Origin of the sequence: Nostoc sp. FACHB-152, from assembly GCF_014697475.1 — a bacterium.
GTDB lineage: Bacteria > Cyanobacteriota > Cyanobacteriia > Cyanobacteriales > Nostocaceae > Nostoc_B.
In genome coordinates this window covers 1-41,447 of sequence record NZ_JACJRV010000063.1, presented here as the reverse complement: position 1 = coordinate 41,447, position 41,447 = coordinate 1, and the positions used below count along the sequence as shown (strand labels likewise).

Genomic DNA, 41,447 nt, shown 5'->3' with positions numbered 1-41,447 from the left:
GGCATGGGCGACTAGTGGTTTTTGAGTTGTCGTTGTGAGAGACAACAACTCTACTACGAAACGCCCTACCTCTTCATGCTCTTATTTTGGCAACGGTATTGAAAAGTAAAAGGCAAAAGCCAAAGATAATTTTTTGACTTTTGCCTTCTGATAATTTTTTATTTATTTCTATTCGCCTGCGGCACGTTTAACTTGGCGGGATTCTAACCATAAGGGAATTGCAATTACAGCTACTAAAATCAGTAAGGCTGCGATCGCAAATTGACTTACCCAAGCAACTAATTGTTCTAAAGAGATGACTCTGCCAGCAAAAAAAGCTAGTGTTACCATCACAGCAGCCCAGGTAGTTGCTCCTGCAAGGTTATACAAAAAGAATTTTAAAAACGGCATTTCTGCTATCCCAGCTAATGGAGCAGCAAAAATTCGCAAGAGTGCGAAAAAGCGTCCAAAAAATACAGCTTTAGTAGCATTTTGGCTAAATTGCTCTTTAATATTCAGTAATTTTTCGTCAGAAATCCTAAATATTTTGCCTATTTGCACCAGGAATGGCCAGCCACCTAATTTACCAATCCAATAGCCGCAAGCACCACCAATTACGGCACCTGCAACGGCATCAGTTAAAACTAACCAATAACTCAGTTCATTACTACCCGCTAAAAACCCACCGACAAGGGTTACGGTTTCACCAGGAAGGGGAATGCCCAAGTTTTCTAGCAAAATTCCCAAAAAAATTGCCCAGTAACCATACTGGTGAGCAAATTCCTGGATGTTTTCTAGTGAAATAAATTCAAGAGACATCCCGCACCGCCGCCTTTACAATTTTTTACCTTTACTCTATCTTGGCGCGTTTGTGGCTGGAGTGTCAATCAAAGTAGTGTTTTGCAAGCCCTAAATCAATCCAGATGCTCGCCAACTATTGAGCTAATCTACTACTTATTGAGTATTGACTATTACTAATTTAGACGTTATCTATCACAGGTGCATAGTATCCAAAACAAATCAATAACTTTTTATAAAAGATTTATAAAAATATCCTTGAAATATGAAAATCTCGTAAAAGATACTATTGATACTGAATTTACTAAGCGTTTGTGCCTATATTTAGGGAAGTTAACATAAATTATACGGCATAAATACGTAAGCGCAGACAATCAATTGCACAACTGTACTTTCACAATCTAAGTGAATAGAGCAGTTTCTTGCTATTGATATCAAGCTAGTATTGATGTCAAGTTTCCGTTTTTCTCAGTAGCTCAACTACCCAGATAAATACATGACTATCTCACAAGCATCGCAAGTGGTTTTATTCAAACCCCAAGGTAGCATCGACTTGCAAGGTGGTATGGCTTTAAGCGAACATATGGCAGAGGTAGCACCCCACCCTGATCAACTCTGGGTCATTGACCTAGCAGAAGTAGATTTTATGGATAGTTCAGGTTTGGTTCCTTTAGTTAAGGCATTAACGACTGCTCGGCAGACTGGTTGCCGCTTAGTTATTTGTAATGTCAAAGCTCCTGTAAGGTTGATTCTAGAACTGACACAGTTAGATTCAGTTTTTGAAATTTTTAACACTTACGAAGAAATCCTTGATCACGCCAACAAGCAACCTTTGGCTTTAGCGAGCTAATCTATGATTATACTAGATGATAATCTATTGGTGTAACTAACAAGCAATTATCTTTTTTAGAATTTAACAATTGCTCCCATGATGGCGATCGCTAACCACCCTAGTCGCAACAATAGTAGCCATCGTAGAGCTTTTACACCAATATGCTGTCATCAAAAGAATGTAATAGACTAGGGGTTAATATTTCTGTATTCACCAAAATAACCCCTCTTCGGTATTAAACAAATTGCCAACAGGCTTTAGCCTGTGGCATTTTTACGCAACTCATTCATAATAATTTACAAAAATCTTAAACCTTAAGAGCCTGTGATTGCAGGCTTTATTTTTTTAAGCATTCTGCACGGCCGAAACGTTACCTTGTCCAGTCACAGGGCGAGGAAAGTTAGGTAAATCAATACCACTGTGGCTGGCAGTGCGGGTCTTAAGTGCTAAACGGTAACTGACGCTTTGTAGTTCTGCTTGCAGTTTGCGATTTTCCCGTTGTAAGCTTGCTACTTTTTCTCTCACTGGAGCCATCCGTTCCTCAAACTTACGACGATAAATTTGAGGTAATTCTTGTACTACCTGTTCTAACATCCTACTACGGTCTGTTAACTCTTGCACAGACTGGCGCAGTTGATAAATTTCTGCATCACGAGTAGCAATTTGCTCTTGATAAAAAGTGACCTGTTGCTCAACAGCTTGTAATTGTTCTCGCAACGCCTGCAACTGAGTTAAGTCGCGCTCAGTTTCCGAACGCTGGGGCATAAAATTAGCGTTGCCCTTGACCAGCCGAAATAGTTCTTGAGATAGCTGTTGCACTAACTGATCTCGCAGTTGCAAATCTTGACGCAGTTGCGAGACTTCTGTAGAGAGAGCTTGGATGTTAGATATGTCAGTTTGGCTCACAGTGGCTTACAGCTCCCATTGACGAATTTTTTCTAATCGTAGGTATGACGGAGATTGTAATTGCTTTTGGCAAGTACTTGTTAATTTAGCATTCCCAACCGAAGCAGAAAAAAGTCAAAGGTAAAAATTTTTTTTGCTGTCTTGAGTACTGAGTTTTGATGTACAAATACTCATTAAACTTCTTGCAGAAGTCGGTAAAAGGGTAAGGGGGAAAGGGGAAAGAAAAAACTCTTTCCCTTTTACCCCTTGGGGGTTCGCCAGTCGCTCATGGGGGAAACCCCCAAGACCTCGCTGGCTCACCTTTTCCCTTTCCCACCTCTTGCAAAAAAAGTTTTGCGAGAGGTCTATTACTCAGTACTCATTAATCAACAATGTCCCTAGGCAGTTACGGCAACTTTTTCTGCTGCTGCTTCTGAAACTTCTTGCTTAATGGTTAAGTAGCGAATTACTTCTTCGCTTAACCGCATAGCACGTTCTAAGGGAGCAATAATATTCCCCGGCCCAGTGTAGTTCATTTGGATGTAAATGCCATCCCGTTGCTTTTTGATTTCATAAGCAAGACGACGCTTACCCCGATTTTGAATTTCTATATTCTCGGCACCTTGATCTTGAATCAAAGTTTGGTATTTAGCGATCGCTTGCTCTACCTGTTCGTCACTGAGGTCAGGACGCAAGATATACATTGTTTCGTAAACTGTGGACATGAGTTTAAAGTCTCCTTTTGGACAATTTGGCTGCTAGCGTAAAATGATACAAACACTACTAGAGAATATTCGTACATTTTCACAACTGAAGCAACAAGGAACTATAATCTTACCAGTTTTTTATGTGAATCATCAGCAAAATCTGCCGAACTTCGCATTTTTCATCAAAAGTTACTTATAGAGTAACTACTGTGCAACTGGAAATTCAGCCTTTGGTAAATAACCGCAAATTAATTGAGATATTGACTAAATCAACAGGTATGCTTCCCAATGGGAGCTTATAAACTCCTCTAATTACTGAAGATGGTACCCGCTTACAGTTTTTAATTGCAGACAATAAGGATATTATCAAGGTTATGGCGCAACGCTATGTGCGAGTTCAAAATCCAGAAGGCAAAATTTACTATGGATTGCTACAGCTATCTCTGAATGTGCAGGTGTTGGATGCGCCACCTTGGTTGCAGGGACAGCCTACAGATTTAGTTTTAGCACCGGATAGTTACCAAATTCTTTCCCCTTGCGCCCCTTCAAAAATTGTGGCGGTGGGTAAGAATTATGCAGACCACGCAGCAGAAATGGGAACCCCTGTACCAAGTGAGCCATTAATTTTTCTTAAGCCGCCAACATCGATTATTCCGACTGAGACCGAAATTAAGTATCCGCTCCAGTCTCACCGAGTAGATTATGAGGGTGAGTTAGCTTTAGTCATTGGCGATCGCGCTTGTGACTGCACCCCAGAGGAAGCACAAACCAAGATTTGGGGTTATACGATCGCTAATGATGTCACAGCACGAGACTTACAACAAAAAGACAGTCAATGGACTAGAGCCAAAGGTTTCGATACATTCTGCCCCTTAGGCCCTTGGATTGTTCGGGAATTGAATCCTGGTGCAAGATTACAGACTTTCATCAACGATGAGCCAAATCCAGTGCAATCTGCTGGGATCGATCAAATGGTGTTTCCTCCGGATGTTTTGGTATCTTACATCAGTAAAGTTATGACTCTATTACCAGGGGATGTAATCCTAACGGGTACACCATTGGGAGTTGGCCCCTTGCATATAGGCGATCGCATCCGTATTGAAATCGAAGGCATTGGTCGGCTAGAAAACACCATAGTAGCCCGTTAAGCAATCCTCCATTTTTCTTGAGATCTAGCAAAGTAGTGAGTGTCAAAAACTAGCCCCTAGCCTCTAGCCCCTAGTATCTTTTTCATACATCCAGTTACCGAACTTGCATATGAACAGCATCAGAAATCGCGGGAATTTCTGCATAACGTCCTAAAAGACACTGAATGATTGAATATGCTGCTGCTCCCACGATGCCGAGAAAAATAGTGCTATATAAAGTTTGAATGGCAAAATCTCCACTAGGAATTAGCCCCACAATATCAGTCAGGATGCCACACAAAATGATAATGATGTCTAAAAGAATTGCTTGCATGGTGTTGAAGCGAATGAAATGAGAAATCTTTTCGTTTCTCACGACTAACAGCCATAAAGCAAAGAAAATAATTAGTCCGGCAAACCGCACACGTCTGTACAATGACCACAAGATCAGCACAGGTGCAAAAACGACTGTAAGAGCGGGAAACTGCTGTAATAATACAAAGCCAAAACTCAGTACTTCAACTAGCGGTAGCAAATAAGGTAAACAAGCAAAAATGCGATCAGGCACATTTGTCGAACCACGCCAAGCCATTTTGCGTTCTCCTGTGGCAGAATTTTAAGAGTTACTTGAGCCTAGGATAACGCAGTTGTCTGTTTGCTCAGAAATTAGATTCATTGAATCTCAGCAATCCGAAAGCCCATAATACATTCGTACTGCTCTGGCTGTTGTTCGGTAAGTTTACGAATAGCTTGACCGCAATGCAGTTGACCACCACGCCAACGGGGTTGACCACTCCTGTCAGCAAGTAAACAAGACTGGCAAACCTTCTCAGGGGCAAGGATTTGATCATCCATTAAAATGACTAACATCCAAAAACCTCCTGTAAATACGCAAAATGAGCCACATTTTTGACAAAATGAAGGCGAGAACCACAAATTCTCTAGTGAAACTTAAATTTATTGTATGTTGAGTCTCTCGGAGATGGCTTGATTAAGTCACAACTCATACATAAATTTTTACACCTAGTTTGAGCAGTATTGGTGGTCTATTCGTAACTGTTAAGTTCATGTTCCAGAAAGAGCTTTATAATAATTAACACAATAATGGGACTTCATTAGGCTGGCATCTAAGTAATAAATTTAGCTACTACTAATAGTGAAAAGTCAGCAGTCAAAAAATCTGGCAATGTAGACTGACTGCAAATTATTACTTGGCAACTAAGTTCCAGTAAAAACCCCCATTGTGCAAATTTCCACTAAGGATAGTTAAAGTGACTAGGACTAATTCAGATTTTCTGGCTTCTTCTGACCCTGCGATCGCAGGATTACTTGACGAAGAACTTCAGCGTCAACGCGACCACCTGGAATTAATTGCTAGTGAGAACTTTACCTCTGCGGCTGTACTAGCTGCTCAAGGTTCAGTCTTAACTAATAAATATGCCGAGGGATTACCCGGTAAACGTTACTACGGCGGCTGTGAATTTATTGATAAAGTCGAGCAGATAGCAATTGACCGAGCAAAACAACTGTTTGGTGCGGCTCATGCTAACGTTCAACCCCATTCTGGCGCGCAAGCGAACTTTGCAGTTTTCCTGACCTTACTAGAACCCGGCGACAAATTCATGGGGATGGATTTGTCTCATGGTGGACATCTGACTCACGGTTCACCTGTCAACGTTTCTGGGAAGTGGTTCCAAGCTAGCCACTACGGTGTAAGTAAAGAAACTGAGGAACTAGACTACGACCAAATTCGAGAGCTGGCGTTAAGGGAGCGTCCTAAGCTTTTGATTTGTGGTTATTCTGCTTATCCTCGGATTATTGATTTTGAAAAATTCCGCTCTATTGCTGATGAAGTTGGTGCTTATTTACTTGCAGATATTGCCCACATCGCAGGTTTAGTAGCTACTGGCTTACATCCCAACCCAATTCCTTATTGTGATGTTGTGACAACAACCACTCACAAAACCCTCCGCGGCCCCAGAGGCGGATTAATTTTGACCAAAGATGCAGAACTGGGTAAAAAGCTTGATAAATCCGTTTTTCCAGGAACTCAAGGCGGGCCTTTAGAACACGTGATTGCAGCTAAAGCAGTAGCTTTTGGCGAAGCTTTAAAACCAGAGTTTCAAACTTATTCCGCACAGGTAATTGAAAATGCTCGTGCTTTAGCAACGCAACTGCAAAACCGAGGCTTAAAGTTAGTGTCCAATGGTACAGATAACCATTTGATGCTTGTAGATTTGCGTTCAATTGGTTTGACTGGTAAACAAGCAGACCAACTAGTAAGCGGTGTAAATATTACTGCTAACAAAAATACAGTACCCTTTGATCCACAATCGCCATTTGTGACTAGCGGTTTGAGATTAGGTTCTCCTGCTATGACAACCAGAGGATTAGGGGTTGCCGAGTTTACCGAAATTGGTAATATTATTGCCGATCGCCTACTCAATCCTGAATCAGAAACAGTCGCAGCTGATTGTAAACGCCGAGTAGCTGCACTGTGCGATCGCTTCCCCTTATATTCCCACTTGCAAATTCCTGTACCAGCACTAGCATAAGAAGTTGAGCAAGTATGAAGGCTGATACGTCTTTTCATCCTTCATACTTCACACTTCATCCTTTACCAGTCCTTAACCAAAATCCCCTGCTGATTAGAGGCGTAAATGTAGTAGATATTAAGTAGAAACCTCCATCGGCAGTGTTTTGTCTGAAAAACTACTTAATTAAAAATACAAATGCCTGCTCAGATTTATCATCTGATTGCCTTCCTTGTCGCCGCCGTAGTCGTTCTTTGGACTACGCCTGATGTTAAGAACATTGGTATAAAAAGTGGAAATGTAGATAAACCTGGTGGTCGAAAAGTTCATGAACGCCCAATGGTACGTTTGGGCGGAGTTTCTATCTTCGCAGGTACTATTATTTCTTTACTAATTGTCTGGTGGCTAGGTGGCTTTGGCAATTTACCACCTGACAAAGAATGGCAAATTTGGGGTGTTACCTTAGGGGGTCTAGGCTTTTTCCTGATTGGTTTAGCGGATGATTTATTGAGTCTGTCTCCCTTGGGAAGGCTGCTATTGCAAATAATCGTCGCTGCTGGTGCATGGAAAGCAGGTGTAAGTATAGACTTTATTAGCATTCCAACAATTGGCATAGTTGACCTAAACTGGCTAAGTTTGCCGATTACAGTGATTTGGCTGGTAGGAATGGTGAATGCTATTAACTGGATTGACGGTTTAGACGGTTTAGCTGCTGGTGTGTCGGGAATTGCTGCTGTCGTCATGCTGCTGGTGTCTCTGTTTATGCATCAACCAGCCGCAGCCTTAATTGCCGCAGCCTTAGCTGGTGCTGCTTTAGGATTTCTTCGCTATAACTTCAACCCCGCACAAATCTTTATGGGAGATGGCGGGTCTTATTTTATGGGATTCACGTTAGCTGCTGTGGGCGTAATTGGGCTAGTGAAAATTCCCGCTTTCACGGCTGTAATTCTGCCTTATCTAATTTTGGCAGTACCGATTTTGGATATGTCAGCAGTTATTTTGACACGCATTCGTCGTGGTCAATTGCCTTGGGTAGCAGATAGATGCCACTTACACCATCGATTGTTACAAGCTGGTTTATCTCATCGCTGGACAGTTTTGTTTATTTATACTCTCACACTGTGGGTGGGCAGTTTGGCATTAGCGATCGCTGGTATTCCCAGCGGCATTGCTTACGCTTTTGGTGCCACCTCGCTGTTAACCTACACCAGTTGGCGAGTTTGGAAACGCTCTCAGCAAAGGTAAAAAGTATCAAGGTAAAAGAAATACAGTAGTATATATATCTTTTACTTTTTGCTTTAATTACATGAGTGCAGAAATTATTTGTGTTGGGACTGAACTGTTGCTAGGAGATATCCTAAACAGTAATTCGCAATTTCTTGCCCAACAATTAGCGAAACTAGGAATTCCTCACTATTATCAAACAGTAGTTGGGGATAATCCCGAAAGATTAAAGCAAGTTATAGAAATTGCTATTTCCAGAGCGAATATTTTAATTTTTACTGGTGGTCTTGGCCCAACACCAGATGATCTTACTTGTGAAACCATTGCTGATTTTTTTGGCGCACCTTTGGTAGAATACCCGGAAATAATCGAAGATATTGCTCAAAAATTTGCTCAACGCGGTCGTGTGATGACTCCTACCAACCGCAAGCAAGCTTTAATTCCTCAAGGCGCAGAAGTTTTACCCAACCCCACAGGAACAGCACCAGGGATCATTTGGCAACCTCGTCCTGAGATTACGATTTTTACATTCCCCGGTGTTCCTAGTGAAATGCATCGAATGTGGCAAGAAACAGCAGTACCGTTTCTGCAAAGCCAAGGCTGGGGTAAAGAAATTATTTACAGCCGGAGTTTAAGGTTTTGGGGTATTGGGGAGTCGGCTTTAGCAGAAAAAGTTGCCTCTTATTTCAACTTACCCAACCCGACAGTTGCTCCTTATGCAGGAAAGGGAGAGGTGAGACTGCGAATTTCTGCAAAAGCTACTTCAGAAGCAGCCGCAGAAGAATTAATCGCACCTATTGAGAAACAGCTTAAAGAAATTGCTGGGTTGGATTGTTATGGTGCAGATAATGATACTTTAGCTTCAGTGGTTGGTCAGTTGTTGCGTTCTGCCGGTGAAACTGTGTCAGTAGCAGAGTCATGCACTGGTGGTGGCTTGGGGCAAATGTTAACGGAAATTTCTGGTAGTTCTGATTATTTTTGGGGAGGTGTAATTTCTTACGATAACTCGGCAAAAGTGCGAATGTTGGGGGTGAAACCAGAAGATTTAGATAAATTTGGGGCTGTTAGCGGCATAGTAGCTGAACAAATGGCACTTGGAGTAAAAAGCCGCCTCGAAACTACTTGGGGATTAAGCATCACAGGAATAGCTGGCCCTGGTGGAGGAACCGAAACAAAGCCTGTAGGTTTGGTTTATATCGGTTTAGTCGGGCCAAACGATGAATTGAAAAGCTTTGAATATCGCTTTGGGACAATGCGCGATCGCTGGTTTATCCGTCATTTAAGCGCGTGTACCGCACTAGATTTATTGCGTCGGCAGCTATTGACGAGGTAGGGAGTAGGAAGTAGTAGTGGGTTATTGAAAAAATAGCGATCGCTGTCGAGGTTTTACAATGTTTGAGTATAGAAATGTCCAAAAAGCGTAAATTACTAGAAAAAATACTTGCTGGTTCTAAAAATATTCAATTCGATGAACTGGTAACTCTGGTTGAAGCATTCGGATTTTCTTGATCACGAATTAATGGAAGCCACCATATCAAGTACGTCAATTTGTAATTTTAATTGAAAAATATGCACTGACTTTAGAGGATGAAGAATGAAACACTATCACATTAATATCTTCTACAGTCAAGAAGATGAAGGCTACATTGCTGATATTCTTGACCTGAAATACTGTTCAGCATTTGGTTTAACTGAAGAAGAAGCACTACATGAAGTATTGAAAGCAAAAGAAGCATGGCTAGAAGCTGCCAAACTTGAGGGTAAAGCAATTCCTGAACCAAAGTATCGACCTGCAATTTACCAGATAGCTTCGTAAAGATAAGCTTTAATCTTAAATTGTCTAGCCATTATCTGATATACCCTTCCGTTTTTAGTAGTGATGCTAAATTATTGAGCAAAAAAGCGATCGCTTGTGTAATGCGATCGCTTTTTTAGTACTCAGTCTAGAGTCACTTGTTTAACTGTGATACTCATCATTTGTTGATCTTCACTGTTAGGCGCAATTTGCGGCTTACTCCAAGCTGCTACTTCAGCAAAGCCGAGGCGATACAGCCAATGAATAATGCTGTTGATACCGCGTCGGGAGCCAATCAGCAGAATTTTTACAGATTCGCGTTTTGGTTGAGATGAAGCAGGATCAATAGAGTCCGGTGTATCAGAGACGAATTCTTCAGCCATTAGTATTTACTCAGCTTATTGAATATTTTATGTCTACATAAATGAAGACATAAATAAAATAATACCTTATGTCTGCCTATATGAAGACATTTACTCTGTCCTGAATCTCTGACAAAATCTGGGCATGGGAAAGGCAGGCGAAGCACTAAAGCAGGTTTTGGCAACCTATAGCATTAGCCAAAACAAATTAGCGGTAACAATGGGTATCCGTAGGTGGGATGTTGGTCGTTGGGTACATGGTCGAACTGATCCCACTGGTGACACAATCGCAGAGATTACTAAAGCACTTCAAGGAATTAACTCAGAAGCCGCCCTTGAATTTGTCAGACTCTACTTAGGAGATATTGTCCAGGGTGAAGAAGATTCTTAGGGCGTGTCATCAATTGAGCCAAATAACAGAAGCAGCCAGATAAATTGCATCTAAAAAGTTTGTAGCACGTTTGTCATAGCGCGTTGCGATCACTCGACTGAAGCGGGTGTGAATCACCCGAAAATCCCTGAATTTCGATGGCAAGTCACGCCCAGGGATGCCTGCTCGATAACGATATAACACTGCTTCCGCAAACAATCGATATAGTCTCGCTACCCGACCACGATGACTGCAATATTTAGTTATTTTCAGCAGCGTACTGGGAACTATAACTAATAACCTTAGATGTGATAGAAGCAATGAGCATCAATATAAATAAATTAATTATTAATTCAGTAATAGCAACAAGTATTTTTATTAGCCTTCCAGTAAATGCTGAAGTTCCCAACATGACTGACTGTGGTACTGGAGGTGAAGATGATTCAAAACTAGTAAGAACTATAAGCTTACAAAACTTTGGGATTTCTATACAATTTCCAGCTAATTATAGAGCTATAGCGTTGACTGATGGTTCTGTAAAAATTATTGACAATGGAATATATAAATCTATTGTTTGTTCTAACACAATCCCAGGTTATATAGTTCACAACTATGGAGAATATGACTTTTGGTTAATAAGAAAATATAGTGATGAATTCTTATACAGTAATGTATACGATAAAGTAGCAGGAGTAGAAAATGTTTTTGTAGTTATGAAGAAAAACCCAATAGATAGTAATTATACTTCTTTTGAATATGAACTAAAGTTAAGAATAAAAACTAAAACAGGTTTTACTGAAGTAGAAAAAATTATGTATGATTTGCCTGTTAATGATGAAAACTTCAGTGAAAGAATAAAAGAATTAATTGATTTAGGTAAAAGTATTAAAGCTCTTTAATGTCTTTAGTGATTTTTTTGCATTTGAGCAAATTATGATTATTATAAAATCTTGACTTTAGATGACTACTATGTTAGATAAATCTCAACCAAATAGCTATTTATTTGATGATATTATTGCATCTTATCCATCTGAATCTCTTGTTGTAATGGAGACATTGACTAAAAAACTTTTAAGATTAAAAAGTACTTCAATATTAATTTATTCTGATAATCCACTTGAGGAGCAAAATTTTATGTCTTTATTTAACAATATGAGGGTAATGACAGAGAGTAAACCATTTAACTGCGTAGCGTCTCCAATTAGGAGAAGCGACTGCCGCCGCAAAGGTCACAAAGAAAGAGATTGGTAATTATTTAGTGCAAGTGTATAAAGAATTGGTATTAGTCTTATAACTACTTTCTATATTGAATTGTGACTCCAACAAATTCTAGTTGGTACAATGTAATAGAAAATACATTTTGTAGGGAAACATTAGCGATTCCAAGTCAACTTATCAGTACAATCAATCTCTAGAGGGTTGCTGTATGCTTCACATTTTGTTACAAAAGTACAAAGAACTTCTAGAGACGCACTAACAAATGTTCGGCGGACTAACTGGTTTACAAGATCCTAAAGGCACTGACTGGGGTGAGCGGATGCTCAACACAGTCGCCAGCCAAACGATTCGCCATATGTTTACCCAAAGCGAGTCAGTAGAAGTCTTGGTGCGCTGCTATCCCTCCAGCAAGTTGTTGCAAGGCAGCATTGATAGCTTCAAAATGAGCGGTCGTGGCTTGGTCATCCGCAAAGACTTTGCAGTAGAGGAGATGTCTTTTGAAACGGATGCGGTGGCGATAGATTTTGGCGCGGTGTTAAGTGGCAAGTTGAATCTCAAGCAACCTACTCAGGCGATCGCTCAAGTAGTACTATCTGAAGCAGGCATTAATCAAGCGTTTAAGGCGGAATTAGTGAAAAAGCGTCTAGTAAATCTAGATGTACCTAGCTTGACAGCATTATCTGGTGGTCAGCCAGTTTCCTTTCCCGAAATTCAGGTACAACTATTGCCAGAAAACCGCCTGCGAATTTCTGCAACAGCCGATTTAAATAATGGCGAACTCATACCCGTAAATATGACAGTCTCCATAGCTGTGGAAAGGCGGCGACGAATTTCGTTTAAAGATCCACAAATTGACCTTGAACAAGTCCCAGAAGCGCAACGGGAGATTTCTCGAACCCTGAGCAACGCACTGGCAGAAATTTTAGATAATATGGTTGATTTAGACCGTTTTGACCTTGATGGCGTAAAAATGCGGCTCAACCGTTTAGAAACTGAAGGGCAAAAATTAATTTTCAGTGGTTATGCGGAGATTGAACGTATTCCTCGTAGTTCCTAATTTTTCTCCCTAAGTTAACTTGACACTTTTTCCAAACTATTTTTTCTTTCTGTACCAGCATTTTGATAAGTTAGTACATAGTTTGCAATAGTTATTTTTACTCTAAGAGGGGATTACGTTGAGTCACCATCAAGATGCCATTGCGCCGCACGGTGGACAGTTGATTAATCGCATAGCCACGCCGGAACAAAGAGAAGAATTTCTTTCTAAGGCGGATTTATGGCCACGCGTGCAACTGGATGAGCGTGCAGTTTCTGATGTAGAAATGATAGCGATCGGTGCTTTTAGTCCACTCACTGGTTTTATGAACCAGGAAGACTACGATCGCGTAGTCACCCAAATGCGCCTCGCTAACGGTCTGGTATGGTCAATCCCAATTACACTTTCGGTAACAGAGGAAGTAGCTGCACCACTCAAAGAAGGCGATTACATCCGTCTGGATAACCCCCAAGGTGAGTACATTGGAGTTTTGCAACTCACACAAAAATACACTTACGACAAAGTTCGTGAAGCGATTAATGTTTATCGTACCGATGACGCAAAACATCCAGGGGTAAAGGTACTTTATAATCAAGGATCGGTTCATCTTGCTGGTGATATCTGGCTACTACAACGTGAAGAACACCCCCTCTTCCCCAAATATCAAATTGACCCAGCTGCATCACGCCAATTATTCAAAGAACAAGGCTGGAAAACGATAGTTGGTTTTCAAACTCGGAACCCCATCCACCGCGCCCATGAATACATCCAAAAGTGCGCTTTAGAAACTGTGGATGGACTATTTTTGCATCCGTTAGTTGGAGCGACCAAAGAAGATGATATCGCGGCTGATGTGCGGATGCGTTGCTATGAAATTTTGCTAGAACATTACTACCCCTTAGATCGGGTGATTTTAGCTATCAATCCAGCCGCAATGCGCTATGCAGGCCCACGGGAAGCAATTTTCCATGCTTTAGTTCGTAAAAACTACGGCTGTACTCACTTCATTGTCGGACGCGATCATGCAGGCGTTGGCGACTACTACGGTACTTATGATGCTCAATACATTTTCGATGAATTTGAGCCTAGCGAAATCGGTATTGTACCAATGAAGTTTGAACACGCGTTCTACTGCACACGTACCAAGCAAATGGCGACGACAAAAACCAGTCCCAGCCGCCCAGAAGAACGGATTCACCTATCAGGTACAAAAGTTAGAGAAATGCTGCGTCGTGGTGAATTACCACCACCAGAATTCTCTCGCCCTGAAGTTGCAGCAGAATTGGCACGGGCGATGCGAGTTCCAGTCCCAGCAATGGCTTAGTCAGGAGATAAGGGGACACGGGGATAAGCAGAATTATTCCCCAAGTCTCTAATTCTCCACTTCTGTAGATTGTGGCTGACTAACTATTAAGCTAGTTTCTCAAGAGGTAAATAGTAAAAATTAACTTTACAGTCAAGACTTCAGCCCTTTAAGCTGTTAGCTGACAGGCTGAGGACTGATGTCTAACTTATGAAGCGTCGGACTTTTTTACAACAGATTGGCTCAATACTCGCGGTGTTGGGTATAGCTGAGGCTGAGTGGTTAACTTTGAGCGATAGCTACTCCCAAGCTTTAGCACAATCTAACCCCCGAAAATTGGCTTTATTAGTAGGTATTAATAAATACCGGAAAAGTCCTTCTCTGAGTGGGTGTCTTACCGATGTCGAACTACAAAAAGAATTATTGATTCATCGGTTTGGCTTTGCAAGTTCCAATATTTTGACTTTAACTGATGAACAAGCTAGCCGCGAATTTATTGAGGCAGCTTTTTTAGATCATCTTGGTAAGCAGGTTAAGCCTGATGATGTAGTTGTTTTTCACTTTAGCGGTTACGGCACTCGCATCAAATTGGATGATTCAGATGCTACGCTACACAATGCTTTAGTGCCTACTAACGAAAATTTAGAAATTCAAGATGAAAAGATAGCCACTTATCTATTAGAAGAAACTCTACTTTTATTGTTGCGATCGCTCACGACAGAACGTGTCACAGCAGTATTGGATACTAGTTATGATGCTCCCAATGTAATTCAACCAACAGGATTGCGAATTCGCGCCCGTCAGGAGTTAGCAACACAGTTAGCAACAGCAGAAATAGAATTTCTTAAACTATTAAAAACTCAAAATTCTCTGAGTAATGCTGTAATTTTATCTGCTACTTCCGACCCGAAGCAGGTAGCAAAGGAAGGGTTATTTTCTGGATTCAGTGCAGGCTTATTTACCTATGCTTTAACACAGTACCTCTGGGAAACTACCCCACCCACAACCATTCAATTCAGCCTCTCCCATGTGGATAGTGCAATGTATAAATGGGGTAGTAAACAGCAACTTAATTTAGTTACTAATAAAAAAGTGCTAACTAGTGAAAATTTGCTGTTAGACCAAAATACTAGTGCTGAGGGAGCAATTATCGCCACAGAAGAAGATGGTAAAACTGTGCAGTTGTGGTTGGGAGGACTACCAGCACAAGTATTAGAAAACTATGGTGTAAATTCTCGATTTACTTCTGCTAACGGACAACAGCTAATATTGCGATCGCGTACAGGTTTAACAGCAAAAGCACAAATCTCTAGTGTAGAAACCGCCAGTCCAGTCGAAGTTGGGCAACTTATCCAAGAATCTATCCGAGTATTACCCCGAAACCTTAGTTTAGCTGTGGCTTTAGATTCTGGACTAGAAAGAATTGAGAAAGTAGATGCAACTAGCGCCTTTGCGGGAATTGCCCCTGTAGCTAGTATCATCACAGGAGAACAATCGGCTGATTACGTTTTTAGTAAACTCTTAGAAACTCCCAGCCGCTACGGTTTATTCTCGCCTGGTGGATTACTCATTCCCAATAGTGCAGGCGAAGTTGGGGAAGCAGTGAAAGTAGCAGTGACACGCTTAGGCGCAAAATTACCCCATCTATTAGCAGCAAAGTTATGGCGACTCACAGAAAATGAAGGTTCTTCTCGCCTACCAATCAAGGTAAGTTTAGAGATAATTAGTGGAATATCACCGAAGGTCATCTTACAACGGGAAACCTTACGAACTAGTGACACAAAAATTACCCAAAAAATACTTAATCTCCCTACTGTACCTATTGGTAGCCGAATACAATATCGCATTCAAAATAAAGGCGATCGCTCAGTATATTTAATGCTACTAGGATTAAAAAACCATAGAACTGCAATTGCGTTTTATCCTTGGCAAACTGTTGAAGAACCAAACACCTCAGAAACTAAACCTCTACTCCAACAAGTAGTAATTCCGGCTGGTGAAACTATCACTTTGCCACAAAATGCTGCTACATCTGGATGGACAATTGCGGGGCCAGCTTACGAATGTGAACACCAATTAATACTTAGCACCGCACCTTTTAGTACCACCCTCAAAGCTTTAGAAACTGCTAAATATCCCACAGCCGATCAACAACCCATTGGTGCGCTAGTAAATCCTTGGGAAATAGCCCAAGCTTTATTACAAGATTTACATAACGCCAGCATAACCACAGTGGAAGTTAACGGTACAGCTAATGATTCCTATGTATTAAATGTGAATCATTGGGCTAGTTTCAACTTTAGTTTCTACGTTAGCTAATCAGTGTCCACAAAACACGCTCTCTTAGCTGTGTGACACAATTAAAAAACGGATTATCAAACTACTAAGACAGAAGTAATGGGCGATCGCTACATTCAAACTGTGGGTGCTGCAAACCTTCACACCTACGTTCAAGGTCAAGGATTTCCAATTTTAGCGATACATGGTCATCCTGGTTCTGGTCGTAGCCTTTCAGTATTTACCAATCACTTATCAAAACGCTTTCAAACTTTTGCCCCTGATTTGCGTGGTTACGGCAAAAGCCGCTATCAAGATAATTTTGTCATGCTCGACCATTTAACAGACTTAGAAGCCCTTTTAAACCGCTTTGCCATCGATAAATGTCTAATATTGGGTTGGTCGCTGGGCGGTATTTTGGCAATGGAATTAGCACTAAGAATGCCAAATCGGGTGAGTGGTTTAATTTTAGTAGCCACAGCAGCTAGACCCTATGGCAGTCATCCCCCAATAACATGGCAAGATAACTTGTATACAGGCATTGCGGCTATCTTGAATTTGATTAAACCTAGTTGGCAATGGAATATCGATACATTTGGCAAGCGATCGCTATTTCGTTATCTAATTCAGCAACATAACGCGACTGCCTATAAATATATTGCCAAAGAAGCAGTACCCGCTTATTGGCAAACGTCCTCTGCTGCTACTCGTGCTTTGTCAACTGCCTTACGGTCTAAATACAATCGTTTAACAGAACTAGAGCAGATTAATTGCCCTAGTCTAGTCCTAGCAGGCTCTCAAGACCGCCACATCACACCTGAATCTAGCTTGGAAACTGCCAGACATCTAAAAAATAGTCAGTGGCAATGTTATCCAAATACTGCACATCTTTTCCCGTGGGAAATTCCTCATCAGGTTCTGAGGGACATTGACCACTGGTTAGAAGCACATCCTCAAATAACTGGTAGCCAATAGCCCATAGTTTATAGTGTTTGACTATTAACTATTGACCATTGACTGTTAACTTTTTGCCTAAATTAAATCTGACCGCTAAAGGCAGGCTTTACTTTGCGGTCAATACGTTCCCCCAGGTCTTCGGCAATTGTCAAATTATTTGGCTTACAGCGTTTCACATTCACCTGAATTCCTTGCGCCCCTTCTACTTCTAAATCTTCTACATAGCCTTTCAGGGCTATTTTGGCATCAGCAGAAGAGAGAAATGGCCCAAAGTAGTAAGTGCAACGGGGGCTTTGCGTTACAATTTCTACCCACCAAGCTAATCCGAGAATATTAAATACGTTGATTAAAGCTTCTTTCATGTTGTACCCGATGGTTTTCATGGTAGTTGCCGATTGATCAATCTGGTAGTAGTTGTTAGATACTACGCTGCGATTTTGTCCTGTTTACATTTCTTTATACTCTTTTGTCCTTGTTTTTCAAAGAGGTTTTTGTAACTTATTTAGATACAAAGTGTTCAAAGAACGTTGGCGATAAACCTCATAAAGTGCCATCCCGGCTGCAACTGAGGCATTTAAGCTAGGAGTTTTTCCTTGTAAAGGAATTGACACCAAAACATCACAAGCACGTTGGGTTAATAAGCTTAAACCTTCTCCTTCGGAACCGATGACTAACACAACAGGGCCGCTAAAGCGCACTGTATGTAGAGGTTCGCTAGCAGTGGCGGCGGTACCATAAATCCAAAAACCAGCTTCTTTGAGTTCTTCCAAAGCACGGCTCAGATTAATCACTCTGGCGACAGCAAAGTTCTCTAAAGCTCCTGCTGCTACTTTTACCACAGTAGAAGTGATCCCAACAGCCCGCCTTTGAGGAATAACTAATCCTTGTGCGCCAATTGCTTCAGCAGTACGGATAATAGCTCCCAAGTTGTGGGGGTCTGTGATGCCTTCAGCTACTACAATCACAGGATCGTTGACAACGGATTTTGCTTTGGTAATTAAGTCTGGTAGTTCTAGGTAAGAGTAAGGCGCAATTTGGGCAGCGATCCCTTGATGATTAGCACCTTCGGTAATTTGGTCTAGACGCTTGGGTTCTACTTCGTCAATAACTGTGCCATGTTCCTTGGCTTGGAGCAGCAAATTGTGAAACCTGGGATCGTAACGTAACCGAGTTGTGACCCAAATCCGGTTCAGTTCACGTTGATTTTCTAAAGCACTCAAGACTGGATGGCGACCGTAAATCAAATCGTTATCTTCAGGATTTTTAGCAACAGGGGATGGAAGAGAGATCTGAGGCCTTTGGCGCGAATTGCCAGGCATAAGATAATTATCGCGTTGTCCGGCTTTGGCTTTGCGAATAGGATTGCCGGCATTATTCTCTTTCTCTCCGGCTTGGGCTTTTTGAATAGGACTACCAATCACATTATTCTCGCGCTCTCCATTTTTGGTTTTCCGAATAGGACTACCAATAAATCGCTTGCTTTTGATTTTCAAAGTTCGCCCACGATTGGGTTCGCCAGATGTCTGGAGTTTTTTTGGTTTACTAGTCATAATGAGGTTCAAAATTATTAGACAGACTTATAAGTAGGCATCCTGAATTCTCAAAGGTGTTAAACCGAACACACCAATTTTTTACTCATCAGGTTAGATTTCTCACTCTTTGTCGAGTTGAAGTTTCTGTAACAATTCGGTTAAGCGTGGGATGTCGGTAAGGTACAAGTAACCAATCAAAGTTTCTAGGCTAGTTGCTTGTTGATAAATTTCGGGAGCAAGGCGCTTGTGCCGTCCTGTAGAGGCATTACGCCCCCGACGGACAATTTCTAGTTCGGCTTCCCTCAGATGAGGAATTAGCGATCGCAAATGTAGGGCTTGTGTTTCCGCTCTCACCTGGGCCACTACCAAACGGTGGTAAGTTTCTAGCCGCTGTAATGGCAATAGATAGAATATCCTAGCATAAAGCTCATAAATTGCATCTCCTACATATGCTAAAGCAGCAGGAGAAATTTGTTGCACTTGTATTGGCGAAATTTCTTGGTGTAGTTGCACTACATTTGTTAAACAGGCTTGAGTCCAAGATGAGTCAACTGTAGGAGGTTCATCTTGACTCTCTATTGGCTCTTCCTCCTGCGGCTTCACAAATTCATCATTCCTTAACAGAATACTTTAGGCGATCTCTTCTTTTTTTAAAATACTTTATTTTTATTACTTAGCACAATATATACTATCAACATTACTGAATTAATTCTATCTTTTTATTTGGGAATTTACATTCAAATATGCTTGAGTAAATTCAAAATGTAGTTAAAAATTTGAATATTTAAGTTTTTTATGTCAAAATGGCTGGTTTTTCTACCTCTCTCGTAAGGAGAGAGGTTAGCATCCAGCTTTTATAAAAATTAAGCTATCCAGATAAACTATCGGATAGCAGAATTTCACCCTCAGGTCAAACTATCAAGACTCCTTGATGTTTTCTAGAGCTGCGTCCACTGAGGTTTGCAGAGAGAGAAACTTCTCTAAGCGGACAAGTTTGACCGTTTGAGTGACACGGGCATTAGTGACAATTTGCAAGGTGCCTTCAGCATTTTGAGCCTGCTTGGCTAGCTGTACCAAGGCTCCCAAGCCAGAACTATCAACAAAGTCAATTTGTGAGAGATCCAGAATAATATGCTTTGGCCCCTCGTCAATTTTGCCGCCCAGTACCTTGCGAAATGTCGGTTCAGAAAAAGCATCTAACAAACCTGTGAGGCGGAATAGCTGATAGTTATCCCGGGCTTCACGAGTACCTCTCAGGCTTACGGTTAGATTAAGTGGCTCAGCAATAATTCCCTCCTCAATCATTAAAGTGAACGCTCAAGTATAGATGGTTTTTATGCACGTTGTCTACAACCTGCTGGAGAAGAGACAAATATGAATTATGAAGTGTGTTCGCCCTTGGCGTTCCCGAAGGGTAGTATGAAGTTTCATCTTTCAAGCTTCGTGTTAATACCCCCTACTCTCTACTCCCTAGTTATCCATCTAGCACTTTTTATATTTTACTTAACCTCAGCATTACTAACTGTGCTTAGTGATCGCATTGCTTGTACAAATTGCTCAAATAAGTAATCAGCATCATGGGGGCCAGGGCTGGCTTCGGGGTGATACTGTACCGAGAAGATGGGCAAAGACTTATGACGGACACCAGCTACAGTGCGATCGTTTAAGTTCAGGTGGCTGATTTCGACAACTGCCTCAGGTAAAGTATCTGGGTTAATAGCAAAGCTATGATTTTGGCTAGTAATTTCTATCCGTCGTTGTAAACCCGCAGGCTGATTTAAACCTCGATGCCCAAATTTAAGTTTATAGGTTTCTGCTCCTAAGGCGTGTCCTAAAATTTGGTGTCCCATACAAATACCAAACATAGGTTTTTGGCTTTCTAACAGTGCTTTGACAGTTTCAATACCCTCTGTGACTGCGGCTGGATCGCCAGGGCCGTTGGAAAGAAAGATGCCATCTGGGTTGTAGCTGAGAATTTCTTCTGGTGGTGTATTGACAGGAACAACAATCACACGACAACCGTAACTAGCCAAACGGCGCAAGATATTGCGCTTCACACCAAAATCAATGGCAACAACGGTAAATGTTTCTGTGCCATTAGTCACGGTTTCTGGATTGAATTCCCAATCAGGAATGGTCGGTTCTGACCATTCATACACTTCGGGAGTGGTGACTTCTTTAGCTAGATTTAAGCCAGCCATATTCGGAAATCCTTGTACTTGTTCCAGCAATTCCGCTTCATCGAGAATTTCTGTAGAAATCGCACCGTTCATTGCGCCGAACATCCGAATTTTGCGGGTAAGGGCGCGGGTATCAACGCCGTAGATCCCTGGAATTTGGTGCTGTTTGAGGTAGTCAGGTAAGGATTGTGTCGATCGCCAGTTACTCGGTTTGTGGCAAATATTGCGAGCGATCGCTCCTTGCACCTGCGGCCGCACTGATTCTTCATCTTCAGGATTAACGCCTGTGTTCCCTAATTCAGGATAAGTAAAAATTACAATTTGACCGCAGTAACTAGGGTCGGTCAATACTTCTTGATATCCGGTCATGCCAGTGTTAAACACCACTTCCCCGATGGTTGTTCCCGTCGCACCGAAAGACCAACCACGGTAAGCAGTTCCATCTGCTAAGACAAGTAAAGCAGGTATTGCGTCAGACAGGGACATAGGCGATAGATTAGGAATTGGGTATGAGAAATTGGGTATGAGAAATTGGGGATTGAGAAGCATCTTTTCTAGCCTCTAGCCCCTAGTCTCTTATTTTGAATCAACAGTTAATAGTGAGCAGTCTGTCATCCCCAATATAGTCAATACTGCGAGAGTTAATTATCCCATGAGTTCAACAACTGTGGATTCTCTGGGTAATTAATTAAGAATTAAAAATTAAAGAGACGAAATTTTTACAGGGTAATCGGTGGCAGAAGTGGTTTTGCAGTTGTTTGGGTAGGTAAAATAGATATCAATTATGCATAAGTCTTTTTTATCTCGTGCAGCCCTGATTGTTCTCTCAAGTGCTTTAGCCGCTTTGGCTGTTGCCTGTAGTGAAGACAAACAGACTACTGAGACTGTTGGTAATCAACAATCTGTGGTAACTGACAATTTATCAGTACAGCCTTCTGTCGAATCAGCAGCCCCAGTAGCCAGCCCAGAACCTGAAGCACTGCCGCCGTCTGAACTTGAGCCAAGTTATTTTGAATTGGGATTGGACAAAGCCGCAGGAGCCGTGAGTATTAGTCAATCGGCTCAATCAGTTCAGGATTGGAACTTAGTGGCGAATCAGTTTCAAGAGGCGATCGCTCTCATGGAACAAGTCAGTAGTCAAAGTCCCGATTTTGTCTCTGCTCAAGGAAAAATCGTCGAATATCAGCGCAAAGTCAAGTATGCACTGCAAAAGGCCAATCCTAATTTGCAGCCGCCATCCGCCGATAATCAAAAAATAGTGGTAGCAATTCCCCAGCCAAAAACTACGCCCAGATTTACGCCGCCACCGATCCCAACCACACAGCCGCCAGAACAGCGCACTTTTTCCTCAGCAGAAATTCTGCCTCCCGAAAAAAATGTGTTTATTGCCCCAATTAAACGGCGAAGTGGTGGTACGCCGATTGTTGAAGTCACCTTTAACGGTCAGCAGAAATTTGACATGATTGTAGATACAGGAGCCAGTGGCACTGTAATTACCCAACAAATGGCAAATGACTTAGGAATTATCCCTGTAGGTAAAGCCAAGGCTAATACTGCCAGTTCCAAAGCTGTGGAATTTCCGGTTGGTTATGTAGATTCAATGGCGGTTAGTGGGGTAAAAATAAGTAGAGTGCCAGTGGCGATCGCTGGGACAGAACTAGAAACTGGCTTATTAGGACATGACTTTTTTGGTAACTACGATGTCACCATTAAACGTAATGTGATCGAGTTCCGTCCTCAATCACATTCAGAAGTCAATTCTGTAGAAATTGAACTAGCTGCTCCAACTTTTCCCAAGAACTCCCGCTCTTTAGAATCTCCTTAGCCACACTTACACCTTGGGCGTGATCTAATAATGGGATCGCACCTGCAACTTGTAGTGCTAACGAAGCATTTAACGCTACAGCATCTTGTTGTGCTGTTGTTCCCTTGCCTTGCAGCACAGCCTTGAGAATTTCGGCATTTTCTTGCACATCGCCACCCTTGAGGGCATCAATAGAGATAGGCGTTACGCCCACTTCCTGGGGATTAATAGTAGTTAATTGGACTTTGCCATCAGATAACACGGCTAAGTCAGTTAAATCACCTAGACTTGCTTCATCAATTCTTTCGCGCCCATGCAAAACGATCGCTTTTTGTTTGCCTAAATTATGTAAAGCTTGAGCAACAGTTTCTAAAAGTTTGGGTGTAAATAACCCCACCACTTGCCCCGTGGGACGCAAGGGATTGACTAAAGGCCCTAATAAGTTAAAAACAGTGCGAATTCTGAGATTCCGTCGTAATTGAGCCACTGCTTTCAATGCGGGATGCCAACCTGGGGCAAACAAAAAGGTGATCCCGACTTCTTGTAATGCTGCTTGAACTTTTTCGCTAGGCGCGCTTAAGTTGACCCCTAATGCTTCTAATACATCCGCGCTACCTGTGAGACTGGAGGCAGAACGATTACCATGTTTAGCTACGGGTACACCATAAGCCGCGACAACAAAAGCTACCGCAGTAGAAATATTGAAAGTTGATGAGCCATCGCCGCCAGTTCCACAAGTATCGATTATGGGGAATTGGGAAGAAATTTTTCCACTCCCTACTCCCCACTCCCTACTCCCCAAACTTTGAGATTGTAAGACCTCTGCCATGCCAGTTAATTCTTCGGCAGAAACGCCTTTAAAATTTAGGGCTGTTAAAATTGCGCCTGATAACTCTGGGGGAACTGCTTCACTAAGCCACCCTTGCATCAATTCCGCAGCTTGAGGGCGAGTCAAAGATTGAGCATCTATTAATTGCTGTAACAGAATATACCAGCTTGTAGAAAATTCTGGGGAAGTTGCCATAGCTAGGGTTTGTGAGTGATGAAATGCGAACATTGATCCCCAAAGCTTCCTAAAAAAGGGGATATGGCAGCTATCGTACCGGAAAATGAGCAGCGATCAAAGTTAGTTGGGTTCAAAATGCACAGGCGAATTCATAGAAATTTTTCTATTTATATAGTTAGTAATGAATAATTCTTTACCTTTAGCAGATCCATTCTGTTTATAATTATTCATGCTGTACTGTAATTCCCACTCAAAAATATTTGCCCATTTAAAATTTTCTCTAATTTGTGGAGAATTATCGTAAGTAATGAGCCAATGATGTTTGCATTGTTTTAAACTTTCAGCAAATCTTTGATGTTCAAAAGAGGTGTGTAAATCACCATCTTTGCCATATAGCTTAGATTTAGTAGCAATAAAATATGGTGGATCTAAAAATAAAAATACATCTTCACCTTTTTCATTCAATAGGTAACTATAGTCTAAGTTAGTAATTTTGATGTCTTCTGTTAAGATTGACTCTAGTTTTTCTAACCTTTCTATTGATGAATAGGTAAATCTTTTATCAAAAGCTTCCTGAGAAAAACCACCTGATTCTATAGTTCCCGAAAAGGTGATTCTATTGAGGACGAAAAAACGCACTGCTCTTTCTAAATTAGATAAACCATTGATATCTAAACTGGTAAATTCTGTAAATAGTAATTTACCAGTTTTATATTTATGTTTGATTCGTCGTATTTCTTGAACTAACAGAGTTATATCAGATTGAGCCATTTTCCAAAATAAGAATAGCTCATGGTTTAAATCGTTAATCCAAATTTTTAGGTTTGGGTATTTTTGCTTTAAATAAATAAATACAGAACCACCACCTACAAAAGGTTCTCTAAATTCTGAAAAATTATCTGGAATGTATTCGTCAATTTGTTTTATTGCTTTGGATTTGCCTCCAGGATAACGGAGTGGACTTTTGAACATAATAAAAAAGTTAAATGATTGATGCGATCACAATTTCTCTTAAAATATCTTTAGAGTTTTTATTTAGCATACTATTTTCATGCCTCGTTCTGTTCCCTATCAACCTTTATTGTTGCGAATGCTGCATGGCGTGAGTGGAATTTTAGCGATCGCAGCAATCATCACCGGATTCTTAGTTTACAATACCTACGATGGACGATTTGGTAAAATACCATTTCCACAGCAGGGCGATATTCAAGGAATTCATGGGACATTTGCCTTATTTTTCTTGATTGTGCTACCAGCGTTTGCACTTTATAGCTTTCATGCTGGGAATAAGCGACTTATTCAAAAAAATTCATGGGAGCAAATTAGCCAAGTTGGCCAACCAATTTGGTGGGTGAGTTTGCAAAGACTGGCTAACACTCTCATGCTAATTGCTTCTGTTTTTTCTGTAATTTCTGGCAGGATGATGAAAGAAGAGTGGCTTCCTGCTGGAGAAATTCATCATATTTGGTATTCTCTACATATCACGGCTTGGGCTGTGATAGTTTGCTGTTTAGCTATTCATATTTTGATGTCTACTAAGGTGGGTGGTGCGCCCTTATTATTATCTATGTTTTCATGGCAAGTGCGTCCAGAAGATAGCCCTAGCAATTGGGTCAATCGTTACCGTACTTGGTGGAGTAGCTTGCCAACTAATTTTGGGGAAAGAGCTAATCAATTGTTAGATAATAATTTAAGTTTGAGAATTATTGAGGCGTTTGTATTCATTGGAGTTATCGTTGCTTTTCTCCTACCTCTATTTTTCTCGGAATAGTAAGATTTACTCAATAGATTATGAATAAGAAAATTTTGAAATCTCACGCAAAGGCAAGGCTGCGCGGTGGACGGGTTTCCCGGCATAGAGCGACTGCCGCGCAAAGATGCAAAGAGTATTTATTCATCTACTCTCTGTGTTCTCCGTGCCTCTGTGGTTCGTTAACATGATTGAATCTATTAACGTAATGAGCGAAATATTACGCGCCCTGGAGATTCTTCTTGATTAATTCGCGCGTAAACTCGTAGACAGGTTAAAACTTCGCCAGGGATACCGCCGCAATTTAGTTGTAGATCATCTTTAGAGAAAGCACAGACATCAGCATAGAGTCCTAATAATTGCCTGATTCTGACATTATGACCTGATTTATTAGCTTTATCAACAATTGTTTTCAATGTTCTTCGTGATTCTTGCTGTAATTTTCCCCACCATGAGTATCGTTCAACAGGTGGTATAAATACTAAGGAATGTATGGCTTCATCCATATCAATCCAAGCACGTAAAATTGCTAGGTCGTCGTTATTTTCCTCAGTTTTTTGAATTCGATGGAAACGGTCTATTAAAGCTTCTATATATTGATTTTGCTGTTCTGATTTGGATAAAGAAACAATATCAAAGCTACAGATACTTTTTAATGCGTGATTTAAATCTGGTTCAATTTCAATAAATTTTAAATATAAGCTCAAAAAACTAGTTAACAATTGTAAGTTTTCTGAAGCATTATTATGAACAAAGTTGGAATTTAAAAGTGCTTTTTGCGATAAACATAAACCTTGAACATTAATACTACCTTTAAGTCCAGGGTAAATAATTTCATTACGAATAAAAGGCAGTTGATGGAGGTTGGAAGTATCTTCTATTGCACCAATTTCTTTAGCGGCATTTAAAGCGTGCTGTTGCCAAAATGTTGCTAAATCATCGGGAATTCGCAGCAGCTTACGGTGGAGTTCGTTCCATAAATCAGCATCGGTTTGGCTTTTTAGTGATGCATCTCCTAAATATAAACTCAGTTCTGAGTCAGCATTCCACGCTTCTCGCAGATGATTTAGCTTTAATTCATTTGGAGATTGGATAATTAGCGTTTCTTTGTCATGTGCAGGTTGCAACAAATTTTGGATTTCTTGCAACAGTTCTGCACATATTTCAGCACCAGGATCATGGGGTAGTTCTGTACGCGCTTGTTTTAATGCAGCTTCTAGTCCATGTAAGCTACACCGTAGTAATCTGGCTATTTCGGAGTTTTCGGTTTGTAATAGCTGACGTAGATGCTGCATGGTGAGTACAAGTATTTATTTTTAAACGCGGAGGAACGCAGGGTAAATTAATGTATGCCACAGAAGGGATCGCGTTCTTTATCTACTTCGTTAGGTTGTAAATCTAATTCGGCACGATAAACACAACCTTCTTGTTTTAAACATTCTTGGCTTGTGGATGTCCAGTAAGGAACTTCGCCTGGGTGCATCCGCAGAATACCTTGGTTGTCGAGGGTGACGCGATATTGGCAAGGGTAGTCTGTGGTAATGTTTGGCTTACTCAGTGAACCAATACGTATCCACTTTTTACGGTTAGTGTCGGTGTCTGTTTGATAAACGTAAAATGTGTGTTGACCAGTGTAAGGAAATGGCGGTAAGGGATTACTAATTAAACCGCTTCCTGGTTGTGGTGAACCGTCTTTTAAATAATGAAATTGGTGCAGGGATTTGTTATCGTTTGAGTCTATTTCAAAGACTAAATGATAGGCATTTGGTTGATCAACGGTTGCTGACTCGATGACATTGACGGCTATATCTCCATCAGTTAAGTCTTTATTTGGTCGTTCTACTGCGATATTCCATTTTAATTTTCCGTCAGCAAATAGTGCAGATGTTTCGGAAGCTGCTAATATTGCTGAACCGACATCAATACCTGGAACATCAATTAAATAATGGGGGTTTCCTTGACACAGCAAAACGCTAAATTGTAGTGTCTGGTCAATCTCAAATTGAATTTTGATTTTCTTGAGAAACTCTGCTTCTTCCATTCCCAATTTTTCCATGAGATGTTTACCGTCGAAGCTTCCCCAGAGTCTTAAATCACCGGCTTCGTAGTCTTGGCGATAAATAATGTTACTTAACTGTATCCCTTGCCAAGGTGTACGCACTTTTGCAACGGTTTCCCAAGGTGCAAGTTGATAGAGTTCTTGTCCTGCTTTAAATATTGGTAATAGTTCGTTGCTTTGGGTTTTACGTTTGAAGTTGCAAGGTAAATAATAAAATAGGTTTTTTACATCAATTTCTAATTGATTTGCACCTTTTTGCAGCAAACTTTTAGATTCTTCTGGGTCAAATCTCAGTCGGCGTAACTTCTCTGCATAACACGCACCTGCGGAGGTAGCGAGTTTGGTAAATTCTAAAACAAAGGTAATTCTTTCAGGGTTCCAGACGAAGTAGGAAGATTTACTAAATTCTTGGTAAATATGACTTTGTACTAAGTCTAAATTGCAAGTTTTTCCTGACAGAATCAACCAGTCAACTTTGTGTGTATTCCAAGGATCTATAGTGTTATCATCTGAACGCAATCGGCTTTCCATTAAGCCTTTAGCAATACCAATTGCTTCTTTAATTGGGGATGTGGCAACGCGTTCAAATTGTTGATTATCGATAGTAACAGAAATAGTATCTGGGTTATGGATTTGATATTTAATTGCGCTTTGGGTGAGCAGTTCAGCAATTTGTTGTTCAGATATTGTAAAGGTTAAAAGTGAATTATCGGCTGGTGGTTTTTGTCCGAGTTTGAGTTTGGCTGCTTCTGCATGATCCCAAAGTGTATAAAAGGTTTGTAGACGTTGGGGTGCTTGTTGCCAACGGGTTGGTAATACTTTCTCGGCTGTATCTAAAGCATCTTTATAAGCTGCATCGCCTTCGGGATTTTCTTTGTCTAGACATTTTAATAAACTGCCAGTTTTGAATTTACCTTGTTCTAGAAAACGCTCGTTTAATTCGGAGCTAATTAAATCTTCTAACTTTTCACTGTCGATATCACCTCTGGTGACTGCTGTTAAGAGAAAATCTGCGATCGCAACTTTTAATAACCTAAATACTCGCAGTGTAATTAATTCGCCACCTAACTGCAAATGTCCCGATGAACCTAATAATTTCGGAGTTAATTTATAATATCGTCCGCCTAAACCTCGGTCTTCGTTGCTAGCAAAAAACGGGGTTTTATCTTCTAATGTTAATTCAATTAATGCTAAGTCTGTTGTCCCACCACCAATGTCTAAAACTAGAACATTTTGTGACCATTTATTCCCAGCGCGACGACAACGAGTTTTAAAAGATTCAATCCCGATATTGAGATTCCCACCAAATTCTCGCCACAGGAAAAATATTGCTACAGAAACAGCTTCATCATAAGCAGTTTGAACATCATCAATTCCTAATTGTTCAACTAATTGCTTAACTTCTTTACGAACTACTGGCGGTGCAACGGTAGGATAGGTAACAACTGCTGTTAAAAAATCACCTTCGGAAAATCTGCGTCTAGCGCGTTGACGATAATCTTCAGTTAACCCAATTAAATGCGCCCAAGCTGCTTGAATTAATTGATTAACATTAATATTCGCTTCGGTATCATCTAAAATTACGGGAAATGTTTTATTCTGCCCAAAATAACGCTTGGGTGAGTGATGAAAACGACTGATAATTTCTTTTAACGAACTGGTAGTTCCTTGAGCAATTGATTTTTTTCTATTGTCTCTTGCTTCTCGTCCCATTCTCAGTTGTAAGACTTCCAAGTTAGAAATTTCTAACTCGCTAGGAATTTCTATATCTCGGCGGTTAATATCAAGAATTACAGGAATTAAATTTTGTGATTCTAATGTCGGGACGCGAAATACTTCATGGTATATTTCATAAAGCTTTTTGCTAACTGCGCGCTGGAATTTCTCGCTGTTGCCTAAACACAATTCGATTTGGCGAATTGCTTCTAAAAATCTTTCTTGGTTATCATTTTCAAAAATTTCACATAACAGGCTGGGTTCGATTTCTAAGTTTTTACTAATATCAATAATAAATTTCTGCCACTCAGCCTCGCTGATATCTGGTAAAGCTTCCGCAGCAGGAGAATTGAGCCATTGCGCTAGGCGATCGCGCAGTCTTAATTCTTGTTCTCGTGGTAAAATTTCAGCAATTGGGATTTCTATTGGGTCGAAAAGTGTCACTGTAGAATTCGACGTACCAAAATCTAAAGCAAACCATCCCGGAAATCTTTTTTGTGGTTGATGACTAGGTTGTTTTTCGGCAGAGTTTGGCAGTTGAAAAGGATTCATGGATATATCTGATTTAATTATTTGTTCTTCTGAATTTGTTGGTGTCCATAAATAGCAAACTGCTTGAATTTGTTTCGTTTCAGATAGTAGTGGTTCCCCCGAAAAGTCAGAATCAAAATACTCAACAATTACCTGTAATGTACAGTTTATTGGTTCTGTTAAATGTTTTTCTAGCTTACAAGGATATTGTTCTAATTGCCCAATTTGCGAAATTCTTGGTGTGACAGCATCAAAGGGTTTATATGCTTTTTGAATTAGTGTAGTTAATTCGCTGGGAGTACCTTTAACGGAGAAATGGATGCGTGCAATGTGTGGAACATTGTTACCAATGGCAACTAGTTGAATGCTAGGAAGTTCTAAGTATTCGTTTTCGTTGACTTGAACTTGAAAGCGGGGTGGGAGGCGAATTTCTACTGGCATTTTTATTTTCCTTTATATTTCGCACAAAGGCGCAAAGAAGGTCGGAGGGTATAAGTTTGCAATTAATTAGCTATATCTGAATAAGAAATGGTGGTGATTTCTGAGAGAATATTTAGCCAGGTAGGAATAGCGAGTTTAGGTGGCGAGTCGCCAGCAGCAAGATATCTCAACAATGTTTCTTTTTTGGAAATATTTTGCAATGTGGGAATAATTTGATCTAAAATCCCTTCTATTTCTGAATTAACTTGTTGATTGACTTCACTAACATACTGCACAAGATGTAAACTTGCGCTAGCAGTAATTTCATCTCGCAGGCGCAGTACTAACATTTGATGATGGGCGGCTCTAGGTGAATTTTTGCTTCTTTCTGGCGACCAATCAAAAATTTGGCCAATGTGGTGTTTTTCGTCTTGGCGCGCCAAGGGAAACATAGTTTCGGGAGCAATTTCTTGGTCTTTACTATTAATTTCTGCAAGAATGGCTTCTTTCCATTGATTAGGGTCGCATCCTAATAGTAATTTATAAAATAAATCGGCTTCTTCACTACCAAAACCTATCTCAATTTCTTGTTCCATTTCGGCAGTAAGAAGAGTTTTAAGATAGTCTCGTGCTTCAGATACTTGATTGGAGAGTTTGTTTAATAAATCTACCACTGCTTGACGGATGCGATCGCGGGCAAATATCTCAACTTCTTGCACAGTTTTTTCAAAGGTTGGATAAAAGTCTTCACTCTTAGTCGGTAAAGCATTATTGACTTTACTTCCTCTGTCGAATAACTTCCCGGCTGCACCTTTGGTTTCTGCTATGGTAATAGCACCGTTGTTAGCTTTGTTAAATAATAAAGTCCACTGATTCCAGTTGAGAATTTGATAAGTGAGTTCGTCTTTTACTACCTCACTAACAACTATTCCTCGGCGGTCTTTGAGTGGTTCTTTACCTAATTCTTTTTGGAAGTTGCGGTAGGTTTTATCTAAACTATCAATGGCATCACGCAACTGGATTAATGTGGGACTATCAATAGTTGGTATGCCTTGTTCGTGAATTTCTTCGATGATATTTTTCAGGTTTTCTTGTTGTTGACGAATACTCTCAGCCGCACGCCGAGTATCTTCATACAGTTGCTTCAGTCCGTGCGCTGCAACGTGATTTTGAATTAATTCTCGGAGTTTAGCGATACCGCCATCTTGAGCAAAATAACCTAATTGTCTCCCAAGCTGACTACGTGCATCAGACTCTAACAGTCTCTCGCTTAAACGTGTCCATTTTTGTTGCAACCGCTTCGAGCGTTCGAGGTAATCAGGATAATCTAGGTTAGATAAAAATTCTGGTGAACCTGCTTTGACACTACTCGACCGTTTAGCTAATTCGGCTAGTCCTAACAAAGGTGATAACAAAACAATGCGGTCTTTTTGAGTAGTGAATGCACTCGCACCATCAATAGTTGTTTGCAGAACTTTGAGTTTTTTGACAACAGTTTCCTCAGATAAAGGAGTGTTGGTTGCGCCATTTTCAATAAGTTGGTCAAGTTCTCTTTCGCCACCTTCACTTTCTAGAGGTAGCTGGTCAAAACGACCGACACCGACCAGAATTAAATCTTTCAGGTCTTGTCCTGGTCGCTGTTGCTGCATCATGGTGAAGATTTTGTTAGCGCGATCGCTCCCCGGAGATTTACCATTGAGCAAGATTAAAATTGTCTGGACTTCCGCCAATTCTCGCAACGATAAAAACGTATCCCTCGCACCAGAGTTAGCCGCACCCAAACCAGGAAAATCTAACAGAATAAACTCCGAAGCGTCTGTAACATCCCAAATTTCCCGTGAGATTTTGACTTCAATATCGACGCGCCGAATTAAGGGGAAGCTGTTTTGTAATAGTTTTGTTGGTAGCTTGTGGGGTGGACTCGGTAAGCGGATATGTGCTGGCGGTAAGTCTTCAAACCTGAGAGTTTGGATAGCCATCGGCTGTTCTGCCAGCTGTAAACCCTCTCGTGCTGTGGCATGATCAATCTGGTAGCGTCCGCCACACATCGCCTCACCGTAGGCAGTATAAGCACGTACAAATAAAACTAACTCACGCAGCAGATAGCGTAACTCTAAATTATTACTCTTATTCCATGCTTGTTCGCACCACGCAATAATATCTTTGCCAGAGTTTAACTGCCCAAGCTGTACAGGCACAAGCCCTGCGGCGGTTGACCTGCGGCTGGCTTCGGCTAACATAAAGCGCAGACACTCTTTCACCCCTTCGTGAGAAAGATACTCGACGGTAAAATTTCCTACTTGGGTAGTTGCAAATTCATCTTGTGCTACGAGGTGAATAGCTGTAACATTACCTGTAGTTGGGTTTTCGTTGACTGGTAACGCATCTGCATAACCGATTAAGCTGCCTAATAGTAGAGTTTTTCCACTACTGAATTCCCCCATTACACCGATTTTGACAGGTGAAGTGGCAAGTTCTACAGTTTTTTCAGCAGTTTCTCGCAGACGTGCAAGACATTCATCAAGGCTGGCTGGTACCCAGTCTTCTTGTTTAGAAGGATACTGCGGTACAGAGTTAATTTTCTGGAGTATGAATTCTCCGTACTCTTTAAAATAAGCTAGTTTTTCCAGTTCCATACATTAGTTGTGGTTAAAAATAAAATTTATGTAAGCCTTATAACATAAAAATTGCCCGTAGCAGCTTTTAATTTAATGCTTTGTGGTCATTGTTCAGCATCTAGTTGTAGGGGTAGTATTCCAAACTAAACAGATACTTATTCTGAATCAAACCTTGATGACAGGATTTTCTATCAAAATCAGGAGATACCCAAAAAGTACTAAAAATCTTTATTGCTCGAATCTTATTAGATACAAGACCATAGTTTAACTTGATTGCGAAAAGTATAAGAACATTAGTATCAATATATGGTGTGCCTTTTACCTAAAATTCTTAGTCGTCTGCTGTCTACTGATTTCAGGGTATAAATTTTATCTTTAAAAGAACTACAGCTATAAAAGTTAAAAATTAAAATTATTGAGCAAATTAAATTCCTGCTGATATTTGCATCTACCTTGGAAGTACTTGAGTTTAAGAAATAATTAAACATAGTGATTAAAAATTTAATCATAATTGATTTTTATAATAAATAAATTGTGTTAAATTCTTATTTACTTAAATAAATACTTGTAAATTGTGGTTTTTCATCCTTGTGCAAGCTTGCTGAAGTGATATTCACAATGCCATAACAGCAAATTTTTATTATCTACTTTCTTGTAAAAAAAATTAACAATAAATAATTGATTGTAGAAAAATTTAGACATCAGAATTGATTAGTTGGAGCAAAAAATCTATTTTTGTCTGAGATTTTGGTTTAAAGGGTGAAATAGTGCATATTTTTTCCAAATTCAAGTTTTAGCAAAGTCTGAAACAATTTATTAGTTTGGTTGGTATCCACAATTTGATTCAAAATTTAGTTACTAATAAATAAAGCATGATTTTTTAGGTTTTTAAAAATAAGTTTTTAGATAACAGGTAAATAAAAGTGTTTTTTGAAAGGGTGCAGAATTTAACTCACGAAATCAATAACAGTCCGCACATTAGAACAAAACATAGTGGGCGTAAGTCGAGAATATTAGCAATAACAGATGCTAATTATACGGAACTAGAAACAAAGATTGAAAACCAAACAATAGCATTAAATAATGCACTACAACAACTGGAAATAGAAGTTAATAAACGGCAAGAAGCGGAAGAGAAATTACGCCAAAAAACTTCCGAAATACAAGCGATTTGGAATTTGCTTGCCGATGCATACTTTCGCATAAATACTGATGGTGTTATTTTAGATTACCAATCCAGTAAAATTCCTAATTTGTCTCAGGAATCATTAGAATTTCAAGGGCGGCAATTACTAAATTATTTTCCAAGTTCTGTAGTAGTTCGTTTTAAGCAAGCAATCAATCAAGTATTACAAACTCAATCATTAGTAAGTTTTACATATAGCTTGCCATCAGCAGAAGGACAGACTCATTTTGAAGTTAGATTATTACCATTATCAGCACCAGAAATTGTAGTGCTGGTAAGGGATGTAACTCACATAGTTCAAAGTGCTTTCATTCAATGTGATGATAAATTTCGTAGCATTGTAGAAAAGGCCAATAATATTATTTTTGCGCTCACCCCTGATGGTGTTTTTTCTTATGTATCACTTAACTGGAATGAGATTTTAGGACATGAAGTGACAGAAGTAGAAGGTCAACCTTTTGTCTCTTTTTTACATACTGAAAATGTTTTAGCCTGTAGAGAATATTTCAACCAAATTTTAAACACAGGCAAACAACAAGACCCCATAGAATATCGCATTAAACACAAGAATGGTAGTTGGCATTGGCACAGTTGCTACTCCTCAGCCATTAAAGATATTAGTGGGAATGTGATGTATTTTGTGGGAATTTGCAAGGATATTACAGTTCGTAAACAAGCAGAACTCCAACGACAGCGTACAGAAAATGCTTTAAGGAAATCAGAAGCCAAATTTAGAGCAAAAGCCCAGCAGTTAGAGGCAGCACTATTAGAACTGCAACACACTCAGGCGCAACTCATCCAGTCAGAAAAAATGTCTAGTTTAGGACAGTTAGTAGCGGGTATCGCCCACGAAATTAATAATCCGGTTAATTTCATCTATGGTAATGTGAAACACGCTAATGAATATGTTAATGACTTACTGTACTTATTGGAACTTTATCAACAGCATTCTTCTTTGCTAACACCAGAAGTTCACAAGGAAATTTACGACATTGATTTAGATTTTATTCGGCAAGATTTGCCTAAAGTATTAGATTCAATGAATACGGGGGCAGAACGTATTCGTCAAATTGTTCTATCTTTGCGGAATTTCTCACGCCTTGATGAAGAAGGCATGAAGTTGGTAAATATCCATGAAGGTATTGATAATGCTTTGCTGCTACTGCAAAATCGTTTGAAAGCTAAACCAGAATCTCCAGGAATTCAGGTAATTAAAGATTACGGCGATTTACCAAAGATAAAATGCCATCCTGGACAAATAAATCAGGTGTTTATGAATCTGTTAACAAATGCAATTGATGCTTTGGAAGAAGTGAGGATTGCTAATCCCCAAATTCGGATTTCTACTTGCTTACAAGCAGGCGATCGCGTCATGATTTCCATTATTGACAATGGCCCTGGTATGGCTGAAAAAGTATCCAAACGCATATTCGACCCTTTCTTTACTACTAAGCCTGTAGGTAAAGGTACTGGTATGGGATTATCTGTTAGCTATCAAGTTGTGGTTAAAAATCACCGTGGCGAATTAAACTGTGTTTCTGTACCAGGACAGGGCGCAGAGTTTACGATTGTAATTCCTAACTTGGTAGTTGAAGAATCGGAAAATGGTCAGTTGAGGGACAGGGAATCAGAGGAGAGGAAATAAAGATTACTCACTGTTTTTCTTTGATATAGCAATAACCAAGGTGTTTAAGGTACCAAAAGACTTTTGACTCTAGGGACTTCCAAGTAAAAAAATATCCAAAATTTTCTTGTGGGATGGAGAGAAGTTGCGTGCGGGGGTTCCCCCCGTTGAGCAAACTTCGGGGTGTCCTCACCCGTCCCTTCCTGAGGGCGGGCAAGATGCCCACCCCACAAGATGAATAACTTATTTCTTGGAAATTCCCTATCACCTGTCACCTGTTAGCTATCACCTCATTTTATTGATCAGGTTGCCAGTCTTCTCGATTTAGTCCGTAGTACACTACATCTACGTTGTAGAAACGGGCATTTTTTTCGTATTTCATCCCGACTTTTTGGATTACACGCACTGAGGCGATGTTTTGCGGATGCGCTATGGCGACTATGCGATTTAGTTTAACTTTTTCAAAGCTATATTTTAAGGTAGCGATCGCGGCTTCTGTCGTTAAGCCCATGTTCCAATAAAACTTATCCAAGACGTAGCCAAGTTCCACTTCTGGAGTATTATCTAAAAACCCCAGTCCACAGCGACCAATTAATTTATCGCTATCCTTATGAACGACAGCCCACATCCCAAAGTTGTATTCTTGCCAGTGTTGAATATGTTTGTTTAAGCTGGCTTGTGTTTGTTCTTTGCTTCTGGGCAATAAATATTTCATTACCTCTACATCACTGTAAAGGCGAAATAAATCATCCAAGTCATCGGGGATAAACTGCCGAAGTCGCAGTCTTGAGGTTTCTATCTCAACCATGTCATTGGGCAGAGCTATGAATGTTACATTAATAAGCGTGTTTGTCCCAGTAAAAAATTAATATAATGCTCCTATTATGAGCATCTACCAATCTCAGAAAAAATCTTACAGAAGAGACCGTTGGCGTAACAATGACTGGCGGTTATTTTTGCGTTTAGTTCCCTATGCGCGTCGCAACACTAAATTGCTAACGTTGGCATTGTTACTGCTGGTGCCGATCGCCCTTTCTAATGCCATACAACCACTACTAATTGGACAGGCTATATCTTTAATTCGCAACGAACCCAGCACTTATGAGTTTCTCAGGAATCTCCCTTTGTGGCAAGGGCTAAATATCTTAGAGGGATCAATCCTGGCGGCGATTATTATCCGGCTGATGTTTACTGGTGTTCAAGGCTACCTATTACAAAAGTTAGGGCAGAATATCACAGCCGCAATTCGTCAAGATTTATTCTCTCATGTGACATCTCTAGCGGTGCGCTTTTTTGACCGTACACCTGTAGGTAAATTAATTACCAGACTTACTAGTGATGTCGAAATCTTAGGCGATGTCTTTTCTACTGGGGCAATTGGCATAATCTCCGATATATTTTCTATGTTGATGATTATCGGGATTATGTTTTCTATTCAATGGCAACTGGCGGGTTTGCTGTTGTTAATGTTGCTACCAATCACTTGGTTGATTATTCTGTTTCAGCAACAGTATCGCAAAGCCAATTACAAAGCGCGGGAAGAACTGTCAATTTTAAATTCCCAGCTACAAGAAAACATTGTTGGCATTAATATAGTGCAACTGTTTAGGCGGGAAAAAACTAATGCCCAATTGTTTCGTAGCACTAACCAACGCTACATTGAGCAAATGGATCAAACCATATTTTATGATTCTGCCGTCTCAGCTACTTTAGAATGGATTGGCCTAGTAGCGATCGCAGGTGTATTGTGGGCTGGTGGTTGGTTGCTCATGGGGCAAAGTTTGACATTTGGCATCCTATCTGCGTTTGTTTTGTATGCCCAACGTTTATTCGACCCGTTGCGAGATTTTGCCGAAAAATTTACAGTAATTCAAGCTGGGTTTACTGCCATTGAACGGATTAACGACATTTTAGATGAACCGATAGAAATCCGCGACTATAACAATCAACGTTTCTCAGTTTTTGATCATACCTTCGGCTATATCGACGAAATCATTGCGGAGATGGAATCACAAAATTTCAACTCCGCACCAGAATTAGGCGAAATTCGGTTTGAACACGTCTGGTTTGCCTACAAAGACGATGATTTTGTAATTAAAGATTTAGACTTTGTAATTCGTCCTGGGGAAAAAGTGGCATTAGTCGGCCCCACTGGTGCGGGTAAGAGTTCGATAATTCGATTGTTGTGTCGTCTTTATGAACCTACCCAAGGACGCATCTTAATTGATGGTGTCGATATCAGAGATGTACCACAGGCAGAATTGCGGCGTTACATGGCAGTGATTTTACAAGAAGGCTTTTTGTTTGCTGGCGATGTTAAAAGTAATATTACTTTAGGAGACCACTACACCTTTGACGAAATTGAGTTAGCAGCACAAAACACTAACATTGCTCAATTTATTGAAGAATTACCCCAAGGCTATAATACTCAACTGCGGGAACGTGGCACGAATATTTCTAGTGGTCAAAAACAACTGTTAGCCTTTGCCCGTGCTGCCATTCGTAACCCGCAAATTTTAGTATTAGATGAAGCCACCGCTAGCTTAGATGTGAATACCGAAGCTTTAGTTCAGCAGGCACTAAATCAGTTGTTGATCAAACGGACTGCGATTATTATTGCTCACCGCCTATCGACAATTCGCAATGTGGATCGAATTTTTGTCTTAAAGCGGGGTGAATTAATCGAACAGGGAAGCCATGAAGAACTGTTACAACAAGGTGGTATGTATGCCACTTTGCATAACTTGCAAATGTTAGGAACTTAAGTAGAAGGCAGGAGGTAGGAGTTAAAACCTTTGATATAAGAGGGTTTCTTTGATTTGCATTTTAAATTTAATTCTGTTTACCTACTTCACAAGTTTAAGCTGATAGTGTAGTTTTAACTGCACCAAAACGGCGATCGCGTTTTTGGTAACTCAACAGTGCTTGATGAAATGCTTCTCGATCAAAATCTGGCCAGAGAATATCGGTAAAATACATTTCTGTATAGGCTAATTGCCACAATAGAAAGTTACTTAACCGCATTTCGCCACTGGTACGAATTAGCAAATCTGGTTCCGAAGTGCCTGCTGTATAGAGGTGTTGTTCTAAGAGATTTTCGTTCACATCTTCAGGGTTGAGTTCGCCCTGTTGCGCTAGTTGGGCAACTTGACGGCAAACTCTGGTGATTTCATTACGACTGCCATAATTAACTGCAACTGTAAAATGAATTGCCTGATTATTTAATGTCTCGGCCATTGAACGCTGCATTTGCATTTGTAAGGAATCAGGTAAAGCTGACAAATCACCAATAAAGGAAATTCGCACACCTTCTTTATGCATTTGTGCCAACTCCCGACGCAGCAGTTTTTCAAATAACAGCATGAGAAAATCCACTTCTTCTGTCGGTCGTCGCCAATTTTCTGTTGAGAAAGCATAGGCCGTGAGTGCTTTGATTCCCCAATCTTTGCAGCAGCGCAACAATTCTTTGAGTATTTTGGCACCTTGGCGATGTCCCGCAATGCGGGGTAATCCTCGTTGATTTGCCCATCTACCGTTACCATCCATAATGACGGCGACGTGTTGGGGTAGGTGTTGGGGGTTCAAGTCGGGTGGTATGTTTGTCATTTGTCCTTTGTTATTTGTTATTGTTTCTCCTGCAACCTATCTCCGCGTCTTCTTACTTAGTTCCGAATAAAGTTTGTAAATATTCTGTGGTGAGGCTGTTGTTCCACATCCAGAGGCGGCGCATGGTGTAAGTGAAAGTAAAGATTAAGCTGGCTTTGTTTGAAAGTGACCAACCACTCCAGTTGAGAGTAGCCATCATGCGACGAAGAGTGCGGATGAGGTTGTTGCGTTGGTAATTTTGCGATCGCGTTTTGATTAATGTCCTGCCCACGCGCCACAATGAAGTATCAGGAAAAGCCCAAACCCCAAATCCCCAAAACTTTGTCATGTGGTTGATTTCGTCTTGGAGTAGTTCTTCGAGAACATCCTGAAGTGCGCCTGTACTATGTGCCATCAGCCACAAATACAGACAAGTTGCACCGTATTCTGTCGCTACTCGATGTAAGCCGTGACGATATAAATCTTCGTGGGGATCATCTGTAGGCAGATAGCCTCTGACGGTGCGGAATTTCGGCGTAATTTTCTCGCCGGTGAGTTGGGTGTAAACCTTAATTAAGGCTGGTGTGTGCTGACGTTCTTCCTTTTCCCACAAACCAAGTTCGAGTAATTCCCTATCATCACCCACTGTTCCACCCACAAACCGCGCCATTTGCGGATGCAACTTTTCTAAATACTGACGACTAGTTTGAGTGTAGCCGCGTATGGGGGCTTCTGTATCCATCGCACCTATGAGAATGGATAGAAACACCTCTGCGTTGATGCCGATAATTTGATTGCGGTTAATTTCTTGCCAATCTATTGTTTTCCAAGGACGCGCTTGGGGATTTTGCCACTGTACTGGTAAATCTTCCAGGCGTTTTTGTAGCTTTTCGGGGTTGAGATAATTATTTATTAAAGAGGAAATACGCTGCTGTGTTTGGAAATAGTCAGGCTGGGCAAAGGTTTTACTTGCTAAGTCTTGAGTTTGTGGGCTAAGAGTATTAAGCATATTTGGCTACACATAATTTTAGATCTCTCCAATAAGTTAAGCGATCGCACCTGCTTTTGTCAGTCGGTGAAAGTCGGGTAAAAAGTGGGATGTGATGGGTGTGATAATTTGAGCTACAAGCATTGATATTGAGGTTTGGTCATCAATGACAGGATTAACCGCAGCTATCGAGAGAATTATGAATTGGTTGCAGCAATATCAACCAGAGTTTGCTGCTTCGTTTTTACCTGGGCTGACTCGTGAACAAATTCAAGAACAAACTAAAGATTTACCAGGGCTAATTCCTGAAGAAATTTATGAGCTTTATCAATATAGAAACGGTACTTTGGAAGAAATGAAATCAACTGTTTATCCTGTGTTTCATTTTCTCCCATTAGATGAAGCAGTGCAGATTTTTCCTGCTTTTTTTGATCCACATGAAACAGATTATTCATACCTCTATGAAAACAAATGTTTGTTTCCTTTTCTCAGGGATAACTGTTCCCATTGTGCAGTTTTACTCGATGAACACAAGCAGCTATCCTCACCAGTAGTTGACATTGCTGATGACGGTGATATTTCTCTAATGTATCAGAGCTTAACAAGCATGATGTTAACTATAGCTGATTACTTAGAAACAGGAGTCTGCTATCTTGATGATGAAGGTTTTTTAGTGACAGATGAAAAAGATAAGCAAGACGAAAAGATGATTGAAATATTTCTCAAATACAATCCTGGAATCCGTTTTATTTGGTAGCTAATTTGATTTAAATAGGACTACGCAAAATTATGAAAAAACGTAGACGCGCAAGCGGTTTCCCGCAGGGTAGGACACGAAGTTATAAGAGTTTGAGAGAGTTCTTGCGTAAGTCCTATTAAGATTGCAATAGTTATATTCGCAGTAAAGAAAAGACATTAACTATTTTCACCATCAAATCATATTTAAGTAGGTCGGCGGAAAAATTTACAAGTATGTAACAAACAGTTAAGCAGAAGAATGAGAGTTAAATCTAACACGTTGTGTACTGTAGTTTCCCTTGGATG

Annotated in this window: 37 protein-coding genes and 1 pseudogene; 18 read left to right on the top strand and 20 right to left on the bottom strand. The window is 40.4% G+C overall.

Annotation, left to right across the window (positions count from 1 at the left end; translation table 11 throughout):
* Positions 1 to 168 precede the first annotated feature (168 nt).
* On the bottom strand, positions 169 to 798 hold the full coding sequence (locus tag H6G76_RS27610) for a DedA family protein (protein WP_190708288.1): 630 nt from the start codon (positions 796 to 798) through the stop codon (positions 169 to 171).
* 475 nt (positions 799 to 1,273) lie between these two features.
* Here H6G76_RS27610 and H6G76_RS27605 point away from each other — a divergent pair, with 475 nt between their 5' ends.
* On the top strand, positions 1,274 to 1,627 hold the full coding sequence (locus H6G76_RS27605) for an STAS domain-containing protein (RefSeq protein ID WP_190708286.1): 354 nt from the start codon (positions 1,274 to 1,276) through the stop codon (positions 1,625 to 1,627).
* 327 nt (positions 1,628 to 1,954) lie between these two features.
* Here the strand turns inward: H6G76_RS27605 and H6G76_RS27600 are convergent, their stop codons facing one another.
* Positions 1,955 to 2,515: an Npun_F5560 family protein gene (locus H6G76_RS27600; protein WP_190708284.1), complete on the bottom strand. Its 561-nt coding sequence runs from the start codon at positions 2,513 to 2,515 to the stop codon at positions 1,955 to 1,957.
* A 377-nt stretch (positions 2,516 to 2,892) separates the two neighbouring features.
* Positions 2,893 to 3,219: a 30S ribosomal protein S6 gene (gene rpsF, locus H6G76_RS27595; RefSeq protein ID WP_190708282.1), complete on the bottom strand. Its 327-nt coding sequence runs from the start codon at positions 3,217 to 3,219 to the stop codon at positions 2,893 to 2,895.
* A 356-nt stretch (positions 3,220 to 3,575) separates the two neighbouring features.
* On the opposite strand from rpsF, the gene H6G76_RS27590 reads away from it, so the two are divergent.
* Positions 3,576 to 4,349: a fumarylacetoacetate hydrolase family protein gene (locus H6G76_RS27590; RefSeq protein WP_190708280.1), complete on the top strand. Its 774-nt coding sequence runs from the start codon at positions 3,576 to 3,578 to the stop codon at positions 4,347 to 4,349.
* Between the two features lie 94 nt (positions 4,350 to 4,443).
* On the opposite strand, the gene H6G76_RS27585 is transcribed toward H6G76_RS27590, so the two are convergent.
* Both H6G76_RS27585 and H6G76_RS27580 read right to left on the bottom strand, forming a co-directional pair.
* Positions 4,444 to 4,920, bottom strand: coding sequence for a Tic20 family protein (locus tag H6G76_RS27585; RefSeq protein ID WP_190708278.1), 477 nt, complete (start codon positions 4,918 to 4,920; stop codon positions 4,444 to 4,446).
* Between the two features lie 80 nt (positions 4,921 to 5,000).
* Positions 5,001 to 5,198: a hypothetical protein gene (locus H6G76_RS27580; RefSeq protein ID WP_190708276.1), complete on the bottom strand. Its 198-nt coding sequence runs from the start codon at positions 5,196 to 5,198 to the stop codon at positions 5,001 to 5,003.
* Between the two features lie 401 nt (positions 5,199 to 5,599).
* On the opposite strand from H6G76_RS27580, the gene glyA reads away from it, so the two are divergent.
* The 4 genes from glyA to H6G76_RS27555 all read left to right on the top strand — a co-directional run bounded on the left by glyA (position 5,600) and on the right by H6G76_RS27555 (position 9,902).
* Entirely contained in the window at positions 5,600 to 6,883 is a 1,284-nt protein-coding gene (glyA, locus tag H6G76_RS27575; protein WP_190708274.1) for a serine hydroxymethyltransferase, read from the top strand.
* 177 nt (positions 6,884 to 7,060) lie between these two features.
* Entirely contained in the window at positions 7,061 to 8,107 is a 1,047-nt protein-coding gene (locus H6G76_RS27570) for a glycosyltransferase family 4 protein (protein WP_190708272.1), read from the top strand.
* Positions 8,108 to 8,168: 61 nt separating this feature from the next.
* The gene (locus H6G76_RS27565) at positions 8,169 to 9,419 is read left to right on the top strand and encodes a competence/damage-inducible protein A (protein WP_190708270.1); all 1,251 of its coding nucleotides are present in this window, start codon (positions 8,169 to 8,171) and stop codon (positions 9,417 to 9,419) included.
* A gap of 261 nt (positions 9,420 to 9,680) precedes the next feature.
* Positions 9,681 to 9,902: a type II toxin-antitoxin system HicB family antitoxin gene (locus H6G76_RS27555; protein WP_190708268.1), complete on the top strand. Its 222-nt coding sequence runs from the start codon at positions 9,681 to 9,683 to the stop codon at positions 9,900 to 9,902.
* A 122-nt stretch (positions 9,903 to 10,024) separates the two neighbouring features.
* Here the strand turns inward: H6G76_RS27555 and H6G76_RS27550 are convergent, their stop codons facing one another.
* Positions 10,025 to 10,264, bottom strand: a complete 240-nt coding sequence (locus tag H6G76_RS27550) for a peptide ABC transporter substrate-binding protein (protein ID WP_190708266.1) — start codon at positions 10,262 to 10,264, stop codon at positions 10,025 to 10,027.
* Positions 10,265 to 10,388: 124 nt separating this feature from the next.
* Between H6G76_RS27550 and H6G76_RS27545 the strand changes: the two genes are divergently transcribed.
* Complete coding sequence (locus H6G76_RS27545; protein ID WP_190708264.1) at positions 10,389 to 10,634, top strand: helix-turn-helix transcriptional regulator; 246 nt, start codon at positions 10,389 to 10,391, stop codon at positions 10,632 to 10,634.
* A 93-nt stretch (positions 10,635 to 10,727) separates the two neighbouring features.
* Here the strand turns inward: H6G76_RS27545 and H6G76_RS27540 are convergent.
* Positions 10,728 to 10,841 (bottom strand): annotated as a pseudogene (locus tag H6G76_RS27540) (transposase); the annotation flags it as partial.
* Positions 10,842 to 10,933: 92 nt separating this feature from the next.
* Here H6G76_RS27540 and H6G76_RS27535 point away from each other — a divergent pair.
* The 6 genes from H6G76_RS27535 (at position 10,934) to H6G76_RS27510 (ending at position 17,422) form a co-directional block, all read left to right on the top strand.
* Complete coding sequence (locus H6G76_RS27535; RefSeq protein ID WP_190708262.1) at positions 10,934 to 11,512, top strand: hypothetical protein; 579 nt, start codon at positions 10,934 to 10,936, stop codon at positions 11,510 to 11,512.
* Between the two features lie 70 nt (positions 11,513 to 11,582).
* The gene (locus tag H6G76_RS27530; RefSeq protein ID WP_190708260.1) at positions 11,583 to 11,864 is read left to right on the top strand and encodes a hypothetical protein; all 282 of its coding nucleotides are present in this window, start codon (positions 11,583 to 11,585) and stop codon (positions 11,862 to 11,864) included.
* A 229-nt stretch (positions 11,865 to 12,093) separates the two neighbouring features.
* Positions 12,094 to 12,888: a DUF2993 domain-containing protein gene (locus tag H6G76_RS27525; protein ID WP_190708258.1), complete on the top strand. Its 795-nt coding sequence runs from the start codon at positions 12,094 to 12,096 to the stop codon at positions 12,886 to 12,888.
* A 118-nt stretch (positions 12,889 to 13,006) separates the two neighbouring features.
* A complete protein-coding gene (gene sat, locus H6G76_RS27520; RefSeq protein ID WP_190708256.1) occupies positions 13,007 to 14,191 on the top strand; it encodes a sulfate adenylyltransferase in 1,185 nt (394 codons plus the stop codon).
* Between the two features lie 189 nt (positions 14,192 to 14,380).
* Entirely contained in the window at positions 14,381 to 16,489 is a 2,109-nt protein-coding gene (locus H6G76_RS27515; protein WP_190708254.1) for a caspase family protein, read from the top strand.
* A 78-nt stretch (positions 16,490 to 16,567) separates the two neighbouring features.
* Entirely contained in the window at positions 16,568 to 17,422 is an 855-nt protein-coding gene (locus tag H6G76_RS27510) for an alpha/beta fold hydrolase (RefSeq protein WP_190708252.1), read from the top strand.
* Between the two features lie 62 nt (positions 17,423 to 17,484).
* Here the strand turns inward: H6G76_RS27510 and H6G76_RS27505 are convergent, their stop codons facing one another.
* The 5 genes from H6G76_RS27505 to carA all read right to left on the bottom strand — a co-directional run bounded on the left by H6G76_RS27505 (position 17,485) and on the right by carA (position 21,602).
* Positions 17,485 to 17,787 (bottom strand): DUF1816 domain-containing protein, encoded by a 303-nt coding sequence (locus H6G76_RS27505; protein ID WP_190708250.1) that lies wholly within the window; start codon positions 17,785 to 17,787, stop codon positions 17,485 to 17,487.
* A gap of 96 nt (positions 17,788 to 17,883) precedes the next feature.
* Positions 17,884 to 18,954 carry a 23S rRNA (guanosine(2251)-2'-O)-methyltransferase RlmB gene (gene rlmB / locus H6G76_RS27500; protein WP_190708248.1) on the bottom strand — a complete coding sequence of 357 codons (1,071 nt, stop codon included), beginning with the start codon at positions 18,952 to 18,954 and terminating at the stop codon, positions 17,884 to 17,886.
* A 102-nt stretch (positions 18,955 to 19,056) separates the two neighbouring features.
* Positions 19,057 to 19,539: a ribonuclease III domain-containing protein gene (locus H6G76_RS27495; RefSeq protein WP_190708245.1), complete on the bottom strand. Its 483-nt coding sequence runs from the start codon at positions 19,537 to 19,539 to the stop codon at positions 19,057 to 19,059.
* A 315-nt stretch (positions 19,540 to 19,854) separates the two neighbouring features.
* Positions 19,855 to 20,241, bottom strand: a complete 387-nt coding sequence (locus H6G76_RS27490) for an STAS domain-containing protein (RefSeq protein ID WP_190708243.1) — start codon at positions 20,239 to 20,241, stop codon at positions 19,855 to 19,857.
* Between the two features lie 194 nt (positions 20,242 to 20,435).
* Positions 20,436 to 21,602, bottom strand: a complete 1,167-nt coding sequence (gene carA / locus H6G76_RS27485; RefSeq protein WP_190708241.1) for a glutamine-hydrolyzing carbamoyl-phosphate synthase small subunit — start codon at positions 21,600 to 21,602, stop codon at positions 20,436 to 20,438.
* A gap of 298 nt (positions 21,603 to 21,900) precedes the next feature.
* On the opposite strand from carA, the gene H6G76_RS27480 reads away from it, so the two are divergent.
* A complete protein-coding gene (locus tag H6G76_RS27480; protein WP_190708239.1) occupies positions 21,901 to 22,941 on the top strand; it encodes a retroviral-like aspartic protease family protein in 1,041 nt (346 codons plus the stop codon).
* On the opposite strand, the gene trpD is transcribed toward H6G76_RS27480, so the two are convergent.
* Both trpD and H6G76_RS27470 read right to left on the bottom strand, forming a co-directional pair.
* Entirely contained in the window at positions 22,871 to 23,944 is a 1,074-nt protein-coding gene (trpD, locus tag H6G76_RS27475) for an anthranilate phosphoribosyltransferase (protein WP_190708292.1), read from the bottom strand. The two genes, H6G76_RS27480 and trpD, sit on opposite strands and share 71 nt — an antisense overlap.
* A gap of 102 nt (positions 23,945 to 24,046) precedes the next feature.
* Positions 24,047 to 24,898, bottom strand: coding sequence for a DNA adenine methylase (locus tag H6G76_RS27470; RefSeq protein ID WP_190708237.1), 852 nt, complete (start codon positions 24,896 to 24,898; stop codon positions 24,047 to 24,049).
* 79 nt (positions 24,899 to 24,977) lie between these two features.
* Between H6G76_RS27470 and H6G76_RS27465 the strand changes: the two genes are divergently transcribed.
* A complete protein-coding gene (locus tag H6G76_RS27465) occupies positions 24,978 to 25,697 on the top strand; it encodes a cytochrome b/b6 domain-containing protein (RefSeq protein ID WP_190708235.1) in 720 nt (239 codons plus the stop codon).
* Between the two features lie 179 nt (positions 25,698 to 25,876).
* Here H6G76_RS27465 and H6G76_RS27460 read toward each other — a convergent pair whose 3' ends face one another.
* The 3 genes from H6G76_RS27460 to H6G76_RS27450 all read right to left on the bottom strand — a co-directional run bounded on the left by H6G76_RS27460 (position 25,877) and on the right by H6G76_RS27450 (position 33,038).
* Positions 25,877 to 26,971: a hypothetical protein gene (locus H6G76_RS27460; protein WP_190708233.1), complete on the bottom strand. Its 1,095-nt coding sequence runs from the start codon at positions 26,969 to 26,971 to the stop codon at positions 25,877 to 25,879.
* Between the two features lie 47 nt (positions 26,972 to 27,018).
* Positions 27,019 to 30,423, bottom strand: a complete 3,405-nt coding sequence (locus H6G76_RS27455) for a virulence factor SrfB (RefSeq protein ID WP_190708231.1) — start codon at positions 30,421 to 30,423, stop codon at positions 27,019 to 27,021.
* Between the two features lie 62 nt (positions 30,424 to 30,485).
* Positions 30,486 to 33,038 (bottom strand): proteasome protein, encoded by a 2,553-nt coding sequence (locus H6G76_RS27450; RefSeq protein ID WP_190708229.1) that lies wholly within the window; start codon positions 33,036 to 33,038, stop codon positions 30,486 to 30,488.
* Positions 33,039 to 33,943: 905 nt separating this feature from the next.
* Here H6G76_RS27450 and H6G76_RS27445 point away from each other — a divergent pair.
* Positions 33,944 to 35,851 (top strand): PAS domain S-box protein, encoded by a 1,908-nt coding sequence (locus tag H6G76_RS27445; RefSeq protein ID WP_313934843.1) that lies wholly within the window; start codon positions 33,944 to 33,946, stop codon positions 35,849 to 35,851.
* A 274-nt stretch (positions 35,852 to 36,125) separates the two neighbouring features.
* On the opposite strand, the gene H6G76_RS27440 is transcribed toward H6G76_RS27445, so the two are convergent.
* Complete coding sequence (locus H6G76_RS27440) at positions 36,126 to 36,638, bottom strand: GNAT family N-acetyltransferase (protein WP_190708228.1); 513 nt, start codon at positions 36,636 to 36,638, stop codon at positions 36,126 to 36,128.
* 76 nt (positions 36,639 to 36,714) lie between these two features.
* Here H6G76_RS27440 and H6G76_RS27435 point away from each other — a divergent pair, with 76 nt between their 5' ends.
* Positions 36,715 to 38,595 carry an ABC transporter ATP-binding protein gene (locus H6G76_RS27435; protein ID WP_190708226.1) on the top strand — a complete coding sequence of 627 codons (1,881 nt, stop codon included), beginning with the start codon at positions 36,715 to 36,717 and terminating at the stop codon, positions 38,593 to 38,595.
* Positions 38,596 to 38,689: 94 nt separating this feature from the next.
* Here H6G76_RS27435 and H6G76_RS27430 read toward each other — a convergent pair whose 3' ends face one another.
* Together H6G76_RS27430 and H6G76_RS27425 are read right to left on the bottom strand one after the other, a co-directional pair.
* Positions 38,690 to 39,457, bottom strand: coding sequence for an isoprenyl transferase (locus H6G76_RS27430; protein ID WP_313934844.1), 768 nt, complete (start codon positions 39,455 to 39,457; stop codon positions 38,690 to 38,692).
* A gap of 31 nt (positions 39,458 to 39,488) precedes the next feature.
* Entirely contained in the window at positions 39,489 to 40,424 is a 936-nt protein-coding gene (locus H6G76_RS27425) for a ferritin-like domain-containing protein (protein ID WP_190708222.1), read from the bottom strand.
* Between the two features lie 145 nt (positions 40,425 to 40,569).
* Between H6G76_RS27425 and H6G76_RS27420 the strand changes: the two genes are divergently transcribed.
* Positions 40,570 to 41,160 carry an SMI1/KNR4 family protein gene (locus H6G76_RS27420; protein ID WP_190708220.1) on the top strand — a complete coding sequence of 197 codons (591 nt, stop codon included), beginning with the start codon at positions 40,570 to 40,572 and terminating at the stop codon, positions 41,158 to 41,160.
* The last annotated feature ends 287 nt before the right edge of the window (positions 41,161 to 41,447 follow it).

Bases quoted from the DNA above. Each gene is read 5' to 3' on its own strand.
- H6G76_RS27480 (WP_190708239.1), top strand. From the start codon at position 21,901: ATGCATAAGTCTTTTTTATCTCGTGCAGCCCTGATTGTTCTCTCAAGT.
- H6G76_RS27545 (WP_190708264.1), top strand. From the start codon at position 10,389: ATGGGAAAGGCAGGCGAAGCACTAAAGCAGGTTTTGGCAACCTATAGC.
- H6G76_RS27585 (WP_190708278.1), bottom strand. From the start codon at position 4,920: ATGGCTTGGCGTGGTTCGACAAATGTGCCTGATCGCATTTTTGCTTGT.
- H6G76_RS27470 (WP_190708237.1), bottom strand. From the start codon at position 24,898: ATGTTCAAAAGTCCACTCCGTTATCCTGGAGGCAAATCCAAAGCAATA.
- H6G76_RS27555 (WP_190708268.1), top strand. From the start codon at position 9,681: ATGAAACACTATCACATTAATATCTTCTACAGTCAAGAAGATGAAGGC.
- H6G76_RS27460 (WP_190708233.1), bottom strand. From the start codon at position 26,971: ATGCAGCATCTACGTCAGCTATTACAAACCGAAAACTCCGAAATAGCC.
- H6G76_RS27455 (WP_190708231.1), bottom strand. From the start codon at position 30,423: ATGCCAGTAGAAATTCGCCTCCCACCCCGCTTTCAAGTTCAAGTCAAC.
- H6G76_RS27525 (WP_190708258.1), top strand. From the start codon at position 12,094: ATGTTCGGCGGACTAACTGGTTTACAAGATCCTAAAGGCACTGACTGG.
- carA (WP_190708241.1), bottom strand. From the start codon at position 21,602: ATGTCCCTGTCTGACGCAATACCTGCTTTACTTGTCTTAGCAGATGGA.
- H6G76_RS27610 (WP_190708288.1), bottom strand. From the start codon at position 798: ATGTCTCTTGAATTTATTTCACTAGAAAACATCCAGGAATTTGCTCAC.
- H6G76_RS27530 (WP_190708260.1), top strand. From the start codon at position 11,583: ATGTTAGATAAATCTCAACCAAATAGCTATTTATTTGATGATATTATT.
- H6G76_RS27510 (WP_190708252.1), top strand. From the start codon at position 16,568: ATGGGCGATCGCTACATTCAAACTGTGGGTGCTGCAAACCTTCACACC.
- rpsF (WP_190708282.1), bottom strand. From the start codon at position 3,219: ATGTCCACAGTTTACGAAACAATGTATATCTTGCGTCCTGACCTCAGT.
- H6G76_RS27550 (WP_190708266.1), bottom strand. From the start codon at position 10,264: ATGGCTGAAGAATTCGTCTCTGATACACCGGACTCTATTGATCCTGCT.
- H6G76_RS27570 (WP_190708272.1), top strand. From the start codon at position 7,061: ATGCCTGCTCAGATTTATCATCTGATTGCCTTCCTTGTCGCCGCCGTA.
- H6G76_RS27505 (WP_190708250.1), bottom strand. From the start codon at position 17,787: ATGAAAACCATCGGGTACAACATGAAAGAAGCTTTAATCAACGTATTT.
- rlmB (WP_190708248.1), bottom strand. From the start codon at position 18,954: ATGACTAGTAAACCAAAAAAACTCCAGACATCTGGCGAACCCAATCGT.
- H6G76_RS27605 (WP_190708286.1), top strand. From the start codon at position 1,274: ATGACTATCTCACAAGCATCGCAAGTGGTTTTATTCAAACCCCAAGGT.
- H6G76_RS27440 (WP_190708228.1), bottom strand. From the start codon at position 36,638: ATGGTTGAGATAGAAACCTCAAGACTGCGACTTCGGCAGTTTATCCCC.
- H6G76_RS27490 (WP_190708243.1), bottom strand. From the start codon at position 20,241: ATGATTGAGGAGGGAATTATTGCTGAGCCACTTAATCTAACCGTAAGC.
- H6G76_RS27590 (WP_190708280.1), top strand. From the start codon at position 3,576: ATGGCGCAACGCTATGTGCGAGTTCAAAATCCAGAAGGCAAAATTTAC.
- H6G76_RS27465 (WP_190708235.1), top strand. From the start codon at position 24,978: ATGCCTCGTTCTGTTCCCTATCAACCTTTATTGTTGCGAATGCTGCAT.
- H6G76_RS27425 (WP_190708222.1), bottom strand. From the start codon at position 40,424: ATGCTTAATACTCTTAGCCCACAAACTCAAGACTTAGCAAGTAAAACC.
- trpD (WP_190708292.1), bottom strand. From the start codon at position 23,944: ATGGCAACTTCCCCAGAATTTTCTACAAGCTGGTATATTCTGTTACAG.
- H6G76_RS27565 (WP_190708270.1), top strand. From the start codon at position 8,169: ATGAGTGCAGAAATTATTTGTGTTGGGACTGAACTGTTGCTAGGAGAT.
- H6G76_RS27580 (WP_190708276.1), bottom strand. From the start codon at position 5,198: ATGTTAGTCATTTTAATGGATGATCAAATCCTTGCCCCTGAGAAGGTT.
- H6G76_RS27450 (WP_190708229.1), bottom strand. From the start codon at position 33,038: ATGGAACTGGAAAAACTAGCTTATTTTAAAGAGTACGGAGAATTCATA.
- H6G76_RS27435 (WP_190708226.1), top strand. From the start codon at position 36,715: ATGAGCATCTACCAATCTCAGAAAAAATCTTACAGAAGAGACCGTTGG.
- H6G76_RS27420 (WP_190708220.1), top strand. From the start codon at position 40,570: ATGACAGGATTAACCGCAGCTATCGAGAGAATTATGAATTGGTTGCAG.
- H6G76_RS27535 (WP_190708262.1), top strand. From the start codon at position 10,934: ATGAGCATCAATATAAATAAATTAATTATTAATTCAGTAATAGCAACA.
- H6G76_RS27515 (WP_190708254.1), top strand. From the start codon at position 14,381: ATGAAGCGTCGGACTTTTTTACAACAGATTGGCTCAATACTCGCGGTG.